Origin of the sequence: Curtobacterium sp. NPDC089689 (assembly GCF_044749145.1) — a bacterium.
Lineage (GTDB): Bacteria > Actinomycetota > Actinomycetes > Actinomycetales > Microbacteriaceae > Curtobacterium.
Map to the genome: position 1 here is coordinate 988,944 of NZ_JBIVHJ010000001.1, position 54,544 is coordinate 1,043,487.

Annotated in this window: 59 protein-coding genes and 3 tRNA genes (2 of these 62 only partly in view); 22 read left to right on the plus strand and 40 right to left on the minus strand. The window is 71.9% G+C overall.

Annotation, left to right across the window (positions count from 1 at the left end; genetic code table 11):
• Positions 1-1,815, minus strand: the 5' portion of a protein-coding gene (locus ACIPYW_RS04805) for an ATP-dependent Clp protease ATP-binding subunit (protein ID WP_290133218.1). 684 nt of this gene lie to the left of the window's left edge; the window shows 1,815 of its 2,499 coding nt (coding positions 1-1,815); the start codon lies at positions 1,813-1,815; its stop codon lies off the left edge, out of view.
• Between the two features lie 246 nt (positions 1,816-2,061).
• On the opposite strand from ACIPYW_RS04805, the gene ACIPYW_RS04810 reads away from it, so the two are divergent.
• Positions 2,062-2,994: an NAD(+)/NADH kinase gene (locus tag ACIPYW_RS04810; RefSeq protein WP_400411247.1), complete on the plus strand. Its 933-nt coding sequence runs from the start codon at positions 2,062-2,064 to the stop codon at positions 2,992-2,994.
• Positions 2,995-3,177: 183 nt separating this feature from the next.
• Here ACIPYW_RS04810 and ACIPYW_RS04815 read toward each other — a convergent pair whose 3' ends face one another.
• The 15 genes from ACIPYW_RS04815 to tilS all read right to left on the minus strand — a co-directional run bounded on the left by ACIPYW_RS04815 (position 3,178) and on the right by tilS (position 16,096).
• A complete protein-coding gene (locus ACIPYW_RS04815) occupies positions 3,178-4,248 on the minus strand; it encodes a sigma-70 family RNA polymerase sigma factor (protein ID WP_290133220.1) in 1,071 nt (356 codons plus the stop codon).
• Between the two features lie 345 nt (positions 4,249-4,593).
• On the minus strand, positions 4,594-4,725 hold the full coding sequence (locus ACIPYW_RS04820) for a hypothetical protein (protein WP_400411250.1): 132 nt from the start codon (positions 4,723-4,725) through the stop codon (positions 4,594-4,596).
• Positions 4,726-4,799: 74 nt separating this feature from the next.
• Positions 4,800-4,925: a hypothetical protein gene (locus tag ACIPYW_RS04825; protein WP_290133221.1), complete on the minus strand. Its 126-nt coding sequence runs from the start codon at positions 4,923-4,925 to the stop codon at positions 4,800-4,802.
• 104 nt (positions 4,926-5,029) lie between these two features.
• Positions 5,030-5,233, minus strand: coding sequence for a hypothetical protein (locus ACIPYW_RS04830; protein ID WP_290133222.1), 204 nt, complete (start codon positions 5,231-5,233; stop codon positions 5,030-5,032).
• Between the two features lie 29 nt (positions 5,234-5,262).
• Positions 5,263-6,771, minus strand: a complete 1,509-nt coding sequence (gene lysS, locus ACIPYW_RS04835) for a lysine--tRNA ligase (protein WP_400411253.1) — start codon at positions 6,769-6,771, stop codon at positions 5,263-5,265.
• Between the two features lie 92 nt (positions 6,772-6,863).
• Complete coding sequence (locus ACIPYW_RS04840; RefSeq protein WP_400411256.1) at positions 6,864-7,556, minus strand: Rossmann-like and DUF2520 domain-containing protein; 693 nt, start codon at positions 7,554-7,556, stop codon at positions 6,864-6,866.
• Entirely contained in the window at positions 7,553-9,316 is a 1,764-nt protein-coding gene (locus tag ACIPYW_RS04845) for a PH domain-containing protein (RefSeq protein WP_400411258.1), read from the minus strand. Before ACIPYW_RS04845 ends, ACIPYW_RS04840 begins: the two co-directional genes overlap by 4 nt.
• Before the next feature lie 10 nt (positions 9,317-9,326).
• Positions 9,327-9,848, minus strand: coding sequence for a PH domain-containing protein (locus tag ACIPYW_RS04850; protein WP_400411260.1), 522 nt, complete (start codon positions 9,846-9,848; stop codon positions 9,327-9,329).
• A gap of 16 nt (positions 9,849-9,864) precedes the next feature.
• Complete coding sequence (locus tag ACIPYW_RS04855; protein WP_290133226.1) at positions 9,865-10,353, minus strand: DUF3180 domain-containing protein; 489 nt, start codon at positions 10,351-10,353, stop codon at positions 9,865-9,867.
• Positions 10,350-10,982, minus strand: coding sequence for a 2-amino-4-hydroxy-6-hydroxymethyldihydropteridine diphosphokinase (gene folK, locus ACIPYW_RS04860; protein ID WP_400411263.1), 633 nt, complete (start codon positions 10,980-10,982; stop codon positions 10,350-10,352). Before folK ends, ACIPYW_RS04855 begins: the two co-directional genes overlap by 4 nt.
• Positions 10,979-11,386, minus strand: coding sequence for a dihydroneopterin aldolase (folB, locus tag ACIPYW_RS04865; protein WP_400411265.1), 408 nt, complete (start codon positions 11,384-11,386; stop codon positions 10,979-10,981). Before folB ends, folK begins: the two co-directional genes overlap by 4 nt.
• Entirely contained in the window at positions 11,383-12,378 is a 996-nt protein-coding gene (gene folP / locus ACIPYW_RS04870; RefSeq protein ID WP_400411267.1) for a dihydropteroate synthase, read from the minus strand. The genes folB and folP overlap by 4 nt, the downstream gene beginning before the upstream one ends.
• Before the next feature lie 6 nt (positions 12,379-12,384).
• A complete protein-coding gene (gene ftsH / locus ACIPYW_RS04875) occupies positions 12,385-14,370 on the minus strand; it encodes an ATP-dependent zinc metalloprotease FtsH (protein ID WP_290133230.1) in 1,986 nt (661 codons plus the stop codon).
• A 135-nt stretch (positions 14,371-14,505) separates the two neighbouring features.
• Positions 14,506-15,057: a hypoxanthine phosphoribosyltransferase gene (gene hpt / locus ACIPYW_RS04880; RefSeq protein ID WP_031272831.1), complete on the minus strand. Its 552-nt coding sequence runs from the start codon at positions 15,055-15,057 to the stop codon at positions 14,506-14,508.
• A 16-nt stretch (positions 15,058-15,073) separates the two neighbouring features.
• Positions 15,074-16,096, minus strand: coding sequence for a tRNA lysidine(34) synthetase TilS (tilS, locus tag ACIPYW_RS04885; protein ID WP_400411270.1), 1,023 nt, complete (start codon positions 16,094-16,096; stop codon positions 15,074-15,076).
• A gap of 52 nt (positions 16,097-16,148) precedes the next feature.
• Here tilS and ACIPYW_RS04890 point away from each other — a divergent pair, with 52 nt between their 5' ends.
• Positions 16,149-16,640: an inorganic diphosphatase gene (locus ACIPYW_RS04890; protein ID WP_290133232.1), complete on the plus strand. Its 492-nt coding sequence runs from the start codon at positions 16,149-16,151 to the stop codon at positions 16,638-16,640.
• Between the two features lie 80 nt (positions 16,641-16,720).
• Here the strand turns inward: ACIPYW_RS04890 and ACIPYW_RS04895 are convergent, their stop codons facing one another.
• Positions 16,721-18,196: an NlpC/P60 family protein gene (locus ACIPYW_RS04895; protein WP_400411273.1), complete on the minus strand. Its 1,476-nt coding sequence runs from the start codon at positions 18,194-18,196 to the stop codon at positions 16,721-16,723.
• Between the two features lie 34 nt (positions 18,197-18,230).
• Positions 18,231-19,505, minus strand: a complete 1,275-nt coding sequence (locus tag ACIPYW_RS04900) for a M23 family metallopeptidase (protein WP_400411276.1) — start codon at positions 19,503-19,505, stop codon at positions 18,231-18,233.
• A 302-nt stretch (positions 19,506-19,807) separates the two neighbouring features.
• Here ACIPYW_RS04900 and ACIPYW_RS04905 point away from each other — a divergent pair.
• The 3 genes from ACIPYW_RS04905 to ACIPYW_RS04915 all read left to right on the plus strand — a co-directional run bounded on the left by ACIPYW_RS04905 (position 19,808) and on the right by ACIPYW_RS04915 (position 20,105).
• A tRNA-Glu gene (locus ACIPYW_RS04905) sits at positions 19,808-19,880 on the plus strand.
• 74 nt (positions 19,881-19,954) lie between these two features.
• A tRNA-Asp gene (locus ACIPYW_RS04910) sits at positions 19,955-20,031 on the plus strand.
• 1 nt (position 20,032) lies between these two features.
• A tRNA-Phe gene (locus ACIPYW_RS04915) sits at positions 20,033-20,105 on the plus strand.
• 141 nt (positions 20,106-20,246) lie between these two features.
• Here ACIPYW_RS04915 and ACIPYW_RS04920 read toward each other — a convergent pair.
• Positions 20,247-21,257: an aldo/keto reductase family protein gene (locus ACIPYW_RS04920; RefSeq protein ID WP_400411279.1), complete on the minus strand. Its 1,011-nt coding sequence runs from the start codon at positions 21,255-21,257 to the stop codon at positions 20,247-20,249.
• A gap of 195 nt (positions 21,258-21,452) precedes the next feature.
• Between ACIPYW_RS04920 and ACIPYW_RS04925 the strand changes: the two genes are divergently transcribed.
• Together ACIPYW_RS04925 and ACIPYW_RS04930 are read left to right on the plus strand one after the other, a co-directional pair.
• Entirely contained in the window at positions 21,453-22,163 is a 711-nt protein-coding gene (locus tag ACIPYW_RS04925; protein WP_400411281.1) for a hypothetical protein, read from the plus strand.
• Positions 22,160-23,152, plus strand: coding sequence for an NAD-dependent epimerase/dehydratase family protein (locus tag ACIPYW_RS04930; protein ID WP_400411283.1), 993 nt, complete (start codon positions 22,160-22,162; stop codon positions 23,150-23,152). The genes ACIPYW_RS04925 and ACIPYW_RS04930 overlap by 4 nt, the downstream gene beginning before the upstream one ends.
• Positions 23,153-23,296: 144 nt before the next feature.
• Here ACIPYW_RS04930 and rocD read toward each other — a convergent pair whose 3' ends face one another.
• Both rocD and ddaH read right to left on the minus strand, forming a co-directional pair.
• A complete protein-coding gene (rocD, locus tag ACIPYW_RS04935; protein WP_400411286.1) occupies positions 23,297-24,520 on the minus strand; it encodes an ornithine--oxo-acid transaminase in 1,224 nt (407 codons plus the stop codon).
• Positions 24,520-25,410 carry a dimethylargininase gene (ddaH, locus tag ACIPYW_RS04940; protein ID WP_400411287.1) on the minus strand — a complete coding sequence of 297 codons (891 nt, stop codon included), beginning with the start codon at positions 25,408-25,410 and terminating at the stop codon, positions 24,520-24,522. Before ddaH ends, rocD begins: the two co-directional genes overlap by 1 nt.
• 244 nt (positions 25,411-25,654) lie before the next feature.
• Between ddaH and ACIPYW_RS04945 the strand changes: the two genes are divergently transcribed.
• The 4 genes from ACIPYW_RS04945 to ACIPYW_RS04960 all read left to right on the plus strand — a co-directional run bounded on the left by ACIPYW_RS04945 (position 25,655) and on the right by ACIPYW_RS04960 (position 28,068).
• The gene (locus tag ACIPYW_RS04945; protein WP_400411289.1) at positions 25,655-26,092 is read left to right on the plus strand and encodes an Lrp/AsnC family transcriptional regulator; all 438 of its coding nucleotides are present in this window, start codon (positions 25,655-25,657) and stop codon (positions 26,090-26,092) included.
• 100 nt (positions 26,093-26,192) lie between these two features.
• The gene (locus ACIPYW_RS04950; RefSeq protein WP_400411292.1) at positions 26,193-26,510 is read left to right on the plus strand and encodes a hypothetical protein; all 318 of its coding nucleotides are present in this window, start codon (positions 26,193-26,195) and stop codon (positions 26,508-26,510) included.
• 2 nt (positions 26,511-26,512) lie between these two features.
• On the plus strand, positions 26,513-27,334 hold the full coding sequence (locus ACIPYW_RS04955; RefSeq protein WP_400411294.1) for a nitroreductase family protein: 822 nt from the start codon (positions 26,513-26,515) through the stop codon (positions 27,332-27,334).
• Positions 27,331-28,068 (plus strand): YqjF family protein, encoded by a 738-nt coding sequence (locus ACIPYW_RS04960; RefSeq protein ID WP_400411297.1) that lies wholly within the window; start codon positions 27,331-27,333, stop codon positions 28,066-28,068. The genes ACIPYW_RS04955 and ACIPYW_RS04960 overlap by 4 nt, the downstream gene beginning before the upstream one ends.
• Here ACIPYW_RS04960 and ACIPYW_RS04965 read toward each other — a convergent pair.
• Positions 28,040-28,690, minus strand: a complete 651-nt coding sequence (locus ACIPYW_RS04965) for a hypothetical protein (protein ID WP_400411300.1) — start codon at positions 28,688-28,690, stop codon at positions 28,040-28,042. The genes ACIPYW_RS04960 and ACIPYW_RS04965 overlap by 29 nt on opposite strands.
• A gap of 94 nt (positions 28,691-28,784) precedes the next feature.
• Between ACIPYW_RS04965 and ACIPYW_RS04970 the strand changes: the two genes are divergently transcribed.
• The 3 genes from ACIPYW_RS04970 to ACIPYW_RS04980 are packed head-to-tail and all read left to right on the plus strand — an operon-like array spanning position 28,785 to position 30,670.
• The gene (locus tag ACIPYW_RS04970) at positions 28,785-29,780 is read left to right on the plus strand and encodes an SDR family oxidoreductase (RefSeq protein WP_400411302.1); all 996 of its coding nucleotides are present in this window, start codon (positions 28,785-28,787) and stop codon (positions 29,778-29,780) included.
• Positions 29,777-30,100 carry a hypothetical protein gene (locus tag ACIPYW_RS04975; protein WP_400411305.1) on the plus strand — a complete coding sequence of 108 codons (324 nt, stop codon included), beginning with the start codon at positions 29,777-29,779 and terminating at the stop codon, positions 30,098-30,100. Before ACIPYW_RS04970 ends, ACIPYW_RS04975 begins: the two co-directional genes overlap by 4 nt.
• 33 nt (positions 30,101-30,133) lie before the next feature.
• Positions 30,134-30,670 (plus strand): dihydrofolate reductase family protein, encoded by a 537-nt coding sequence (locus ACIPYW_RS04980; RefSeq protein WP_400411307.1) that lies wholly within the window; start codon positions 30,134-30,136, stop codon positions 30,668-30,670.
• 116 nt (positions 30,671-30,786) lie between these two features.
• Here ACIPYW_RS04980 and ACIPYW_RS04985 read toward each other — a convergent pair whose 3' ends face one another.
• Both ACIPYW_RS04985 and ACIPYW_RS04990 read right to left on the minus strand, forming a co-directional pair.
• Positions 30,787-31,515 (minus strand): tyrosine-protein phosphatase, encoded by a 729-nt coding sequence (locus ACIPYW_RS04985; RefSeq protein ID WP_400411310.1) that lies wholly within the window; start codon positions 31,513-31,515, stop codon positions 30,787-30,789.
• Positions 31,508-35,083 (minus strand): proline dehydrogenase family protein, encoded by a 3,576-nt coding sequence (locus ACIPYW_RS04990; protein WP_400411313.1) that lies wholly within the window; start codon positions 35,081-35,083, stop codon positions 31,508-31,510. The genes ACIPYW_RS04985 and ACIPYW_RS04990 overlap by 8 nt, the downstream gene beginning before the upstream one ends.
• A gap of 118 nt (positions 35,084-35,201) precedes the next feature.
• Here ACIPYW_RS04990 and ACIPYW_RS04995 point away from each other — a divergent pair, with 118 nt between their 5' ends.
• Positions 35,202-35,675: a MarR family winged helix-turn-helix transcriptional regulator gene (locus ACIPYW_RS04995; protein ID WP_400411316.1), complete on the plus strand. Its 474-nt coding sequence runs from the start codon at positions 35,202-35,204 to the stop codon at positions 35,673-35,675.
• On the opposite strand, the gene ACIPYW_RS05000 is transcribed toward ACIPYW_RS04995, so the two are convergent.
• The 3 genes from ACIPYW_RS05000 to ACIPYW_RS05010 are packed head-to-tail and all read right to left on the minus strand — an operon-like array spanning position 35,672 to position 37,577.
• Positions 35,672-36,370 carry an anti-sigma factor family protein gene (locus ACIPYW_RS05000; protein WP_400411318.1) on the minus strand — a complete coding sequence of 233 codons (699 nt, stop codon included), beginning with the start codon at positions 36,368-36,370 and terminating at the stop codon, positions 35,672-35,674. The two genes, ACIPYW_RS04995 and ACIPYW_RS05000, sit on opposite strands and share 4 nt — an antisense overlap.
• Positions 36,367-36,879: a sigma-70 family RNA polymerase sigma factor gene (locus tag ACIPYW_RS05005; RefSeq protein WP_400411321.1), complete on the minus strand. Its 513-nt coding sequence runs from the start codon at positions 36,877-36,879 to the stop codon at positions 36,367-36,369. The genes ACIPYW_RS05000 and ACIPYW_RS05005 overlap by 4 nt, the downstream gene beginning before the upstream one ends.
• Positions 36,879-37,577 (minus strand): YceI family protein, encoded by a 699-nt coding sequence (locus tag ACIPYW_RS05010; protein ID WP_400411324.1) that lies wholly within the window; start codon positions 37,575-37,577, stop codon positions 36,879-36,881. Before ACIPYW_RS05010 ends, ACIPYW_RS05005 begins: the two co-directional genes overlap by 1 nt.
• Before the next feature lie 77 nt (positions 37,578-37,654).
• Between ACIPYW_RS05010 and ACIPYW_RS05015 the strand changes: the two genes are divergently transcribed.
• Positions 37,655-38,206, plus strand: a complete 552-nt coding sequence (locus tag ACIPYW_RS05015; protein ID WP_400411327.1) for an MOSC domain-containing protein — start codon at positions 37,655-37,657, stop codon at positions 38,204-38,206.
• A gap of 111 nt (positions 38,207-38,317) precedes the next feature.
• On the plus strand, positions 38,318-39,175 hold the full coding sequence (locus ACIPYW_RS05020; RefSeq protein ID WP_400411330.1) for an NAD-dependent epimerase/dehydratase family protein: 858 nt from the start codon (positions 38,318-38,320) through the stop codon (positions 39,173-39,175).
• A 218-nt stretch (positions 39,176-39,393) separates the two neighbouring features.
• On the opposite strand, the gene ACIPYW_RS05025 is transcribed toward ACIPYW_RS05020, so the two are convergent.
• Together ACIPYW_RS05025 and ACIPYW_RS05030 are read right to left on the minus strand one after the other, a co-directional pair.
• Positions 39,394-39,582 (minus strand): zinc transporter permease, encoded by a 189-nt coding sequence (locus ACIPYW_RS05025; RefSeq protein WP_400411332.1) that lies wholly within the window; start codon positions 39,580-39,582, stop codon positions 39,394-39,396.
• A 74-nt stretch (positions 39,583-39,656) separates the two neighbouring features.
• Positions 39,657-40,622 (minus strand): DNA-3-methyladenine glycosylase family protein, encoded by a 966-nt coding sequence (locus ACIPYW_RS05030; protein ID WP_400411335.1) that lies wholly within the window; start codon positions 40,620-40,622, stop codon positions 39,657-39,659.
• A 72-nt stretch (positions 40,623-40,694) separates the two neighbouring features.
• Here ACIPYW_RS05030 and ACIPYW_RS05035 point away from each other — a divergent pair, with 72 nt between their 5' ends.
• The 4 genes from ACIPYW_RS05035 to ACIPYW_RS05050 all read left to right on the plus strand — a co-directional run bounded on the left by ACIPYW_RS05035 (position 40,695) and on the right by ACIPYW_RS05050 (position 44,343).
• Positions 40,695-41,723 carry a 6-phosphofructokinase gene (locus ACIPYW_RS05035; RefSeq protein ID WP_290133257.1) on the plus strand — a complete coding sequence of 343 codons (1,029 nt, stop codon included), beginning with the start codon at positions 40,695-40,697 and terminating at the stop codon, positions 41,721-41,723.
• A gap of 67 nt (positions 41,724-41,790) precedes the next feature.
• Positions 41,791-42,771 (plus strand): acryloyl-CoA reductase, encoded by a 981-nt coding sequence (locus tag ACIPYW_RS05040; protein ID WP_400411338.1) that lies wholly within the window; start codon positions 41,791-41,793, stop codon positions 42,769-42,771.
• 95 nt (positions 42,772-42,866) lie between these two features.
• Positions 42,867-43,541, plus strand: a complete 675-nt coding sequence (locus ACIPYW_RS05045; protein ID WP_400411341.1) for a GntR family transcriptional regulator — start codon at positions 42,867-42,869, stop codon at positions 43,539-43,541.
• A 16-nt stretch (positions 43,542-43,557) separates the two neighbouring features.
• Positions 43,558-44,343, plus strand: a complete 786-nt coding sequence (locus ACIPYW_RS05050; protein ID WP_400411344.1) for an ABC transporter ATP-binding protein — start codon at positions 43,558-43,560, stop codon at positions 44,341-44,343.
• Positions 44,344-44,399: 56 nt separating this feature from the next.
• Here ACIPYW_RS05050 and hemL read toward each other — a convergent pair whose 3' ends face one another.
• From hemL to hemE, 11 genes are all read right to left on the minus strand, one after another.
• Complete coding sequence (gene hemL, locus ACIPYW_RS05055; protein WP_400411347.1) at positions 44,400-45,746, minus strand: glutamate-1-semialdehyde 2,1-aminomutase; 1,347 nt, start codon at positions 45,744-45,746, stop codon at positions 44,400-44,402.
• Entirely contained in the window at positions 45,743-46,798 is a 1,056-nt protein-coding gene (gene hemB, locus ACIPYW_RS05060) for a porphobilinogen synthase (protein ID WP_290133262.1), read from the minus strand. The genes hemL and hemB overlap by 4 nt, the downstream gene beginning before the upstream one ends.
• Positions 46,795-47,634, minus strand: a complete 840-nt coding sequence (locus ACIPYW_RS05065) for a uroporphyrinogen-III synthase (protein WP_400411350.1) — start codon at positions 47,632-47,634, stop codon at positions 46,795-46,797. Before ACIPYW_RS05065 ends, hemB begins: the two co-directional genes overlap by 4 nt.
• 20 nt (positions 47,635-47,654) lie before the next feature.
• The gene (gene hemC / locus ACIPYW_RS05070) at positions 47,655-48,710 is read right to left on the minus strand and encodes a hydroxymethylbilane synthase (protein WP_400412513.1); all 1,056 of its coding nucleotides are present in this window, start codon (positions 48,708-48,710) and stop codon (positions 47,655-47,657) included.
• Between the two features lie 59 nt (positions 48,711-48,769).
• Positions 48,770-50,008 (minus strand): ferrochelatase, encoded by a 1,239-nt coding sequence (locus ACIPYW_RS05075; RefSeq protein ID WP_400411353.1) that lies wholly within the window; start codon positions 50,006-50,008, stop codon positions 48,770-48,772.
• Positions 50,005-50,736, minus strand: coding sequence for a hydrogen peroxide-dependent heme synthase (hemQ, locus tag ACIPYW_RS05080; protein WP_400411356.1), 732 nt, complete (start codon positions 50,734-50,736; stop codon positions 50,005-50,007). Before hemQ ends, ACIPYW_RS05075 begins: the two co-directional genes overlap by 4 nt.
• A 95-nt stretch (positions 50,737-50,831) precedes the next feature.
• A complete protein-coding gene (locus ACIPYW_RS05085; protein ID WP_290133266.1) occupies positions 50,832-51,062 on the minus strand; it encodes a DUF3618 domain-containing protein in 231 nt (76 codons plus the stop codon).
• Between the two features lie 68 nt (positions 51,063-51,130).
• Positions 51,131-51,589, minus strand: coding sequence for a phage holin family protein (locus ACIPYW_RS05090; protein WP_400411360.1), 459 nt, complete (start codon positions 51,587-51,589; stop codon positions 51,131-51,133).
• On the minus strand, positions 51,586-51,840 hold the full coding sequence (locus tag ACIPYW_RS05095) for a hypothetical protein (RefSeq protein WP_058724481.1): 255 nt from the start codon (positions 51,838-51,840) through the stop codon (positions 51,586-51,588). Before ACIPYW_RS05095 ends, ACIPYW_RS05090 begins: the two co-directional genes overlap by 4 nt.
• A gap of 105 nt (positions 51,841-51,945) precedes the next feature.
• Entirely contained in the window at positions 51,946-53,268 is a 1,323-nt protein-coding gene (locus tag ACIPYW_RS05100; RefSeq protein ID WP_400411362.1) for a protoporphyrinogen/coproporphyrinogen oxidase, read from the minus strand.
• Positions 53,265-54,425 carry a uroporphyrinogen decarboxylase gene (gene hemE, locus ACIPYW_RS05105; protein ID WP_400411364.1) on the minus strand — a complete coding sequence of 387 codons (1,161 nt, stop codon included), beginning with the start codon at positions 54,423-54,425 and terminating at the stop codon, positions 53,265-53,267. Before hemE ends, ACIPYW_RS05100 begins: the two co-directional genes overlap by 4 nt.
• A gap of 48 nt (positions 54,426-54,473) precedes the next feature.
• On the opposite strand from hemE, the gene ACIPYW_RS05110 reads away from it, so the two are divergent.
• On the plus strand, positions 54,474-54,544 hold the start of the coding sequence (locus tag ACIPYW_RS05110) for a glutamyl-tRNA reductase (RefSeq protein ID WP_290133270.1). The gene runs 1,249 nt beyond the window's last position; 71 of the gene's 1,320 nt are visible here — the first part of the coding sequence; it begins with the start codon at positions 54,474-54,476; its stop codon lies off the right edge, out of view.

The following is a 54,544-nucleotide window of genomic DNA, read 5'->3' on the forward strand; positions in this document are numbered from 1 at the left end:
GCCGCCCTCCTCGAAGCCGACGAACCCGGGAGGGGCACCGAAGAGCCGCGAGACCGTGTGCTTCTCGCCGAACTCCGACATGTCGAGGGAGATCAGCGCGCCCTCGTCGTCGAAGAGGAACTCGGCGAGCGCCTTGGCGAGCTCGGTCTTCCCGACGCCCGTGGGGCCGGCGAAGATGAACGAGCCCGAGGGGCGGTTCGGGTCCTTCAGGCCCGCGCGGGTGCGGCGGATCGTCTTCGAGAGTGCCGAGATGGCCTCTTCCTGACCGATGACGCGCTCGTGCAGGGCCTTCTCCATGAAGACGAGGCGCGAGGTCTCCTCTTCCGTGAGCTTGAACACCGGGATGCCCGTGGCCTGCGCCAGCACCTCGGCGATGATGCCCTCGTCGACGGTGCCGGACGCGGCGACGTCACCCGCACGCCACTGCTTCTCGAGACGGAGACGCTCGCCGAGGAGCTTCTTCTCCTCGTCGCGGAGCGACGCGGCCTTCTCGAAGTCCTGCTCCTCGATCGCGGCTTCCTTCGACCCGCGGACCGTCGAGATCTTCTCGTCGAACTCGCGGAGCTCCGGCGGCGCCGACAGGATCGACAGGCGGAGGCGTGCGCCGGCCTCGTCGATCAGGTCGATGGCCTTGTCCGGCAGGAAGCGGTCCTGCACGTAGCGGTCCGCGAGGTTCGCCGCGGCGACGATCGCACCGTCGGTGATGGACACCTTGTGGAACGCCTCGTACTTGTCGCGGAGGCCCTTGAGGATGTTGATCGCGTGCGGCAGCGACGGCTCGTTGACCTGCACCGGCTGGAACCGGCGCTCGAGTGCGGCGTCCTTCTCGAAGTGCTTGCGGTACTCGTCGAGCGTGGTCGCACCGATGGTCTGCAGCTCACCGCGGGCGAGGAGCGGCTTGAGGATCGACGCGGCATCGATCGCGCCCTCGGCAGCACCCGCACCGACGAGCGTGTGGATCTCGTCGATGAAGACGATGATGTCGCCGCGGGTGCGGATCTCCTTCGTGACCTTCTTGAGGCGCTCCTCGAAGTCACCGCGGTAGCGGGACCCGGCGATGAGCGACCCGAGGTCGAGCGAGTAGAGCTGCTTGTCCTTCAGCGTCTCCGGGACGTCGCCCTTGACGATCGCCTGGGCGAGGCCCTCGACGACCGCGGTCTTGCCGACGCCGGGCTCACCGATCAGGACGGGGTTGTTCTTGGAGCGACGGGAGAGGATCTGCATGACCCGCTCCATCTCCTTCTCGCGCCCGATGACCGGGTCGAGCTTGGCGTCGCGGGCGGCCTGGGTGAGGTTCCGACCGAACTGGTCGAGGACCTGCGACCCCTGCTGCGCGTTCTGCTGGGTCTCGCCGCCGACGGCGACGGCTTCCTTGCCCTGGTAGCCGGACAGGAGCTGGATGACCTGCTGGCGGACGCGGTTGAGGTCCGCGCCGAGCTTGACGAGCACCTGGGCGGCGACGCCCTCGCCCTCGCGGATGAGGCCGAGGAGGATGTGCTCGGTGCCGATGTAGTTGTGGCCGAGCTGCAGCGCCTCGCGCAGGGACAGCTCGAGCACCTTCTTGGCGCGCGGCGTGAACGGGATGTGCCCGGTCGGCTGCTGCTGCCCCTGCCCGATGATGTCCTGGACCTGCTCGCGGACGGCATCGAGCGAGATGCCGAGCGACTCCAGCGCCTTGGCGGCGACGCCCTCGCCCTCGTGGATGAGGCCGAGGAGGATGTGCTCGGTGCCGATGTAGTTGTGGTTGAGCATCTTCGCTTCTTCTTGAGCGAGGACGACAACACGACGGGCTCGGTCGGTGAATCTCTCGAACATGTGCTCTCCCTTGCCGGACCGGTACTGGCCCGGTGACGTACATCGAGACTAACCAGCCGACCCCGAGTGGTCTGCCCCTGTTCGCCGTGGGCGTGACCCCTGGTGCGCCTGGCGCACAGCGCGGTCACGGCGCGACCACGGAGCGGACGGGAGGGACGGTGCACCCCGCCCCGCGCCTCCCGTCCGGCGGTCCGTCACGACGCGACCCGGAGGGTGCTGTCCGGCGGGAGTCGGTACCATCCGGGCATGGAGCAGCCCGTCGTCGGCCTCGTCGTCCACCCGACCAAGAACGTGCAGGAGTCCGTCGAGACCCTGCGCCGCTGGAACGCCTCCGGTCGCGGTGAGCTCATCGCCCGACGGGCGGATGCGCAGCGCCTCGGCGGCACGATCGACGTCGTCGACGAGGACGAGTTCACCGACCGGGTCGACATGGTCGTGGCACTCGGTGGCGACGGCACCATGCTCGGGGCGATGCGGCTCGTCGCCCGACGCCCGGTCCCCGTGCTCGGCGTCAACTACGGCAACGTGGGCTTCCTCGTCGAGATCGAGCCGCCGGAGCTCGAGGCGGCGCTCGAACGGCTCTCCGCCGGCGAGTACCAGCTCGAGCCGCACCACGCCCTCGAGGCGAAGCTGTCCTGGAGCGGTGCCCGCACGGAGTACCTCGCGTTCAACGACCTCACGGTGGTCCGACGCCCCGGGGCCGGTCAGGTCTCGGCGGACCTCAGCGTGGGCGGTCTCGGGTACGGCTACTACCGGGCCGACGCCATCGTGGCCTCCACCCCGGCCGGGTCGACCGCCTACAACTACGCAGCGGGCGGCCCGGTGCTCTCCCCCGCGCTCTCGGGATCGGTCGTCACCCCGGTCGCCCCGATGGCCGGGATCGACCGTTCGGTGGTCCTGGCGGCGCGGGAGCGGTACCGACTCGACATCGCCGAGGGCACGCGGAGTGCGGCACTCGAGGTCGACGGTCTCGTCGTCGGCGAGGTCGCGACGGGCGCCCAGATCGACGTCCGCCTCCGGAAGGACGCGTCGAGCGTGGTCCGGCTCGACGCAGCACGGCACGGCCGCACCGGGCGGGTGAAGCTCAGCCTGCTCGACCTGCCGGTGCGTCCCGACCAGCTCATCGAACTCATCCCGCAGGACCTGCGCCAGCGGCTCTCGCACGACCTCGAGCAGTAGACGCTGCGGGCGGCGCCGCTCGCAGCCGCCTCGGGCGGGGTCGTACCGGGCCCGGACGTGCGAGTGGCCCGCCCCGGCATCGCCGGGACGGGCCTTCCCATCACCCCACCGGACCGCCTTCCCACAGGCCGGTCCGGTTCCCCGAGCCGGAGCAGCTGCCCCGGCCGAAGTTCCTCGCTGACCTCAGTCGGTCAGGTACAGCTGCATGTCCTGCGAGACCGCCTTGGCGAACAGGCGCAGCTTGGCGCGCGACTCCACCCGGCTGACGGCCTGACGGGTCGTGTGCACGATCTTCGAGATCTCGTCGAGCGTCATCGGCTTGTCGTCGTCGAGGCCGTAGCGCATGCGGATCACGTTCGCCTCGTCGCTCGGCAGCTCGGCCACGATCGACCGGATGTCCCGGTGCAGCAGCGTGGTCTCGGTGAGCTCGTTGGGGCTCGCGGCGTCCTCGTCCTCGATGAAGTCACCGAGTTCGCTGTCGTCCGAGTCGCCGACGACGGTGTGGATCGACACCGGCTCGTGCGAACGGCCCTTGAGGTCGAGGAGCTCCTCGACGCTCATGCTCAGCTCCGCCGCGACCTCGTCGGGCATCGGCGCACGGCCGAGGTCGACGGTGAGGTCGCGCTCGGTGCGGCTGATCTTGTTGATGAGCTCCACGGTGTGGACCGGGATGCGGATCGTGCGGGCCTTGTCGGCGAGACCGCGCGAGATGGCCTGGCGGATCCACCACGTGGCGTAGGTCGAGAACTTGTAGCCCTGGGTGAAGTCGAACTTCTCGACTGCGCGGACGAGGCCGAGGTTGCCCTCCTGGATGACGTCCATGAAGGGCAGGCCGCGCTGCGAGTAGCGCTTGGCGATGCTCACGACGAGGCGCAGGTTCGACGTGATCATGCGCTCCTTGGCGCGCTCACCGTCGCGGACGAGCCAGCGCAGCTCGCGCTGGAGGTTCTTGTCGAGCCCGGACTCGGTGTGCAGCTTCTCCTCGGCGAACAGGCCGACCTCGATGCGTCGGGCGATCTGTGCCTCTTCCTCGGCGGTGAGGAGCGAGAGACGGCCGATGTGGCGGAGGTAGTCGCCGACCTGGTCGACGGAGGCGCCGCGGACGCCGGCGAGCTGCTCGTCGGCCTCGACCTCGGTGCCGAGGGTGGTCGACTCGACGGTCGCGTCTGCGGTCTTCGCGGCCGCGGCCTTCTTGGTCGTGCTGCGGCGGGTGGTGGTGCCGTTCGTGGTCGGTGCTGCCGTTGCGATCGTCATGTGACGCTCTCCCTGCGTTCGACGGTGATGGGCCTCAGGTGGGGGTGTTGATGAGTAAAGCGGTTGCGAGGTGTACCCCACAAATCGATGTGATCGATTCCCAGGCTTCTCCGTGCTTCACCCTCCGAACCGTCCCCCACGGGGTACAGCGTGGGGCCAGTCTGGCCCCACTCCAGGCCCGAGAACAAGGGTGTGACGCGATGTTTCCGGCGTTGCAGTGGTGTTTCTTCTGCGTTTCCGATGGTGTACCCCGGCCCACCGCGCCCGCTGGACACGAGAAAGGGGTACGGCGAGCCAGATCGGTGTGATCTGGCCGTCGTACCCCGAATACCGAACGGGTGGGGGTCACCAGGAGGGTTCGAGCCACCCGTCACGGCGCTTCGAGACCTCGAGGTCGGCGTCGCGGTCGAACTCGTCGTACTCGCTCTCGATGTCGCCGACGAGGCTGCGACCGGCGGGGGACTGCTGCATGGGCATGCCGACGATGCTCGCCCCGCGGAGCGACCTGCTCGCGACGGGCCGGTGAACGGTGGGTGACGAAGCCCGGGCGGTCAGACGTCGACGTCGTCCTCGTCCCCGTCGACCCACTGCTCGTCCCGTGCGGGGTCGCCGAGCACCGGGTGGCCGAAGGCGTCCTCGGGGTCGAGGTCGGCGGGGTCCGGCGGGACGGTGGTCATGCCGTCAGTGCAGCACCGGTGCGTGAACCGCCGGTGAACGCGGGGAGCGTGCACCCCGACCCGGACGGCGTCACCGTCCGCGGCGCTGCCGACTCGGTGGGCGACTACTCGGCGGACGCGGGCGACGGCGCGGGACGGCCGTGCTCCCGCTCGAAGCGGGCGCGCTCCTCGGCCTCGACCTTGGCGTAGGCGGCGCGCTCGGTGCGGTCCGCCCGCAGGATCGCGCGCATGACGAACCAGAAGATGAGGCCGACGATGACGGTCGGCGTCAGGGCGAAGATGATCCCGGTCACGACTCCATGCGGCACCGGGTCATCCTAACTCCCCCGACCGAAGGCTACTTGACCAGCGGGAAGAGGATCGTCTCGCGGATGCCGAGGCCGGTGATCGCCATGAGCAGCCGGTCGATGCCCATGCCCATGCCACCCGACGGCGGCATGGCGTGCTCGAGGGCCCGCAGGAACTCCTCGTCGACGCGCATCGCCTCGGGGTCACCGCCGGCAGCGAGCTTCGCCTGCTCGACGAACCGCTCCCGCTGCACGACCGGGTCGACGAGCTCCGAGTACGCCGTCGCGAGCTCGAACCCGCGGACGTAGAGGTCCCACTTCTCGACGATGCCTGGACGCGTGCGGTGCTGTCGGGTGAGCGGCGAGGTGTCGACCGGGAAGTTCATCACGAACGTCGGGCGGTCGAGCGAGTCGATGACGAAGTGCTCCCAGAGCTCCTCGACGTACTTGCCGTGCGTGGCGTGTGCGACCTCGACGCCCTCGGCATCGGCGAGTGCCTGCAGCTCGGACAGCGGCGTCTCCGGGGTGATCGCGCGCCCGGCCGCTTCGGACAGCGAGCCGTACATGTCGATGCGCGGCCACTCGCCGCCGAGGTCGTACGTCGTGCCGTCGGCCCAGGTGACCTCGAGCGAGCCGCCGGTCACCGCACGGGCGGCGTTCTGCACGAGCTCCTGGGTGAGGTCGGCCATCTGCTCGTAGTCGCCGTACGCCTGGTAGGCCTCGAGCATCGCGAACTCGGGCGAGTGCGTCGAGTCGGCCCCCTCGTTGCGGAAGTTCCGGTTGACCTCGAACACCCGGTCGATGCCGCCGACGACCGCACGCTTGAGGAAGAGCTCGGGCGCGATGCGGAGGAACAGCTCGGTGTCGAACGCGTTCGAGTGCGTGACGAACGGGCGAGCCGACGCCCCGCCGTGCTGGGTCTGCAGCATCGGGGTCTCGACCTCGAGGTACTCGTGCGACGCGAAGGTCTGCCGGAGCGAGGCCATCACGGCGGCACGGGCGCGGACGGTCTTCCGAGCGTCCTCGCGCACGATGAGGTCCAGGTACCGCTGGCGGACCCGGGTCTCCTCGTTGAGCTCGTTGTGGAGGTTCGGGAGGGGCAGGATGGCCTTCGCCGCGATCGCCCAGTCGTCGACCATGATCGACAGCTCGCCACGACGCGAGGAGATGACGCGGCCGTGCACGAAGACGTGGTCGCCGAGGTCGACGAACTCCTTCCAGCGCGCGAGCGACTCCTCGCCCACCTCGGCGAGGGACACCATCGCCTGGATGCGGGAGCCGTCACCCGACTGCAGGGACGCGAAGCAGAGCTTGCCGGTGTTGCGCGAGAACACGATGCGCCCGGCGACGCCGACGACGTCCTGGGTCTCCTCGCCGGTCTCCAGCGTCGCGTACTGCGCGCGGACCTCGGGGATCGTCGTCGTGATCGGGAGCGCTGCCGGGTAGGCCTCGACCCCCGCATCGAGGAGCTTCGACCGCTTGTCGAGCCGGACCTGTCGCTGCTCGCTGGTCTCCTCGGCGGACAGGTCGTCTGCTGCGGCGGCGGTTGCTTCGCTCATGAAGGGTGCGGCTCCGGTGGGGTCGTGGGGGATGCGGAAATGCTACCCGGCGCGGACGGTCGGCCGGGAACCGTGGACGTCAGGACCGACTGTCAGAGCCGAGCCTGGCCGTCGGCCGCGGCGAGCGCGTTGTCGACCGCGCTGCGGACCAGGGCGCCGAGGACCCGGCCGGGGTGCTCGACCCCGATGCCGTCGAGGGTCCCGGCGGACTGCTCGACGATCGCGGTCGAGAAGCTCGCTGCCGCCCGGACGGCGTCGGCGTACGCGGGCCGGTCCTGCTCGGCGACGACGAACGGCTCCGCACCCATCTCGACAACGAGCGCCTGCGCGATCGGGAGCACAGGAGCCGGGGCGGTGACGGCGCAGTACGCGTCACGGAGCCGGGTGAGGTCGACGCTCGTGCCGGTGAAGACCATCGCCGGGTGGATCGCGAGCGGGATCGCTCCTGCGGCGAGCGCCGGTCGGAGGACGTCGGTGCCGTGGTCGGGACTCGTGTGCACGACGAGCTGTCCTGGCTGCCAGATCCCGGCGTCCGCGAGGCCCTGGACGAGCTCGGCGAGCTGGTCGTCCGGTACGGCGAGCAGCACGAGTTCGCTCCGCTCGACGAGGTCCGGCGTCGCGAGGACGGGCACCCCGGGGAGCATGGCCTCGGCGCGGTCCCGCCCGGCGTCGGACACCGCGGTCACGCCGACGACCGCGTGCTCCGCGTTCGCGAGCGCGGCCCCGAGGACGGGTCCGACCCGTCCCGCGCCGACGATGCCGACGCCGAGCCGTCCCGCCCTCACCGCGCAGCTCCGGGGGTGGGGACGCCGTCCCAGCCGGGAGGCCCGTCATGCCCCCGCCAGGCGGGCTCGGGCGTCGACGTGGTCGGCGCGGCGCCGGGGGCGACCCCCTGCGCGTCGGTTCCGTCCGCGGCGGGCGCGAGCCGTGCCTCCCGTTCGCGCCACCGGTGGGAGGTGTCGACCGCAGCGGCCTCGACGGCACGGTGCGCGGTGTCCGACCACAGCCGCTGCGCGTCGTGCGCGTCGAGCGCGCCGAGGCGCGCGCTCACGGGGCCCTGCACGGTGTGCACGTGCACCGAGGCGAGCCGGAGGGCGCGTTCGAGCGGCCCCTGCTCGACCTTGACGCTCTGGACGCGCGGCAGCGGCACGATGATGAGGGACCGCCACACGGCACCGAGGCGGAGGAGGACCGCGCCCTGTACGAACCGGTACCCGTTGCGGCGGAAGGACAGCGGGCGGAGCCACGCGCCACGGCGGGGCGAGTGGACGAAGCCGCCGCGGTCGCCGGAGGTGGTGAGGCTGTCGTCGACGACGCTGACGGCCTCCGCCGACCCCTCGCGCAGTTCCTCCTGCGATGCCCGCGGGCCCGCGACGGCGGTGCCGACCAGGCCGGGGAGGATGATGTCGAGGACCTCGCGGACGTCCTCTGCGCGGCCGACGGGCAGCACGATCGAGGACGCCTGCTGGTTGGTGGACTGCCCGTTGCCGGCGTTCGTGGCGCGGTTGATGCGGATGTCCCACCAGCCGAAGGGACGCCAGAGCAGCGGCTGCGCGACGCTCACGGCGTGGATGCGCCCGGGAGGGAGGGTCTCGTTCGACGTCGACACGAGGCCGAAGCCGATGCGGATGCCGTCGCGCGTCTCGGCGATCGTGTACTGCAGCGACCGCGAGAACTTCCGCACGTAGTAGCCGCCGGCGCCGATCACGGCCGGGAAGAGACCGAAGAGGATGCCGTACTCCCCGGTGACGGCGATGCTCACGATCATCGCCACGATCGCCGCGAGCAGGAACACGGTGGTCCCGGAGAGCAGCATCGACGCGATGAGCCGACCGGGGTGGACCTTGACGACCCGGGTGGCCTGCACCGCGGCGGGGTCGAGCTCGGGCGAGAAGACCTCGTCCAGCCGGTCCTGCAGCACGCCGGAGGACGGTCGCCCCGGAACCTGCTGCTCGTCCTCCTTGGCGCCCGAGGCGAGCACGAGGATGCGGCGGCGGAGGTCCTCCGCGGGCTTCGACCCGAGGTAGGCGAGCTGCACGTTGGCGTCGTTGCCGGCCTGCGCGATCTCGAGCTTCGCGGTGCCGAAGAGCCGCGGGATGATCGGCCGCGAGATGTTGATGCCCTGGATGCGGTCGAGCCGGGCCTTCCGGTGGTTGCGGAAGAGCACGCCCGAGCGGACCTCGACGATCTCGCCCGTGACGCGGAACTCGTGCATCCGCCACGAGAGGTAGAACAGCCCGATCAGCACCACCAGGAGCACCGCGATGCCGAGCAGCACCCAGCCCACGGCCCCGTGCTCGTACACGTAGCGGACCGGGTCGCCGTCGTCGGACGGTCCACCGCCGGGGATGAAGAACTCGACGAGCTGGTCGCGCAGGCTGTTCAGCACGTAGCCGAGCACGACGATGAGGAAGATGCCGCCGCGCAGCAGGGGTGTCAGCGGGTGCAGCCGGTGCCACTCCCCGTCGGTCAGCGGGGCCGCTGCTGCGGCGTTGCCGACCTGGCTCGGCGGGGTCGGCGGCGGAGGTCCGGGGCGGAAGGTCACGACGACCCCCTCAGAGTCCGGCGCGGCGGGACTCGGCGAGCTCCACCAGGCGGTCGCGGAGGTCGTCGGCGTCCGCCGCCGGGATGCCGGGGATCCGGACGTTCGTCGCGGCCGCAGCGGTGACGAACTTCAGCTCGCTCATGCCGAGCGCCCGGTCGAGTGGGCCACGCGCGACGTCGACGAGCTGCATGCGGCCGTACGGCACGGCCGTGAAGCGCTGCCACATCAGACCGCGACGGAAGACGAGGTCGTCGTCCCGGAGCGCGTACCCGATCGAGCGGACCCGCCTCGGGGTGAGCACGGCCGTGACGAGCGCGACGATGCCGACGGCGATGCCGATCAGCGTCCACACGGTGCCGGCGGTCCGGTCGAACCCGCCGTTCACCACACCGAGGAGCACGCACCCCGCGGTCACGACGACACCGATCGCGACGGTGGTCACCAGTTCCGTCCACACGAGCTTCGGCGACACCCGGGTCCAGGTGGTGCCGGTCAGGCCGAGGCCCGGCTCGTCGAGTCGTTCTCTCGGCATCGCGGGCTCCGCTCCCTCAGTTGGTGGCCGCCGAGCCGCCGCGGTGGTCGTCCTGGTCGTCGTCGCCGGGCGGTGCGATGCACATCCGTTCGGCGACCAGGGCACACACCGTCAGGACGACGGCTCCGCCGAGCGCCACGGCGTTCGGCAGGGTCGAGCCTAGCGAAGGGGTGACGTTGCGGGTCAGGAGGTACAGCAACAGCCCGATGCCGAACCCGCCGAAGAGCGCGCCGCCGATGCTCGACGCCTTCGCGAGGACCACGACCCGCGTCGCGTACAGCGGGTCGACCGGGCGCTGCCGGAGGACGCCCTCCTTGGCGTGACGTCGGACGGGGCGGGCCATCAGGACGACCGCGACGCCGATGAACGCAAGGGTCAGGCCGAGCGGGACGGAGAGCAGGAGCGTCGGGGCGCCACGGGAGGCGAGGACGGCGTCGACGGCGAAGCCCGCGACGGCCGCGACGACCGCGACGCTGACGAGGACGGAGGCGCGGGTCGGTTTCATGCGTGCTCCCCCGTCCTGGAGGCGCGGGTCGGGTCGACCGCGCGGGTCGCGGTGGCCGGGGCGGTCGCGGATTCCGGCGCGGTCGCGGCGTCCTGCGCGGTCACGGATTCCGCCGCGGTCGCGTCGTCGAACAGGCGTGGCTCGTCGACGCGCTCGGTGTCGTCGCCGATGGTGTCGAGCAGGTCGGCCACCGGTCCGGCGCCCGGGAGCTCCGCCGCCGGGTCTGCGTCGACCCACGGCGCGAGCACGAACGCCCGCTCGGCCGCGCGCGGGTGCGGCACCGTGAGCGTGGCCGTGTCGATCACCAGGTCGTCGATCGCCACGACGTCGAGGTCGAGCGTGCGGTCGCCCCAGCGGACCTCGCGCGTGCGGCCGTGCTCGTCCTCGATGCCGTGCAGCGCGTCGAGGAGCGCCTGCGGCTCGAGGTCGGTGTCGACGACGACGACGGCGTTCCGGTAACGCGGCTTCGTCTCGTCGCGACCGGCGAGCGTCACGGCCATGGACTCGACCTCACGGCTGGAAGCCACCGGGGTCACGCCGGGGAGCGCCGCGATCGCCGAGGCCGCGGCGCGCAGGGTGCTGCCCCGGTCACCGAGGTTGGCGCCGAGCGCGATGACCGCGCGGCTCACTCTTCTTCCTCGGCGCGGGCGTCGTCGCCCTCGGGCAGGGCGCCACCGCGGGTCCGCCGGATCGTGATCGAGACGTCGGTGAACGGCACCGTGATGGGCGCCTGCGGCTTGTGGACCGTGACCTCGACCGCGAGCGCGGCACGGTGGGTCAGGACGGCGGCGGCGATGCGCTCGGCGAGCGTCTCGATGAGGTCCACCGGACCGCCCTCGATCTCCGCGACGACCTGCTCGGCGACGACGCCGTAGTGGACCGTGTCGGCGAGGTCGTCGGAGCCGGACGACACCCGGGCGTCGACCTCGACCGCGACGTCGACGACGAAGTCCTGCCCGTCGGCGCGCTCGTGGTCGAAGACGCCGTGGTTCCCCCGGGCACGGACCCCGGTCAGTCGGATGGTGTCCCTCACGATCGTGCTGCCCTCCAGGCGTCCCAGACGTCGAGTACCGCACGGGTCGGTGCGGGGTCGTGCACGCGCACCCCCCACGCGCCGCGTTCGGCGGCGAGCAGGCTGATGGCGGCGGTGGCGAGGTCGCGGTCCCTCGGCGGAGCGCCGGCAGCGCTGCCGACCCCGTCGAGGAACCGCTTGCGGGAGGCGGCGACGAGGACCGGCAGCCCGATCGAGGCGAAGCGTTCGTAGCCGGCCAGGATCTCCCAGTTCTGGACACCCTGCTTGGCGAACCCGAGGCCCGGATCGATGACCACCTGCTCCTCGCGCACGCCGAGGATGATGAGCTCGGCGACGCGGTGCTCGACCTCGCGACGGACCTCCTCGACGGCGTGCGCGTACTCGGCGTTCCGGTACATCCGATCGCTGTGCCCACGCCAGTGCATCACGACGAAACCGGCACCGGTGTCGCGGACCACCCGGGCCATGTCGTCGTCGGCGAGCCCGCCGGAGACGTCGTTCACGATCGCCGCGCCGGCCTCGACCGCGCGTTCGGCCGTCGACGCGTTCATCGTGTCGACGCTGACGGCGATGCCCTCGGACACCAGCTCGCGGACGACCGGGATGACGCGGTCCTGCTCGACGTCGACCGGGACGCGCTCGGCGCCGGGCCGGGTGGACTCCCCACCGACGTCGACGAGGTCGGCCCCGGCTGCGACGAGGTCACGGGCGTGCTGCACGGCGTCGTCGTACGCCTGGTGCAGTCCGCCGTCGCTGAACGAGTCCGGCGTGACGTTGAGGATCCCCATGACGCGCGTGCGGTCCTCGGCGGGCTGCTCGGGCGCGCGGTCACGCCGACGGCCGGTCACGATCTCCGGCACCGGCGCGGGTGCACGGAGGTCGATCGCGACCGTCGGCGGCTCCGCCGCGGCGGCGCGCGCCTCGTGTTCTGCGGCGCGCGCACGGTCCGCCTCGGCGAGGCGACGCGAGCGTCTCGTCGGCAGGTCGGTCATACCGGCCTACGCGGGGGCGATACCGGGGTTGCCGAACGGGCGACGACGGGGCTTCGACGACGACTCGGTGTCGCTCGGCTCGGCAGCGGTCGAGGCCGCCTTCCCCGGGAACTCGATCGCCGGGAGGTTCGAGACCGGCCGCTTGTCGCTCGACAGCCACTGCGGGCGCTCGGGCAGCTTGCGGACGTCCTTGAAGATCTCCACGAGCTCCGGCGCGTCGAGCGTCTCCTTCTCGAGGAGCTCGCCGGCCAGGCGGTCGAGGATGTCGCGGTTGGCGTTGAGGACCTCGTAGGCCTCGTCGTGCGCGGCCTCGAGCAGCGCACGGGTCTCGGCGTCGACCGTCTCGGCGATGTTCTCCGAGTAGTCGCGACCGCCGCTGCCACCCATGTCGCGTCCGACGAACGGCTCACTCGAACCCGACCCGAGCTTGACGGACCCGACCGCACGGCTCATGCCGTACTCGGTGACCATCTTGCGGGCCGTGGAGGTGGCCTTCTCGATGTCGTTCGACGCACCCGTGGTGGGGTCGTGGAAGACGATCTCCTCGGCCACGCGACCGCCCATGGCGTACGTGAGCTGATCGAGCAGCTCGTTCCGGGTGACGGAGTACTTGTCCTCGAGCGGGAGCACCATCGTGTAGCCGAGGGCACGGCCGCGCGGCAGGATCGTGATCTTCGTGACGGGGTCGGTGTGCCGCATCGCCGCGGCCGCGAGGGCGTGTCCGCCTTCGTGGTACGCCGTGATGAGCTTCTCCTGGTCGGACATGATGCGCGTCCGACGCTGCGGGCCGGCCATCACGCGGTCGACGGCCTCGTCCAGGGCACGGTTGTCGATGAGCTGCGCGTTCGAGCGGGCGGTCAGCAGCGCGGCCTCGTTGAGGACGTTCGCGAGGTCCGCACCGGTGAAGCCCGGCGTCTTGCGGGCGAGCAGCTCGAGGTCGACGCTCGCGGCGAGCGGCTTGCCCTTCGCGTGCACCTCGAGGATCTGCTTGCGGCCGCCGAGCGACGGGGCGTCGACGCCGATCTGCCGGTCGAAGCGGCCGGGGCGCAGGAGCGCGGGGTCGAGCACGTCGGGACGGTTGGTCGCGGCGATCAGGATGACGTTGGTCTTGCCGTCGAAGCCGTCCATCTCGACGAGGAGCTGGTTCAGCGTCTGCTCGCGCTCGTCGTTGCCGCCGCCGATGCCGGCGCCGCGGTGACGACCGACGGCATCGATCTCGTCGATGAAGACGATCGCCGGGGCGTTCTGCTTGGCCTGGTCGAAGAGGTCACGGACGCGGCTCGCACCGACACCGACGAACATCTCGACGAAGTCCGAACCGGAGATCGAGTAGAACGGCACGCCGGCCTCGCCCGCCACGGCACGCGCGAGCAGGGTCTTGCCGGTTCCGGGAGGGCCGTACAGCAGCACGCCCTTGGGGATCTTCGCGCCGACCGCCTGGAACTTCGCGGGCTCCTGCAGGAACTCCTTGATCTCGTGGAGCTCCTCGATCGCCTCGTCCGAACCGGCGACGTCCGCGAAGGAGACCTGCGGGTTCTCCTTGTTGTTCATCTTCGCGCGGGACTTGCCGAACTGCATGACCTTCGAGCCGCCGCCCTGGGCGCTCGAGAGCAGGAACCAGAAGAGCGCGCCGATGATCAGGAACGGCAGGACGATGCCGAGGAGCGAGAGGAACCAGTTCCCCTGCTGCACGCGGTCGGTGTAGCCGTCCGGCAGGTTGGCGTCGTCGACGGCCTTGATGACGTCAGCACCACGCGGCGTCGCGTAGTAGAACTGCTCGGTCGCGCCGTCCTTGAGCTTGAGGTCGACACGCTGCTCGGTGGAGTTCACGACGACGGACGAGACCTTGTCGTCGGCGAGCTGCTGCAGGCCCTTCTGGGTGTCGATCTGCTGGGTGCCGGCCTGACTGATGACCGCCCACCCGATCCAGATCCCCACGAGCGCGATCAGGATGTAGATGTACGGCCCGCGGAGGATTCGCTTGAAGTCCATGTGATCCGGGCAGGTCGCCCGACACCTTTCTCTGCCGAAGTTGCGTGCAGGTCAGCATACGGCCGCGATTCTGTGGCGAGAATGGGTGTCCTCTGCGGGCGAACTCCACGCCCCGCCCGGGTCAGCCGGACGCGCTCAGGAGTAGACGTGCGGCGCCAGGACGCCGATGCCACGCAGGTTGCGGTAGCGCTCGTCGAAGTCGAGGCCGTACCCGACCACGAACGCGTCCGGGATCTCGAAGCCGGCGTACTTCACGTCGACCTCGACCTTGGCGGCCTCGGGCTTGCGGAGCAGCGCGACGATCTCGACGCTCGCGGCCCCGCGGGACTCGAGGTTCTGCTTGAGCCAGGACAGCGTCAGGCCGGAGTCGATGATGTCCTCGACGATGATGACGTCGCGGCCGTGCAGGTCGGTGTCGAGGTCCTTGAGGATCCGCACCACGCCGGACGACTTCGTGCCGGAGCCGTACGACGACACCGCCATCCAGTCCATGCGTGCCTGCATCTTGAGGTGGCGGGAGAAGTCGGCCATCACCATGACGGCACCCTTCAGCACGCCGACGAGCAGGGGGTCCTTCCCCGCGTAGTCACGGTCGACCACCGCGGCGAGTTCGGCGAGCTTCTCGTCGATCTGCTCGGGGGTGAAGAGCACTTCGGACAGGTCTGCCTGGACGTCGGAGAGTTCCACCGGTCCAGGGTAACCGTCAGGACGAGGCGCTGAACGCCAGACGGTCGCCGTCCCGCGACGCCCGGACGCCCGGGAGGTCGATCGGGCCCTGTCCGTGCCAGTCGGTGACGAGTCGGCAGACCTCGAGCGTCTGCACCCGCGAGAGCGTCACACCGAACTCGCCCTCGACGGCGAGCCGCACGAGGCGCTGCCGCAGCGCGGGCGGGTTCGCGGCGAGCCCGCGCACCGACAGGGAGATCCCCGCCTCCGAGTGCTCCGCGAGGTCCTCCGCCATCTCCTCGGCGAAGTGGTCGAGCGCGGCGGAGTCCTCCCGCAGCTGGTCGGCGGTGCGGGCGAGTGCCTCCGGGACGCCGGCCCCGAGCTCGCGTTCGAGCGCCGGCATGAGCGCGTTCCGCACCCGGACGCGCCCGTACGCCGGGTCGTCGTTCTGCGGGTCGTCCCACGGCGCGAGCCCGGCGGCCACGCACGCGGCCCGCGTCGTGTGCCGGCGGACGCCGAGGAATGGACGGCCGTAGGCCGGTCCCGACGTGCGGACGGCGAGCGGCGGCATGCCGGAGAGGGCGTCCGGTCCGCTCCCGCGGAGCAGACCGAGCAGCACGGTCTCGGCCTGGTCGTCGAGCGTGTGGCCGAACAGCACCAGTGGTGACCCGAGGTCGGCGGCGACCTCCGCGATCGAGGCGTGCCGTGCCTCCCGGGCGGCCCCTTCGGGCCCACCTGCGGAACCGACGGCCACCCGACGGACCGTCACCGGGTCGAGACCCAGCTCCGCACCCTGCCTGGAGGCACGGCTCGCCACGTCCGCGGAGCCCGCCTGGAGCGCGTGGTCGACGATGACCGCGCCGGCGCGGAGCACCTGCCTCGGCGCCTCGAACGCGGTCGCGGCGGCGAGCGCGAGCGAGTCTGCTCCCCCGCTCAGCGCGACGAGGACCAGGTCGCCGTCCGCGACGATGCCCTCCGCGCTGGCCGTCTCGAGCAGGGTGCGCACCGCACGGCGGGTCTCGGCGGTGGCGGGGTCCAACCGGGGACGCGGAGTGTTCACCCGGTAACGTTAGCCGCGCTTTCCCCCCGCACATCAGACTCAGGAGCGCAACATGGCCGCGTACGACGTCGTCGTCGAGATCCCCAAGGGCAGCCGCAACAAGTACGAGGTCGACCACGAGACCGGTCGCGTGTACCTCGACCGCGTGCTGTTCACCTCGTTCGTGTACCCGACCGACTACGGGTTCTTCGAGAACACGCTCGCGGACGACGGCGACCCCGTCGACGCGCTCCTCCTGCTCGAGTACCCGGTCTTCCCGGGCGTCGGGGTCAAGGTCCGCCCGGTCGGCGTCTTCAAGATGAGCGACGAGGCCGGCAACGACGCGAAGGTCCTCGTGGTCCCCGCGAAGGACCCGCGCTGGCAGCACATCCAGGACATCTCGGACGTCGACGAGCAGACGAAGGCCGAGATCGCGCACTTCTTCGAGCGCTACAAGGACCTCGAGCCGAACAAGTGGGTCAAGGCCGAGGGCTGGGGCGACGCCGCCGAGGCCGAGGCGATCGTGCAGGCCGGCCAGGAGGCCTACGTGCCCGCCGGTCACTGACCGTCTTCCACGCGAAGGGCCCCACACTCCTGGCGAGTGCGGGGCCCTTCGTCCGTCCGTCTGTCGGTCTGTCTGTCCGTCTAGAGCGACCCGGTGGGGCGGGCGACGTACGGCAGGAGCTGGTTCGGGAGCCACACGGCGCGCTCGACCACGCCGACGCCGGGCTTGGCAGCCTCGATCATCTGGCCGTTGCCGGTGTAGATCGAATCATGGTAACCCCCGCTGGCGGTTCCGTTGTTCGAGTAGAAGAGGATGTCGCCCGGCTGCCGCTGCGAGAGCGGGACGAGCCGACCGATCGACGCGAAGTAGTTGTACTGCCAGACGACGTTGTGCCCGCCGGTCGCGACGCCCTGGGAGCCGTACGCCCCCATGACGAGACCGGAGCAGTCCCAGGAGTTCGGGCCGGCGTCGCCCCAGCCGTACGGGTCGCCGAGCTGCGCGCGGGCGAACGCGATCGCGCCGGCCGCCTTCGAGGGGCTGCTGGGCGCCGGGGTCGGGGTCGGCTTGGGGGTCGGCTTCGCCGGGGTGGGCTTGCTCGGCTGCGGCTTGGACGGAGCGGGCTGCGCCGGACTCGGGTTGCTCGGGGCGGGGTTCGCCGGGGACGGGTTGCTCGGTGCCGGGTTGGTCGAGGAGCCGCCGCCGCTGGGCTTCGTCGACGTGGAACCGCCGCCGGAGCCGGGGTTCGTCGTCGTCGAGCCACCACCGGTGCCCGGGTTCGTCGGGGTCGATTCCCCGGTCGCCGGGCTCGTCGTCGAAGCACCGGGGCCACCAGTGGCCCCTGCGTGCGCGGCCAGTTCGACCTCGGCTCGCTTGGCCTGCTGCGTGTTCCAGTAGGCGGTCTCCGTGGCGACGCTCGTGCCCTTGAGGTAGGCGAGCTGCTTCAGGACGACTTCCTGCTGGTCCTGCTCGTGCTGCAGCCGCCCCTGTGCGTCCGACGAAGCGTCCTTCGCGTCGGCGAGCGCGGATTTCGTCGCGTCGGTCGCCTTGGCGAGCGCCGTCGTCGCCTGCCGCTGCTGGGCGGCGAGGGAATCGACGGTGTTCTGGTCGGCCTGCGCCCGCGCCAGCACGGTCGCCGAGCGCTCGGACAGGTGCGACATGGTGCCGACCCGGTAGAGCAGGTCCTTCGCGTCCCGCGTGTCGACGAGCATCGAGGTCGACAGGTCCCCGCCGCCGGTCCGGGCGAGCTCGACGACGAGCCCGGCCACCTGCGCCGCCGAGTCACGGGCCGTGGCCTTCGCGCGCTTCGCCTGGTCGGCCAGGTCGTCGAGGTCCGACTGGGCCTCCTGCTGCTCCGACGCCGCGAGCGAGAAGGTCTGCGCCGCCTGCTGCTCGGCGATCGACGCACGGTCGGACTCGTCCTGCAGGTCCTCGAGGCGCGATCCGAGCTCGTCGACGGTCTGCTGCGCCGCCGCCGCGTCGGACTTCGCAGCCCGCACGTCGTCCCAGCTCGGGGCCGACGGGGTCGCCTGCGCCGGGGCGGCGAGGGCGACCGACAGGCCGATGCCGAGGACGGCGACGACCGCGGTGCAGGTCAGGGACCGGGCGGGCTGCTTCATGGGTCGGGTCAACGCCTCCTGGCGACGCTCGTGGTCATACCGAGATCCCCCGCGCTGCCATGAAGGGGACCGGGTCGGTGGCGGCACCGTTGACCCGGGTCTCGAAGTGGAGGTGGCACCCGGTCGACCAGCCGGTCGACCCGATCTTCGCGATCTGCTGTCCGGCACTGACGTGCTGGCCGTAGGCGACCAGGATCCCGCCGTCGACGATGTGGCCGTACGCCGTGGAGATGCCGCCGCCGTTGTCCAGGACGACCTCGTTGCCGTACCCGCCGCCGTTGCCCGCGAAGGTCACGGTGCCGTCGTGCGCGGCGTAGATCGGGGAGTAGCAGGCGGGCGCGAGGTCGACGCCGGCGTGGAGTGCTGTGGCGTGCGTGTACGGGTCGACGCGCATGCCGAACCCACTGGTCTGGTAGCCGCCGGCGGGGCGGACCCAGCCGGACGAGTTCGGCGCCCCACCGCCCGAGCCGCCCTGGCTCGTCGCGGCCGCGCGGGCGGCGGCACGGGCGGCCGCGGCGGCGATGCGCGCCTGCCGCTTCTTCTCCTCCTCGACCCCCTTGCGGTACTTCGCCTCGACGCCGTGCTGCTTCGTGGTGAGGAGGGTGAGCTGCGCCTCCAGGCGGTCCTGGTTGTCGTTCTGCGCGTCGACGGCGGTCTGGGCGGCGTCCGCAGCGCCCTGTGCCTGCTGCATCTTCGCCTCGGCAGCGTCCGCGAGGGAGCCGAGGGCACGCTTCGCGACGTCCGCCTTGTCGGCCAGACCCTGGGCCGTGCCGCGGTCCTGCGAGGCCTGCGCGTAGATGCCGTCCGCCTGCTCGCTGAGCTTCGACATCGCCCCGAGTTCGTAGAGCAGGTCGCCGGACTTGCCCGGGTGCGTCAGGAGGTCGGTCGAGACGTCGCTCGAGCTCGCACGACCGAGCTGTGCCGCGAGCTGGCCGGCCTGGGCCTCCGACGCGGCGGCGGTCTTCTTCGCCTCGTCCGCCTGCCCCTGGAGCTTCTGCTGCTTGAGCGTCGCCTGGTCGTACTCCGTCTGCGCGGTCTGGTAGGCCGTGCCTGCTGCCTCCGCGGCCTTCTGCTTCGCGGCGGCCTCGTCCTTCAGGGTCTCGATCAACGACTTGATCTCGGAGACCTTGTCCTGCTGGGCCTGTGTGGAAGCCTTGGCCTTCTCCACGTCGTCCCAGCTCGGGTAGCTCGCGGCACTGGCCGGCCCGCTCGGCGTGAGCGCGGCGAGGGTTCCGGCGGTGAGCGCGACGGCGACCGCTGCGGCGACGAGGCGGCTGCGGGAGCGGAGGGAGAACGGTGAGGTCGACATGTGTCTCGATTTCGTAACAGCGCGGCAAGGCTCACGCACGTAACACTGTTAACAGACGCAACAGTAACAACAGGTGTCGCAGCCGGTCACCCCTCGTGCGAGGGGCAGCACGGTGCGACGACGATGCTCGCACGCGGGCACCGACGGCACGGATCGGAGCCTGGTGCTCCACGGTGAGTGAATGCCCGCGGACCGGTCGGGCCCACGCGACACGCCGGGGATGCCACGCCGAGGCCGCTCGATTTGTGAAACCCGGGGGGCATCCGTATGCTTGTCCATCGGTAGCGCACTGCACCGCTTGCGGCCCTATCGTTTAGTGGCCTAGGACACCGCCCTTTCACGGCGGCAGCACGGGTTCGAATCCCGTTGGGGTCACTCTTCGTGAGTGAGCAGGCAAGCAGAGCAACACCGAGCAAGACAGCAGTTCGAGCAAGACAGTAATTCAACATGGCCCTGTAGCGCAGTTGGTTAGCGTGCCGCCCTGTCACGGCGGAGGTCGCGGGTTCAAGTCCCGTCAGGGTCGCCACGGCTGGATAGCTCAGTTGGTAGAGCGTTCGACTGAAAATCGAAAGGTCCACGGATCGATGCCGTGTCCAGCCACGGTGAAAGGCCCCCTACTCCGGTAGGGGGCCTTTTCGCGTTCCGTGGTCGCGTTGCGCGTCCGGGCGCGGATCGAACCACGTCCCCGACATCGAACCGGGCAGCACACCTGGTTCGATGTCGGGAACAGGGTTCGACGCGCTACGCCTCGCGGGTCTTCGGGCTGCTGTCGTTGGTCTTCGCCGGGTCCCGCTCGACCACACCGCCGAGCGCCTCGTCGATGCGAGACATCAGCTCCGCCGGGATCGTGACCCCGGCAGCGCCGGCGTTGTCGTGCACCTGCTCCGGCCGCGACGCCCCGATGATCGCCGACGCAACGTTCTCGTTCTGCAGCACCCACGCGACCGCGAGCTGGGCCATCGACAGGTCCAGTTCGTCGGCGATCGGCTTGAGCTCCTGCACGGCCGTGAGCACCTCGTCGTTCATGAAGCGCTGGATCATCTTCGCGCCACCCTTGTCGTCGGTCGCACGCGAGCCCTCCGGCAGCGGCTGACCCGGCTGGTACTTCCCCGTCAGGACACCCTGGGCGATCGGCGACCAGACGATCTGCGAGATGCCCAGCTCCTTCGACGTCGGCACGACCTCGCCCTCGATGACCCGCCAGAGCGCGGAGTACTGCGGCTGGTTCGAGATGAGCTGCACGCCGAGGTCGTCGGCGAGCTCGTGCCCGGCCCGGAGCTGCTCGGCCGTCCACTCGCTCACGCCGATGTACAGCGCCTTGCCCTGACGCACGACGTCCGCGAAGGCGAGCATGGTCTCCTCGAGCGGCGTCTCGTGGTCGAACCGGTGCGCCTGGTAGAGGTCGACGTAGTCCGTCTGCAGGCGCTCGAGCGACCCGTCGATCGACTCGAGGATGTGCTTCCGGCTCAGGCCCGTGTCGTTGTGGCCCTTCGGTCCGGTGGGCCCGAACACCTTCGTGGCGATCTCGAGCGACTGCCGCCGCTCCCCCTTGAGCGCTTCGCCGAGGACGGTCTCAGCGCCGGTGTTCGCGTAGACGTCGGCCGTGTCGAACGTCGAGATGCCGACGTCGAGCGCTGCCCGGACGCAGGCGATGGCCGCGTCGTTCTCGACCTGGGAGGCGTGCGTCAGCCAGTTGCCGTAGGTGATCTCGGAGACCTTGAGGCCCGAGTTCCCGAGGTAGCGGTACTCCATGTGCGTGTCACTCCTGTCGTGGGCCGCGTCGGTGCGGCCCGAACCGTGACGGTAGTCCGACGGCCCCGCACGGCGACCAGCAACTTAGGGTGATGTATCAGCAAGACGCGCCGGGCAAGACGAAACCCCGGCGATGTGGCCGAGGCCAGTGATCGTTCCGGGGTCTTCGCGGACAACGGTAGCAGAGGGGGATCGATGCAGGAAGCCGCGCTGGAACAGTTGATCACAGCCGATCGGCTCCGCTCCTACCGTCTCGCCACACGATCCCGGGCCGGCGCGCTCTCCCTCTACGAGTACGAGTGGAACATGCGAGCCTCCGCGTCGGTGATGGAACTCACCGGCGTCGTCGAGGTGTTCGTCCGGAACGCGCTCGACAGTGAGCTGCACCGACTCGCGCGGCGACGGCAGTGGAGCTCTTGGCTCGACGACCTCCCCCTGGACACCCGCGGTCGCGCTGACCTCGCGAAGGCGAGGATGCGCGCCAGCCGGAACGGTCGTCGCCCGGAGGTGCACGGACGAGTCGTCGCGGAACTGTCGTTCGGCTTCTGGAGGTACCTGGTCGAGTCGCGATACCTCACGACGCTGTGGACCCCGGCGCTGCATCGGTCGTTCCCTCTCGGCGACGGTGACCTCCTCGCACGCCAGCGCCGCGTCCGCGAGCGACTGCAGCAGCTGCACTTCGTCCGGAACCGCGCCGCACACCACGAACCGATCCATGCGCGCGACCTCGAGCGCGATCACGACTACGCCATCGAGCTCCTTGGCTGGATCAGCCCGGTCGCTGCCGAGTGGACAGCGGAGACCACGTCGCTCCGCGGTCCTCGCCACCCGACCCAGCCCCTGAGGTGCAGGATCGCAGGGGTGCGGCGCAACGCGGTGCCGCGGGGAGCGAGGGAGCATCCATGACCGGAGCGAGTGTCCTGTTCATCGGCGGCAGCGGCGTGATCAGCGCCGCGTGCGTCCGCGAAGCCGTCGAGCAGGGGTTCGACGTGACGGTGCTCAACCGGGGGACCACCGGGGGCAGGCCGATCCCAGAGGGTGTGACGCGCCTCCAGGCCGACGTCTCGGACCGCGCCGCCCTGGCGGAGGCGCTGGGCGACCGTCGGTGGGACGTCGTCATCAACTGGATCGCGTTCACACCCGACCAGGTGCAGGCCGACGTGGAGACCTTCGCCGGGAGGACGCGCCAGTACGTGTTCATCAGCTCGGCGTCGGCGTACCAGACCCCGGCGACCCACCTGCCGATCACGGAGTCGACGCCGTTGAAGAACCCGTACTGGCAGTACTCGCGCGACAAGATCGCGTGCGAGGAACTGCTGGTGCAGGCCTACCGCGACCAGGACTTCCCGGTCACCATCATCCGGCCGTCGCACACGTACGACGAGACGAAGCTCCCGCTGACCGGCGGCTGGACCGCGGTCGCCCGCATGCGCGCGGGCAAGCCGATCATCATCACGGGCGATGGCTCGTCGCTCTGGACGCTGACGAACAGCCGGGACTTCGCGGTCGGCTTCACGGGGCTGCTCGACAACGCCTCGGCGATCGGCGAGGCCTTCACGATCACGAGCGACGAGGCGCCGACCTGGAACCAGATCGCACAGGAGATCGCTGCGGCGGCGGGCGTCGACGACCTGCGGATCGTGCACGTGCCCGCGGACGCGATCAACGCGGTGGACCCGGAGTGGGGCGCGGCGCTGCTCGGCGACAAGGCGAACAGCTCGGTGTTCGACAACAGCAAGGTGCGCTCGCTCGTGCCGTGGTACCGGCCGCGGATCCCTTACCGGCAGGGCGTCCGCGAGGTGATCGCCTGGTACGAGGCGCACCCGGAGGAGCAGGTCGTCGACGAACGGCTCGACGGGCTGATGGACGAGCTCGCGGAGCGCTGGGCGGTCTGACGCGAGCTGCGGGGCGCGGGGCGCAGGCGCGCACAACCAAAGACACCCGGAACCGCGTGATCGCGCGGTTCCGGGTGTCTTTGGTTGTGCGGCGGCACAGCGGACAGACCCACCGGCCGGGAGGCACGGCGCGCGCCCGCCCCGTCAGCTGCGGGCGCGCAGGACCTCGCCGAGCACATCGATCGCGTGCCGCACCTCGTCGTCGGTGACGACGAGCGGCGGCGCGAAGCGGATCGTCGACCCGTGGGTGTCCTTCACGAGGACGCCGCGGTCGGCCATGTCGTGCGCGATCTCCTTGCCGGTCCCGAGCGCCGGGTCGATGTCGATCCCGGCCCAGAGCCCGGCCACGCGGTGCGTCACGACGCCCTGGCCGACGAGGTCGTCGAGCAGACCGCGGAGCAGCGGTTCGCCGTCGAGTGCCCGCTGCTGGAACGTGCCCTCGCCGAGCATCGCCACGACCTCGGAGCCGACGGCGGCCGCGAGCGGGTTCCCGCCGAACGTCGAGCCGTGCTCGCCCGGGCGCAGGACGCCCAGGACGTCGCGGCGACCGACCACGGCGGACACCGGGACGATCCCGCCGCCGAGCGCCTTGCCGAGCGTGATGAGGTCCGGCGTCACGCCGACGCGCTGCACCGCGAGGGTGTGCCCGGTGCGGCCGAGGCCGGACTGGATCTCGTCGGCGACGAGCAGGGCGCCGAACTCGTCGCAGACCTCGCGGACGGCGGGCAGGTACGACGCCGGCGGGATGACGACGCCGCCCTCGCCCTGGATCGGCTCGAGCAGCACGGCGACGACGGTCTCGTCCATCGCTGCTCGCAACGCCGCGGCATCGCCGTACGGCACCGTGCGGAACCCGGGCGTGAACGGCCCGAAGTCGTCACGGGCCGACGGGTCGTCCGAGAAGGAGACGATCGTGGTCGTGCGGCCGTGGAAGTTCCCGGACGCGACGATGATCGTGGCACGGTCGGCCGGGACGCCCTTCACGCGGTAGCCCCAGGCGCGGGAGACCTTGATCGCGGACTCGACGGCCTCGGCTCCGGTGTTCATCGGGAGCACCATGTCGGTGCCCGTCAGGTCGGCGAGGGCCGCGGCGAACGGTCCGAGCCGGTCGTTCACGAACGCGCGCGAGGTCAGCGTGACCCGGTCGAGCTGGGCCCGGGCGGCGCCGAGGAGGCGGGCGTTGCCGTGGCCGAAGTTCACCGCGGAGTACGCGGCGAGCCCGTCGAGGTAGCGCTTCCCGTCGACGTCCGTCACCCACGCCCCGTCACCCGACGCGATGACGACGGGCAGCGGGCTGTAGTTGTGGGCGAGGGAGCGGTCCTCGACGGCGAGCGCAGCAGCGGTGGCGGTGCCGGTCGCGGTGCTCATCAGGACCGCGCGACCGAGTTGCCGGTGCCGACCGGGTGCAGGTCGAGCGTGCAGCACTTCACGCCGCCACCGCCGAGCAGCAGCTCGGACAGGTCGACGCCGATCGGGTTGTAGCCCTTCTCCCGCAGCTGCTCCGCGAAGGTCGTGGCGCGCGACGCGATCACGACGTTGTAGCCGTCCGAGTACGAGTTCAGCCCGAGGATCGCGGCGTCCTCCTCGGTCGCGATGATCGCGTCCGGGAAGCGCTCGCGCAGGATCGCGAGCGAGGCGACGTCGAAGGCGCTCTCGAGGTAGGCGATGTTCGAGGTGCCGTCCGCCGCGGGCTCCGGGTCGAGCACCGCGATCGCCGTGTCGAGGTGGTAGAAGTTCGGGTTGATCAGCTTGAGCGTGACGACCTCGCGGCCGTAGATCGTCGCGAGCTCCTCGTGCGAGGTGCTGTCGGAGCGGAACCCGGTCCCGGCGAAGATGGTGTCCCCGATGAGCAGGAAGTCGCCCTCGCCCTCGTTCGTCTCCTCGGGCTCGGCCACGGTCAGGCCCGCGCTGCGGAACCAGTCCATGTACGCGGGGCCCTCGGGCTGGCGCTCGGGGTACTGGAACTTCGCGCCGTACGCGACACCGTCGAGCACGAACCCGCCGTTGGCCGCGTAGACCATGTCCGGCAGGCCCTCGATCGGCTCGATGTACGAGATGTCGAAGCCGAGCTGCTCGTAGACGTCGACGAGCGACTGCCACTGCTCGACGGCCTTCGACGTGTCGGTCGGCTCCTCGGGGTGCATCCACGGGTTGATCCGGTAGCTGACCGTGTAGTGGGTCGGCTTGCACATGAGGATCGTGCGCTTGGTGGCGACACGGGCCGGAGCGGCGAGGGATTCGGGAGCGGTGTTCGACATCAGTCCTCCTGGGGGACCGGGGCCCGAGCCTGCCAGGAACCACCACTGGACGAGTTGCAGAGCTCCGGCGAGATGCAGGCTCACTCGCCGTAGCGGACCAGGTCGACGCCGGTCCCGAGTCTTGCACACACCGTCCAGCAGGTGCAGTCCCCCACACTGCGGGGCAGTGGCACCCGTTCGGGTGACGCACGTTTCGTGCGCGGGACCCACCTGGCGTGCAAGAAGTCCGCGTAGCATTGGTGCAATGGATTCGCTCGACCACCGCATCCTGGATCAACTCCGGGAGAACGCCCGCGCCGGCTACGGCGACATCGGGTCGGTGGTCGGACTCTCGGCCTCCGCGGTGAAGCGTCGCGTCGACCGACTCGTCGCCGACGGGGTCATCCAGGGCTTCACGATCAAGGTCGACCCCGCCGTCGAGGACCGCGGCACTGAGGCCTGGGTCGAGCTCTACTGCCGCGGCACCGTCTCGCCCGACGAACTGCGTTCGCTGCTGGACAGCGTCCCCGAGGTCATCGACGCCGGCACCGTCACCGGCAGCGCCGACGCCGTCGTGCACATGCGCTCGCGCGACCTCCCCGCCCTCGAGGAGGCGCTCGACAGGGTGCGGCTCGCACCGCAGGTCGACCACACCCGCAGCGCCATCGTGCTGTCCAAGCTGGTCACCCGCGAATCCGCCTGACGACGGGGCGCCCCCGGCGCGTAGGTTCGCCCCTGTGGGACGGAAGACGACAGCCGGGAGGCGCGGCGTGCCTCCCGGACGGTCCGTGACGGCCCGTCGGATGGTCACCGCCGCGACCGCCGCGTACGTGGCCAACTGCCTCTGGGGCACGGCCGTGGCCGTGCGCCTCATCCGGACGAGGAAGCTCCGGGTCGTGCACCACGGCCTGTTCGTCGTCACCGCGACCCTGACCGGAGCGGCCGCGACGACACCCGTCTGGACCCGCGACCGCAGCGCGCTCTTCCTGCTCCCCGCGCTCGTCCCGCTCGCCGTCGCTCCACGCACGAACCCCCGCGCCGGAGCACACTGGAGAGTCGCGGTCGCCGCCGCACCGTCCTACCTGGGGGCGATGCTCGCGCGCCGACGACCAGAGAGGTAGCAGTGGAGCTCTTCGAAGCCATCCGACGCCGACGCACGACCAACGGGGCGTTCCTGCCCGACCCCGTGTCCGAGGAGCACCAGCGGCTGCTGATGGAACTCGCGGGGCGGGCACCGTCGCAGCTGAACAGCCAACCGTGGCGGTTCGTGCTCGTCGAGGAGCGGGCGACGATCGACCGGGTCGCGCAGATCAGCGGGTCGTCGATGACGCGGACGATGGCCGAGGGCACGTTCTTCGAGCGGTACAAGCCCTACTTCCGGTTCTCGCAGGCCGAGATGGACGAGCGGCGCGACGGGATGCTGTTCGACAAGCTCCCCGGACCGCTCAAGCCGTTCACGAAGCAGGTCTTCACGAAGCGCGGGCAGCTGCTCATGAACACCCTCCGCGTGCCGCAGACCCTCGGCGAGGAGAACCGGAAGCTCGTGGCCGGGTCGCCGCTGCTGCTCGGCGTGATGCTCGACCGGCACGAGTACCGGAAGGAGGAGCTGTCCGGCTTCTACTCGGTGTTCAGCATGGGCGCGGCGATGGAGAACATCTGGCTCGCCACCACCGAGCTCGGCCTCGGCATCCAGTTCGTGTCCTTCCCGATGGAGACACCGGGAGCGTGGGGGGAGATCGAGGGGCTGCTGCGGGTCCCCCCGTCCCTGGAGCTCATGGCCGTGTACCGGATCGGGTACCTGCCACCCGAGCGTCGACGTCCGGCGATCGACTGGACGTCGAGCGAACGGAAGCGGCCGTCGCAGTACGTCTTCCGGGGCACGTGCGACACCCCGCAGCAGGGGTGGGACGACGCCGCGCCCGCGGGCGGAGCGGACACCCGGTGACGGCGATCTCGGCGGTGGCCCCGCGGCTGCCGGGTCGCCCGTGGATCCAGCAGGACTGGCTCGACGTCGTCTTCGTGCACTGGCGGGTGGACGTCTCGGCGGTCGCCCCGCACCTCCCGGCCGGGGTCCGGCCCGACACGCTCGGTGCGGACGGTGTCGACGACGGCTCGACCACGTGGGTGGGCCTCATCGCGTTCCGGTTCACCGACACCGCGTTCCCGCCCGTCCGGGTCGGTCGCGTCGGGGACTTCGTCGAGGTGAACGTCCGCGTCTACACGGTCGACGACCAGGGCCGGCACGGCGTCGTGTTCCTCTCGCTCGACGCCGGGAAGCTCCTGCCGACCCTCGGCGCCCGGGTCGCGACGGCGCTGCCGTACTGGTGGGCGCACGCCGAGTTCCGCCGACCGGAGCCGGACCGGGCCGCGTACGCGATGCGCCGGCACGGTACCCACACGCGGTCGGTGGTGGACGTGCGGATCGGCTCCCGGATCGAGGAGCCGACCGCCCTCGAGACCTTCCTCACGGCACGCTGGGGCATGCACGTGCACCGGGCAGGCCGGACGCGGTTCTGGCCGAACGAGCACGAGACGTGGCCGCTGCACCGGGCGTCGGTCGTGCACCTGCGGGACGACCTCGTCGCGGCGGCCGGGCTGCCGTTCGCGTTGACGGAGCTCGAGCCGGACTCGGTGCTCTACGCGCCGGGGGTCACGACGCGGTTCGGTCTGGGGCGCTGAGGGGGCGGTCCGGAGGCGTGCGCTCGGCGACGGCGAACTGCACGACTGCCATCACGAGGGCGAGCGCTGCGAGGATCGCACCGGGACCGATCCACACCGCGGAGAGACGCTCCGGCAAGCCGTGGACAGTGAGTCCGGCGACGGACAGGACCGCGCACGAAACAGCGATGAAGACCGATGCCCAGGCCACGAGCAACCCGTCGATCCGGGGCACCGAGCGTGCGAAGCGGAACATCGTCGGGACCCAGCCGACGGCGCCGAAGAGCCAGCCGAACGGGAGGCCGATCACCAACGTCCCGATCGCGACGATCGAGGCCGTGGTCACGCCGACGGCCACCCGGACGACGTGCAGCCGCCACGAAGCCCGGAGGTCCTGGCCGTGGTACGCCGTCCGTCCGGCCACGGCCAGGGCGACCGCACCGGCTGCGACGACGACGGCACACGTCACGCACACGACCGCGCCGAGCACCTCGCCGAACCGCGTCCCGAGCAGCGCGATGAGAACGGCGAGCGCCACTAGGCAGACCGGGAGTGTCCAGACCTCGTGGATCCGCGTCGGGGTGTTCAGCACCCAGCCGGGCGGCGGCGCCTCCTCGACGGTGTCCTCTGCTCGGGTGTCCACCGGCCCATCATCCTCGTGGCCGTCCTCCCGCGCGCGGCACCGGGGGACACCGCGGCTGGGCGGGGAGCGGCACCACGCTCGGTAGAACGGATCAATGACACGTGTGGCTGTGGTGACCGGTGGTTCGGCGGGACTCGGACGGGCGACGGTGCGCGAGCTCGCCGCCCGGGGCTGGGACGTCGCGGTCCTCGCCCGCGGGAAGGACGGTGTCGACGCTGCGGTCGCCGAGGTCGAGGCAGCAGGACGCCGCGGGCTGGCGGTGCTCGTGGACGTCTCCGAGCGCGAGGCCGTCGAGGCCGCGGCCGACCGGGTCGAAGCCGAGCTCGGGCCGATCGACCTCTGGGTGAACGACGTGATGGTCGGCGTCTTCGGACGGTTCCTCGACACCGACCCCGACGACTTCGAACGGGCGCTCCACGTCACCTACCTGGGCTGCGTGAACGGCACCCGGGCGGCACTGTCCCGCATGGTCCCCCGCGATCGGGGCCAGGTGATCCAGGTCGGTTCGGCACTGGGCTTCCGCGGGATCCCCCTGCAGGCCGCGTACTGCGGCGCCAAGCACGCGATCGTCGGGTTCACCGAGTCGGTCGTGTCCGAGCTCGAGGAGCAGGGCAGCAAGGTCGCGATCTCCCGGGTCGACATGCCGGCACTCAACACGATCCAGTTCCAGTGGGTGAAGTCGAAGCTGCCGCACCAGGCGCAGCCCGTCGCGCCGATCTACCAGCCCGAGGTGGGCGCACGGGCGATCGCCACGACGGCCGAACGGCCCCGACGTCGCACGTGGGTGGGCGAGTCGACCGTCTACACGATCCTCGGCAACCGCATCAGCGGGCGGTTCGCCGACTGGTACGCCGCGAAGACCCTGGTGTCCGGGCAGCAGGCACCGCAGAAGGACGGCGCCGCACTCGGTGTCAACCTCCACGACCCGATCCCCGGTGACCACGGAGCACACGGCGTGTTCGACGACTCGGCGCACGCCTGGTCGCCGCAGACGTGGTGGGTCGAGCACCGCCGGCTCGGCAACGGCATCCTCGGCGCCGCAGTCGGTGCCGTCGGGGTCATCGCGCTCGCGGCGGGGCGTCGGAAGTGAGGACGGTCGAGGTCCTCCGGCTCGCGGTCGCCGGTGGCCACGCGGTCCGGCTCGTCGGCCGGCGCGGGACACCGGTGCTCGACGCGGTGCTCGCGGTGCGGCAGACGGCGCAGGCGGTGCTCGTGTCGCGGTCCGGTTCCCGGGACGCCCACACCGCGAGCGCCGTCGTGGACGTGCTGCACGGCGCGTCGATGATCCCGGTCGCGCTGCTCGGTGGTCGTCTGCGCGGGTTCGCGGCCGTGCAGGTGCTCCTCGCGACGGTCCTCACGGTCGCGGAGGTCGCCGCCGTCGGACACGGGCACGGTCGGCGCCACCGCTGACGGTCTGTCGGCGGTGGTCGGTACCGTCCCGCCATGAGCACGATCTACTCCGTCGCGTCGTCCCTCGACGGCTTCGTCGCCGCCCCCGGTGACGACCTCGACTGGCTCCTCCGGTTCGGGTTCGAGCCGTTCCAGGAGCACCACGACCGGTTCTTCGCCGACGTCGGCGTGCTCGTCATGGGAGCGACGACGTACGAGTGGTTGCTCGAGCACGACGACACGTGGGCGTACCCGGACCGCCCGACCTGGGTGTTCACGAGTCGCGAGCTCGCCGTCCCGTCCGGCGCGGACGTGCGGTTCGTCTCCGGCGACGTCACGGCGCACCAGGACGCGATCGTCGCGGCCGCCGCCGGTCGCGACGTCTGGGTGGTGGGCGGCGGGCTGCTCGCCGCCCAGTACCAGGAGGCCGGCCTCCTCGACGAACTACGCGTGACCGTCATGCCCGTCGCGCTCGGCGCGGGCACGCCGCTCCTGCCGGTCGCGGCCCCGACGTCCGTCTTCGACCTGGTCGACACGACGACGTTCGAGGGCGGTGCGGTCGAACTGCACCACCGTCGCGGACGCGACTGACGGGAGGCACGGGTCGCGTGACGCGCGCACGGCCCGCGGGAAGGGCGCCGGGACAGGCCGTCGGTCACGCGACGTGCGCGCGGAACGTGCGCAGGGCCTCCAGGCGGAGGGTCGCGTCACGCGACGTGCGCGCGGAACGTGCGCAGGGCCTCCAGTCGGGCCGCGTCGAGACCCGACCGTTCGACGAAGCGGTCGACGTCGAACCCGTCGACCGCAGCGCGGAACGCGCCCGCGACGGTCGTTCCGTGCTCCGCGCAGAGCGCCTCGATCTTCCCCTCCGGGAGCGGCACACCGATCGACTCGTACAAGGCGGGAGCGGTCTCGACGGTCACGAGGAAGTCGTCGACGACGGCGGAGGGCTCGACGCCCGCGATCGTGAGGAGCGCGAGGGCGACGATGCCGGTGCGGTCGCGGCCACCCGCACAGTGGAAGAGCACCCCGCCCGGGGGCGCGTCCGCGATCGCGGCGAGTGCACGGCCGGTGCGCTCGGGCAGTTCCGCGAGGTGCGGCCCGTAGTACAGCGGCGTCCCGACCAGCCCGGTCTCCCAGTAGGCCTCCCAGAACCCCGGGGCGTCGTCGAGCCCGTCGTGGTCGACGACCACCGTCCTGAGCCACTCCGGGCGGGGACCGGTGTCCTTCGCCCGCTCCGACGGTGCACGGAGGTCGACGACGGTCCGGATCCCGTCGTCGTGGAGCGTCCGCCAGCCCTCGGTGGTGACCCGGTCGACGCTCTCCGACCGGACGATCCTGCCGCGCGGGGTCGTCCCGCCGGCACGGAGCGGGAGTCCGCCGAGGTCTCGGGCGTTGAACAGGCCCTCGACGTGGAGCGTGCGGTCGTCAGACACGGAGCTCCTGGAAGTCGGGGTCGAGGTCGCCGAAGCGGTGCGCGGTGATCGACACGGACTGCTCGCGGAGGAACGGGAGCATCTCGATGACTCCGGACTCGACCACGGGTGCGTCGTGGATCGCGGTGTCCACGCTGACGCCGAGGGCTTCCTCGAGGGCGAGGGGGTCGCCGCCGAGCAGGCGGATGCGGCTCCCCGGGCCGCCGAACGCGGTGTGGCGCGGTCGGTCGTCCGGCTGGGAGAGCACCTGGTCGAGGGCGTCCTGCTGCTCGTCGTCGGGGTCGCTCCACCGCTGGTCGAACACTGCGCCGGACGCTGCCCGCGCGAGGAACTCCTCGTCGCTCTCGACCACGTGGTCGACGACGTCGAGCGGGGACCGGGAGGACGCGAGCAACTGCGTGAGCGGTCCGGGCAGCGGACGGGACGTGCTCAGCATGAGGTGAGCGCGGGCGGCGGTCGCAGCGGCGAGCACCCGGACGAGGTCGCCCGTCGCCGAGTCCTCCGCGTGCCGGACGATCACGGACTGCGGGCGGTAGCGGAGCACGTTGCGCTGCACGACGAGCCCGGAGCCGTCGTGCGAGCGGCCGTACCGTGACTCGCGGGCACGGACGTCGCTCAGGGCACCCGCACGGACCTGGTCGAACTCCTCGAACGACAGCCCGCTCCGTGCCGCCTCGATGAGGGCCGTCACCCGTGGCGGGAGTCCGTGCAGCTGGATGCTCTTGTGGACCGTCCGCTCGGTGCGCTCCCAGCGGCCGAGCGTCGCGACGTACAACGGCCCGCCGGCCTTGGTGCCGGTGCCGACCGACGACCGCTTCCAACCACCGAACGGCTGCCGACCGATGACCGCGCCGGTGATGCCCCGGTTGACGTACAGGTTGCCTGCCTGCACGGTGGCGAGCCAGTCCGCGACCTCGTCGACGTCGAGCGAGTGGATGCCCGCGGTGAGGCCGTAGTCGGTCCCGTTCTGGATCGCCACCGCCTGCTCGAGGGTCTCCGCCCGCACGATGCCGAGCACCGGGCCGAAGTACTCCGTCTGGTGGAAGTCGCTGCCGGGTCGGACGCCGTCGCGGATGCCGGGGGACCACAGCCGCCCGGAGTCGTCGAGGGGCTCCGGCTGCACGAGCCAGGACTCCCCCGGGCCGAGCTCGGTGAGTCCGGCGCGGAGCTTGCCCGTCGGCTCGGCGATCACCGGGCCCACCTGCGCGCTCGGGTCGTCCGGCCAGGCCACCCGCAGCGTCCGGGTGGCGTCCACGAGCTGGCGTCGGAAGCGCTCGCTCTCGCCGACGGAGCCGACGAGCACGACGAGCGACGCGGCGGAGCACTTCTGCCCGGCGTGCCCGAACGCCGACTGCACGACGTCCTGCACGGCGAGGTCGAGGTCGGCGCTCGGCGTCACGACGATCGCGTTCTTGCCGCTCGTCTCGGCGGTCAGCGGGAGGCCGGCGCGCCACCACCGGAAGGAGCGGGCGGTGTCGGCGCTGCCGGTCAGCAGCACGCGGTCGACCGCGGGGTGGGCGACGAGCTCGCGGCCCAGGGCGTCCTCGTCGAGGTCGACCAGCTGGAGGAGCGAGTGCGGGACCCCGGCGTCCCAGAGCACGTCGGCGAGGAGCGCACCGCACCGCTTGGCTTCGGGTGCGGGCTTGAGCACGACCCCGCTGCCCGCGGCGAGCGCGGCGAGCACCCCACCGGCAGGGATGGCGACCGGGAAGTTCCACGGCGGGACGACGACGGTCAGCCGGGGCGGGACGAACCGGGCGCCGTCCCCGTCGAGCGCGGCCAACTGTCGGGCGCTCTCGGCGTAGTGGTGGGCGGCGTCGACGGCCTCGGTCACTTCGACGTCGGCCTCACTGATGGTCTTGCCCGTCTCGGCGGCCATCACCTCGATGAGGTCGGCCCGTCGGGTCTCGAGTTCGTGCCCGATGAGGTCGAGGAGCTCGGCGCGGTCGGTCGGGTCCTGCCGTCCCCAGTTCACGCCGGCCTGGGCGGTCCGGGCGACGATCCGTTCGAGCGTCGACCGGTCGACGACCTTGGCCCCGCGGATGGTCTGCGCGCCCAGCTGGGACTTCGGGACACGTCGGAGGACGTCCAGCGCCCAGCTGCGGTTGGCGGCGATGGAGGGGTCGGTGTCGGGGGCGTTCCGGAAGGCGTCGCGGTGCTCGGGTTCGCCGAGCGGGCGACGGCGGTCCTGCGTGCGGTTCGTCGCGGGCACCGGCTGGTCGAGGGCGGCGACCGAGGCCAGGTACCGGCCGTGCTCGCGGTCGAAGACGCTGGCGTCGCGGTCGATGTCGAAGGCTCCGGAGATGAAGTTCTCGGGGCTCGCGCTCTCCTGCAGGCGTCGGGCGAGGTAGGCGATGGCGGAGTCGAACTCCTCCGGCTGCACGACGGGCGTGTAGAGCAGGATCCCGCCGACGTCGGCGCGCACCGCCTCGGCGTGCGTGGACGCCATGCCGAGCAGCATCTCGACGTCGACCGCGTCGGTGACCCCGCGGCGCTGTGCGAGCACCCACGCGGTGGCGAGGTCGAAGAGGTTGTGCCCGGCGACCCCGACCCGGACGGCGTCGGTGCGCTCGGGCGTCAGGGCGGTGTCGAGCATCCGGAGGTAGGCCGTGTCGGTCTCGCGCTTGCTGCCCCACGTCGCGAGCGGCCACTCGTGCAGGATCGCGTCGACGTGCTCCATCGCGAGGTTCGCACCCTTGACGAGCCGCACCTTGACCGGCGCTCCCCCTCGGGTGCGGCGTGCCTGTGCCCACGTGGTCAGCCGGTCGAGGGCCCCTGCGGCGTCGGGCAGGTACGCCTGCAGCACGATGCCGGCCTCGAGCCCCGCGAACTCGTCGCGGTCGAGCAGCGTCGTGAACACCGCGAGCGTGACGTCGAGGTCGCGGTACTCCTCCATGTCGAGGTTGATGAACTTCGCCGGGCGACCCTCGGCGAGCGGAGCGGCGGCGAGGCGGTACAGCGGGACGAGCCGGTCGACCACCCGCTCGACCGTCTGGTCGAACGCCCACGCCGACATCTGCGGCACGACCGAGCTCACCTTGATCGAGACGTAGTCGACGTCGTCGCGGGCGAGGAGGTCCGTCGTGCCCTGCAGCCGGCGGTCGCTCTCGGCCGTGCCGAGCACGGCCTCGCCGAGCAGGTTGACGTTGAGTCGGGTGCCCGCGCCGCCGACCTTCGCGAGCGCCGGACCGAGTTTCGCCGGGGTCGCGTCGATCACCAGGTGCCCGGTCATCCGACGCAGGATCCGCCGCGCGGTCGGGATCACGGCCCACGGCGCCATCGTCGCGAACCCGCCGCCGAGCGTGACCGCGCCGCGGAGGTACCAGGCGAGGAACTCGGGGACGTCCTGGCTGAGCTTCTCGAGGTTGCGGGCGGCGACCCTGGGGTCCTCCGGCCGGATCACCCGGTCGACGAAGCCGCGGGTGAAGTCCAGCCCCTGCTCGTCGCGGAGCACCCCCGCCAGCCGTGCCGCACCCGGGTCCGGCTTGATGCCCGCGGAGGCCGCCAGCCAGCGACGCACGAGGGCCACGGCGTCGTCGGTGCAGTCGGCGATGCTGGGGGTCGGCATGTCCCGATCGTATGCCGCCGCACCGACGCTCCCTCGGAGCACGCCGTGCGTCGCCGGAGGGTCATCCGGACGGATGAAACCGGCGTCGCTCCGGGCATCCGTCGATACGCTGTCGAGCATGGTGACGCAGGACGACGAGGGGCACGACTGGGTCACGTGGGACACCTACCACGACGCCTGGCGACGGCTGGACCGGGCGCTCGACCACGCCGTGCAGGAGGGCGCGGGCATCTCGATCCCGGAGTTCGAGATCCTCATCGGGCTGCACCGCGACCCCGACCACCGGCTGCGCGTGCGCGACATCGCAGCGGGCATCGGCTGGGAGAAGTCCCGCGTCAGCCACCAGGTCACGCGCATGGTCGCCCGCGGGCTGGTGGAGCGGGCCGACTGCCCCACCGACGGCCGCGGCAGCTGGGTCTCGATGACCCCCGACGGCCGTCGCGCGGTGCTGTCCGGCATCCGTGCGCACACGGCCGCGTTGGAGGACCTGTTCTGGAGGCCCGTGGGGACCGACGCGGGCACGCTGCGGACCGTCAGTGCGCGCGTCCACACCGCGATCGGTCCGGTGGACCTGGAAGCAGCGGACCGCTAGAGGTCGACGTCCGCGAGGACGCGGTCGTCGCCGCGGAGCCGGACCTGCACGCTCGCGATGTCGCCTCGGGGCACGGTCGTCGAGGCCGACAGCCCGCGGGCGTCCTCCCCTGCCGCTGACCACGAGGCCACCGTCTCCGCCGTGCCGTCGTCACGCACCACGACGAGGTCGTACTGGACCGAGCCGTCCGACGCCCAGGACTTCCCGCCGTACGAGCAGCCCCAGTCGAAGCGCGTGCCCCACGGCTCGCCGCTGACGGCCAGGTCGACGTCGAGACCACGGGCGCCGACGAGCGAGTACCGGTCGGCAGCGCTCTGCGAGGCGGCCTGCACGGACGCGGGGTCGACCCGTGCGGTCCCGACCGCGAGCCCGCCGAGCACGGCTGCGAGCACGGCCGCCGCCGCAGTGGCGGCGACCCACACCCGACGACGGCGCCGACGGTGACGGACCCGGTGGGCCACGGAGGCGAGGGTGCCCTCGGAACCGGTGTCGGGCCTCCCGTCCGGCTCCGCGATCTCGACCGCCTGGTCGGCCGGGAGCTTCCCGAGCAGGCCGGGCAGTCCGACCAGCTCGGCGACGGCGGCCGCGCAGCGGTCGCACGTCTCGAGGTGACGCTCGTACTCGAGCCGCTCGTCCGCCGGCAGCGAGCCGAGCACGTAGGCGGCGTCCCACTCGGCGTAGCGGTCGTCGCTCATCGGGTCACTCCTCGTTCCTGCAGTGCGAGCCGGAGGGCCCGCAGACCGTAGTGCAGCCGCGACTTCGCGGTGCCCTCCGGGATGTCGTGCCGCCGGGCGATCTCCGGCACGGTGTGGCCGAGCCAGTACGCGTCCACCACCACCCGACGGTGGTCCGGGCTGAGCGAGGCGAGCGCGTCCGCCACGACGATGCGGTCGAGGACGGCGTCGGTGCGGTCGGCCTCGGCACGGTCGACCGGCTGCTCCGTGCCGTGCTCGTGTCGGTTCCGGGCCGACCGGGCGTCGTCCACGACGAGGTTCCGCGCGACCGTGAAGAGCCATGCCCGGACACTGTCGGGCGTCCGCTCGAGCACGGCCGGTCGCTGCCAGGCGCGCACCATCGTCTCCTGCACGACGTCCTCGACGGTGTGGCCGTTCCGCGTCAGGTGCCGGACGTACCGCGTGAGCGCGTCGCCGTGCTCACGGTGGAGCGTGGCGAGCAGCTCGTCGGCGGAGCGTCCGGTGACCATCACTTCTCCAGGTCGAGGGAGAACTCCACGGAGCCCTTCGGGTCCACCGTGACGAAGCCGAGGGACGGGGCCTGGACGCCGTAGTCCTCGAAGGTGATCGGGATGCTGCCGGCGACCTGCACCGTGCCGTCCCCCGCCACGGCGACCTGGGCGTCGGCGGTGACGGGCTTCTCGACGCCGTGCAGGTCCATCGTGCCGGTCAGCGTGACGTCCTGGGCGGAACCGTCGAGCGCGCCGGAGACGTCGACGGGCTTCGTCAGCGTGAAGGTCGCCGTGGGGTGCTGGTCGGTCTGCAGCGCGGTGTTCCGGAAGTACTCGTCGCGTGCCGACTCCGGCGTGCTGATCTTCGCGACCTGGACCGTGACGGTCGCCTTCGTGAGGGAGCCGCCGCTGACCTCGGCGGTGCCCTCGACGTCCTTCGTGCGTCCGACCACGTTCACATCCTGGCCCTGGAGCGTCTCGTGCACCCGGTAGCCCGCGAACGAGTCGCCCGTGGACTTCCAGCTGCCGTCCGCCTCGGACGCGGAGAGCTTCCCCGTGCCGCCGGACGGCGCGGCGCTGAGCGACGGAGCGGCCGCGGCCTGTCCGTTGACGGTGTTCGCGTAGATGACCGGGCCGGCGATCGCTGCAGCGGCGCCGACGACCACGACGCCGGAGGCGATGCCGATGATGACCTTGGTGCGTGTGCGGAGTCCCATACCCTTCACGACGAGACAGCGGACCGGATCGTTCACCGGGTCTCGATCGGCGTGGCGATCCGTGCCAGGCTGAGGGTGTGGGAGCGCAGTCACCGGTCGTCGTCGCCGTGGCCCGAGACGGGGGTCACCACTTCAGCAAGCCGCTCGTGGACGAGGTCGTCCTCGTCGCCGGGTGGGGCATCGAGGGGGACGCCCACGCCGGCACCACCGTGCAGCACCGGTCCCGGGTGGCGCGGGACCCCTCGCAGCCGAACCTCCGCCAGGTGCACCTGCTGCACGCCGAGCTCTTCGACGAGGTCGCGGACGCCGGGTTCGCCGTGGCCCCGGGCGACATGGGCGAGAACGTCACGACGCGCGGCGTCGACCTGCTCGGGCTGCCGGCCGGGACCGTCCTGTACCTCGGCGAGACCGCGAGCGTGCGGGTGACGGGCCTCCGGAACCCGTGCCAGCAGATCAACGGGTTCGAGCCGGGGTTGCTCAAGGCGGTGCTCGGCCGCGCCGAGGACGGGTCCGTGGAGCGGAAGGGCGGCGTGATGTCCGTCGTGCTCACGGGTGGGACCGTCCGACCGGGCGACACCGTCCGGGTCGAGCTGCCCGAGGGCGCCCCGGAGCCGCTGCAGCCCGTCTGACCCGGTCTACGGCGCACGAAACGCGCGCGTTTCGACGTCCCGCGCGTCGATCGACACGTGCGTCGTCGAAACGCGCGCGTTTCGTCTGCCCACGCCTGGCACAGTGGACCCGTGCAGCACCACGGAACCGTCGTCGTCGCCGGCTGCGGCGACCTGGGGACCGAGGCCGGTCTCCGCTTCGCCGCGCTCGGCCACCACGTGATCGGCCTGCGTCGACGCGCCGAACTCCTGCCGGCGCCCTTGGTCGGTCGGAGCACGGACCTCCGGAACGAGGTCCCGACGATCCCGGACGACACCGCGGTCGTGGTCGTCGCGACCGCAGCGGGCAGCAGGGACGTCGACGAGTACCGGGCGACCTACGTCGACGGGCTCCGGAACGTCCTCGACGGCGTCGATGCGTCCACCGCCGAACCGCGCATCGTCGTCGTGTCCTCGACCGCGGTGTACGACGTGGACGACGGGAGCGAGGTCACCGAGGACACCCCGGTCCGTGGCAGCACCCCGACGGCCGCCGTGCTCGTCGAGGCCGAGGAACTGCTCCGACGGCGCGCACCCGGTGCCGTGCTGCTCCGGCTGTCGGGGGTCTACGGTCCCGGTCGCGAGCGGCTGGTCGACCAGGTCCGCTCCGGCAGCGCCCGACTCGCGCCGGGCACCTCCCCGCACACGAACCGCATCCACCGGGACGACGCGGCCGCGGCTCTGATGCACCTCGCGACCCTTGAGGACCCGGCGCCGACCTACCTCGGGACCGACGACGAGCCGGTGCGCCTCGACGACGTGCTCCGGTTCCTCGCCACCGAACTCGGCGTCGACGTACCCGTCCGCGGTGACGGCGACGGGCGGCAGGCGGGCGGGGACAAGCGGCTCTCGAACGCGCTGCTCCGCTCGACGGGCTGGGCACCGCGGTACCCGACCTTCCGCGAGGGCTACCGAGCCGTCCTCGCCGGCGAGGGCACGCGGCACCCCTGACGCGCGAGTCGGTCGCGGTGCGCGTCCGCCCGTGCGGTCACGCACCACGCGACGGAGGTCACGCAGAACCACCGGGAGCCGCGGTTCGAGGTGACCCGCGTCGTGCGCCGACACCGCGCGGCGGCGCAGCCCCCGACCAGGAACCGGACGGGAGGCCCGTGGCGGCGCCGCCACGAGCCTCCAGTGCGTCCTGTGGTCGCGTCAGCGACCGTCAACCGTCAGTGCTCGTCGTAGTGGTCCTCGTGCCGAGCGTGGCGGTGGCCGTCGTGGACGAAGTCGACGTGGTCGCCGTGCTCGACGGTCTCGTGCTCGCCGCCGTCGTGCTCGTGGTCGTGCTGCGAGACGTCGTGCTCGGCGATGCGGTGCTCGTCGTCGCCGGGTGCCGGGGTGGGGTCGGTGTCGGTCATGATTCCTCCTGAGATCGGTTCTCAACAGGAGAATACGGGCGCGGATGGCGTGTGTCCGGCGACTGTGTCGACGCTCAGTGGTGCCGGTGGTCCTGGATGGTCATGCGCGGCCCGAACGACGGCTTCCGGAAGCCCGAGCCCCCGATGAGCCGCACGACCCGCTCGCGGTGCCCGCGGTACGGCTCGAGCAGCTCGAGCATCCCGTCGTCGTCGACCGGACCGCCCGTCAGCGCCCACCCGACGAGGGCCGGCACGTGGTAGTCGCCCACGCTCGGAGCATCCGGATCCCCGTGCGCCCGCTGGGCCGTCTCGGCGGCGGTCCACCCACCGACACCGGGCACCGACTGCAGCCGGTCGGACACCACCGCGCCACCACGGCCGAGCGTCAGGGTGCGCTCGAGGGCCGGCGCGACCCGCATCGCCCGCATCACGGTGGCCGACCGGCCGGGCTCGATGCCGGCCCGGTGCCACTCCCAGCTCGGGATCGCCGCCCACCCGGACGCGGTCGGCTGCACCCACATGTCGGCCGGGGCCGGACCGGGAGCGGGCGTCCCGAAGCGCCGCAGGAGGTACCGCCACGCGCGCCACGCCTGCCGCGAGGTCACCTTCTGCTCCATGATCGCCGGCACGAGGGCCGCGACCACCGCGTTCGTCCGGAGCAGCCGCAGGCCGGGCTGCCGGTGCCGGGCGTCGACGAGGAACGGGTGCGAGGACACGTCGAGGTCGGACCAGTCGTCACCGCGGCCGAGCATCTCGGGGGCGTGCGCCACCGCCCACTCGGCGCCGTCGCCCCACGCCGAGACGGCGATCGCGTCGGGTCCGGCCCGGCGGACGAGCACCGACGCCGGCCCCGCGGGCGTCCGGAGCGCGAGCCAGGTGTCCGCACCCACCACACGGAAGGCGGGGTCACCGGAGCCGCGCTGCAGGGGTCGGAGCGTCGCGCGGACGTCCACCGCCCCTGCCGGTCGGTACACCGTGTCGATCCGTCCGGCTGCGTGGTCGACGCCACCGACGGCGGTGACGGACGCAGCGAGGGACACCCCAGGATGGTAATGCGGAACCACCGTCAGTCATGATGGGCGTGTCCCACCACCACCGACGATGGAGTTCCCGTGCGCATCGGCATCCTCACCTCCGGCGGCGACTGCCCCGGCCTCAACGCGGTCATCCGCGCGATCGTGCTCAAGGGCATCGCGATCCACGGACACGAGTTCGTGGGCTTCCGCGACGGCTGGCGGGGCGTCGTCGACGGCGACATCGTCCCGCTCGGCCGCAAGGACATCCAGGGCATCGCGAAGCAGGGCGGCACGATCCTCGGGACGAGCCGCACGAACCCGTTCGAGGGCGAACGCGGCGGCGTGGAGAACATCGAGCGGACGCTGGAGCGACACGGCATCGACGCCATCGTCGCGATCGGCGGCGAGGGCACGCTGGCGGCGGCGAAGCGACTGACCGACGCGGGGCTCAAGATCGTCGGCGTCCCGAAGACCGTCGACAACGACCTCGGCGCCACCGACTACACCTTCGGCTTCGACACCGCCGTCGCGATCGCGACCGAGGCCATGGACCGCCTCCGGACCACGGGTGAGTCGCACTCGCGCTGCATGGTCGCCGAGGTCATGGGCCGCCACGTCGGCTGGATCGCCCTGCACTCCGGCATGGCCGCGGGCGCCCACGCGATCCTCATCCCCGAGCAGAAGACGAGCATGGAGCAGATCGCGCAGTGGGTGCGCGCCGCCTACGACCGCGGCCGTGCGCCGCTCGTCGTCGTCGCGGAGGGGTTCGTCCCCGACCACGAGGACAACGCCCACACCGAGCGCGGACTCGACGCCTTCGGCCGGCCGCGGCTCGGCGGGATCGGGGAGCGGCTCGCGCCGCTCATCGAGGAGATGACGGGCATCGAGACCCGCGCCACGACCCTCGGGCACATCCAGCGCGGCGGGACGCCGACCGCGTACGACCGGGTGCTCTCGACCCGGCTCGGGCTCGCGGCGATCGACTCGGTCGTCGAGGAGCGGTGGGGTCGCATGGTCGCACTCAAGGGGACCGACATCGTGCACGTCTCGTTCGACGAGGCGCTCGGCGAGCTCAAGACCGTTCCCCAGGATCGGTACGACGAAGCCGCCATCATGTTCGGCTGAGTGCCGCTCGCGAGCGCGAGACTCGTGGTGACGACCCGGCCTGGAGGCACGGGGTAGCGTCCGACAGGTGACCCGCGCCGTCCTCGTCTCCCGTTCCGCCCCGCCCGCCCTCACGGAGGTCGACCTCCCGGACCCCGCCGAGGGCGAGGTCCTCGTCGACGTCACGACGTCGAGCGTCAACTACAAGGACGGCCTCGCCCTCGCCGGGAACCCCGGCGTGGCGCGGGTCGATCCCCTCGTGCCCGGCATCGACGTCGTCGGCACGGTGTCCGCCCTCGGCCCGGGCGTGCACGGCGTCGCGATCGGTGACCGGGTGACGTGCAACGGCGCCGGCCTCGGTGAGACCCGGAACGGCGGGTGGGCGTCCCACACCGTGGTGCCCGCCGACGCCCTGGTGGTGCTACCCGACGACATCGAGGACTCCTTCGCCGCCGCGATCGGCACCGCGGGATTCACGGCGCAGCTCAGCGTCCTCGCACTGGAGCGGGTGGTCGCGCCCGACGACGGGCCGGTGCTCGTGACCGGTGCGTCCGGCGGGGTCGGGACGGTGGCGATCGCCCTGCTCGCGGCCCGCGGGTACTCGGTGACGGCGTCGACCGGGCGGGTGGCGAACGCCGACTCCCTCCGTCGGCTCGGCGCGACGGACGTGGTGGACCGGGCCGCGCTGTCGGACCTCGGCAAGCCCCTGCAGCGTGCGACGTGGGCGGGCGCGGTGGACAGCGTCGGGGGCGCGACCCTCGCCAACGTGCTCGCCGCCACCCGGTGGGGCGGGGCGGTCACGGCGTGCGGACTCGCCCAGGACTCCGCGCTGCCGACGACCGTGATGCCCTTCATCCTGCGAGCGGTGTCGCTGCTCGGCGTCAACTCGGTCGAGGCGCCGCAAGCGCTGCGGCAGCGGGCGTGGGACCGGCTCGCGACCGATCTCGACCCGGCGCTGCTCGCCGACGTCACCCGGACGGTGTCCCTGCCCGATGCGATCGGCGTCGGAGCGGAGGTCGTCGCGGGACGAGTACACGGTCGGACGGTCGTCGACGTGACGGCGGCGTGAACGACCGAAATACTGCTACGCCATTATTTCACAAACGCTTGCACATTGACACGTTAGGATTGGAGTACAACACGTCTGACCCGTGAGGAGCACCGATGCCGGTCCCGAAGTCCACCGTCGAGAACTCGCCGCGGAAGCTCCTGCGCGACGTGGTGCTCGAGAAGATGCTCGCCGCGATCCAGGACGGCACGCTGCAGGCCGGCGAACGACTCAACGACGACGAACTCGTCGCCTGGCTCGGTGTGAGTCGCACCCCCATCCGCGAGGCCATCGCGAAGCTCGTCGACTACGGCCTCGTCGAGATGGAGGCGAACCGCTACACACGTATCGCGACCCCCACGGGCAAGCAGGCCACGGACACGACGCAGGTCCTCGGCGGGTTCATGGAGATGGCCGCCCGCTGGGGCGTCCCGCAGCTCGACGACGACGCGGCGAAGGCCCTCGTGGACCACCTCGAGGCCGTCCGCAGCTACGCCGACGCGCACGACAAGCGCATGGACGCCGAGATCGAGCAGGTCATGCTGCTCCTGATCCGCGCCGCCGACAACCAGCTCCTCGACAAGCTGTCCGAGTCGTTGCTGCCCCGCGCACGATTCCTCTCGCTGGCACAGGGCCCGTGGGAGTTCTGGGACTACCAGCACGCCGTCGACCCGCTCCGCGCGGCGATCGCCAAGCGTGACGGTGACGGTGCAGCCGCGGCCATCCGTGCGCTCACCGCGACGGCGGAGCACCAGGCCGAGGAGCTGCGGGCCGCCGGCGCGACGTCCTGACGACCGGCGCCGCGCCGTGACCGACACCCTGATCCAGGCCACCGGCGTCCGGGTGACGCGGTCCGGACGCGATCTCCTGCACGACGTCGACCTGACCGTCCGGCAGGGCGAGCACTGGGCGCTCCTCGGGCCGAACGGTGCCGGCAAGTCCACGCTGCTCGCCGTGCTCGGCGCGACCGGACACCCCACGGCCGGCACCGTCGAGCTGCTCGGGCGCCGGCTCGGACGGGTCGACGTGCGGGAACTCCGCGAGCGCATCGGCCACGTGGACCCTCGGCACCGCATGACCTCGCCGCTGACGGTGCTCGAGACCGTGCTCACGGGCGTCACCGGCACGACCGACCTCATGCTGCGCTGGACCCCGACGGCCGACCAGGTGGCCGCCGCCGAGCAGCACGTCGCCGACGTCGGGCTCGCCGCACGCCGGGACGCCCGGTGGCCGGTGCTGTCGCAGGGCGAACGCGGTCGGGCACTCATCGCCCGTGCCCTCATGGCCGAACCGCGGCTGCTGCTGCTCGACGAACCCGCGACCGGACTCGACGTCGCCGCGCGCGAGCACCTGCTCGAGACCGTGGATGCGCTCCGGCACCGGCACCCCGGACTCGGCAGCGTGATGGTCACGCACCACCTCGAGGACCTGCCGACCTCGACCTCGCACGCCATGCTGCTGCGCGACGGTCGTGCGGTCGCTCAGGGCACCGCGGACGACGTGATCACCTCGTCCGCGGTGTCGCATGCCTTCGACTTCCCGCTCGCCATCGTGCGTTCGGAGGGCCGCTGGCACGCTCGCCGAGCGGTGTAGGCGACCCGCGCCTCCCGGCCGGTCCCGCGGGGACCAGCCGCCGGCCGGGCGCGCCGCTAGGCCGTGGCAGCCGCCGCCGCGCGGGCGGCGGCGGGCAAGGCGTCGAGGACCCGGCCGACGGCACGGTCGTCGTGCGCCGCCGTGACGAACCACGCCTCGAAGACGCTCGGCGGGAGCGTCACGCCCTGGTCGAGCATGCTGTGGAAGAACGGCGCGTACCGGAACGCCTCCTGCGCACGGACGTCGTCGTAGTTCCGCGGCGCGGTCTCCGTGAACGCGAACGAGAACAGGTTCCCGGCGTGCTGCACGGTGTGGGCGACCCCGGCGGCGGACAGCGCCTCGCTCGTCGCGGTCGCGATCGTGGCAGCGGTGCGGTCGAGGTGCGCGTACACCTCCGACGTCGCGGCACGCAGGGTGGCGATGCCCGCCGCGACCGCGAGCGGGTTCCCGGAGAGGGTGCCCGCCTGGTACACCGGGCCGAGCGGCGCGAGGAAGTCCATCACCTCGCGACGGCCACCCAACGCGGCGAGCGGCATCCCACCGCCGATGACCTTGCCGAACGTCACGAGGTCGGGCTTCCACCCGGCACCGTCGGGCACGACCTTCGACGCCTCGAGGCCCCACCACCCGGCGCTGCCGACACGGAAGCCGGTGAGGACCTCGTCGACGATGAGGAGCGCACCGTGCGACTTCGTGATCTGCGCCAGGGCACGGTTGAACCCGCGCTCCGGAGCGAGGACGCCCATGTTCGCGGCGGCGGCCTCGACGATGACGGCGGCGATGCGCTCGGAGTGCTCGTCGAAGGCGCGACGGACGGCGTCGAGGTCGTTGTAGGGCAGTACGAGCGTCTGCGCGGCGGTCTCGGCGGTGATCCCGGCGGACCCGGGCATCGCGAGCGTCGCGACACCGGACCCGGCCTCGGCGAGGAGCGAGTCGGAGTGCCCGTGGTAGTGCCCGGCGAACTTCACCAGGAGGTCACGGCCGGTGTACCCGCGGGCGAGTCGGATCGCCGTCATCGTCGCCTCGGTGCCCGTCGACACCATGCGGATCTTCTCGATCGGTCCGTCGCCGTCGACCGAGACCCGCTGCTTGACGAGCTCGGCGAGCTCGGTCTCGCCCGGGGTCGACGCCCCGAACGAGAGCCCCCGCGAGGCCGCCTGCTGCACGGCCTCGACCGTGCCGGGGTGGGCGTGCCCGAGGATCGCCGGCCCCCACGACGCGACGAGGTCGACGTACTCGCGACCCTCGGCGTCGGTGACGTAGGCGCCCTTCGCGGCGGTCAGGAACCGGGGCGTGCCGCCGACCGAGCCGTAGGCCCGCACCGGCGAGTTGACGCCGCCGGGGATGCTGTTCTTCGCGCGCCCGAAGAGCTGGTCGTTCGTGGTGGTCGTCGTGGTGGTCATTCGGGGGCCTTCCCGGTCGAGGCGACGCCGGACACCGCCGCGGTGCTGCCGGACGTGCGCAGGCCGGCCTCCTGGTTGAGCTTCCGAGCGACCTCCACCGCGAAGTACGTGAGGATCGCGTCGGCACCGGCACGCTTGATGCCGACGAGCGCCTCCATCGCGGCGGCGTCGCGGTCGATCCAGCCGTTCTGCGCCGCTGCCGTGATCATCGCGTACTCGCCGCTGATCTGGTACGCCCACACGGGGACCTCGGAGACGTCCGCCGTCCGGGCGAGCACGTCGAGGTAGCTCATCGCGGGCTTCACCATGACGATGTCGGCGCCCTCCTCGATGTCGAGCAGGACCTCGCGGAGGCCCTGGCGTCCGTCCGCGGCGTCGATCTGGTAGGTCCGACGATCCCCCTGCAGCGATGACGCCACGGCCTCACGGAAGGGACCGTAGAACGCGCTCGCGTACTTCGCCGAGTAGGCCAGCAGGGCGGTGCCGCTGTGCCCGGCGGTGTCGAGGGCATCGCGGGCGGCGGCGATCTGGCCGTCCATCATCCCGCTCATGCAGACGAGTTCGGCCCCGGCCTCGGCCTGCGCGACCGCCATGTCGCGGTAGCGCAGCAGCGTCGCGTCGTTGTCGACCGAACCGTCCGCCGCGAGGACCCCGCAGTGCCCGTGGTCGGTGAACTCGTCGAGGCACAGGTCCGACTGCACGACGAGCGCGTCGCCCACCTCTTCGCGCGCGACGCGGATCGCCACGTTGAGGATGCCGTCCGGGTCGGTCGCACCGGTCCCCTCGGCGTCCTTCGACGTCGGGACGCCGAACAGGTTCACGCCGCCGATCCCCTGCTCCGCCGCCTCGACGAGCGCGCGCCGGAACGAGTCGAGCGAGTGCTGCGACACCCCGGGCATGCTCGAGATCGGCACGGCCTCCGTCGCGCCCTCGCGGATGAACATCGGCAGCACGAGTTCGGCCGGGTGCAGGCGCGTCTCGGCGACGAGGCGTCGCATGGCCGGGGTGGCGCGGAGCCGGCGGGGGCGGACCTGGGGGAACTGTCCGGTCACGATGACCTTCCTGATCGAGGTGGTTCTGGGGCTTCGGGTGCTTCGGGCGCTTCGGTTCGGAGTGCCTCGGCGACGGCGTCGAGCAGGGCGTCGGCGGAACGGCTGCGTGCGACGACGTGCACGGGCAGACCGACCTCGCGCGCGGCCGCTGCGGTCCCGGGGCCGATGCACGCGATGCGCGTGCGCGGGTCGAGCGGGGTCATGCGGCGGGCGACCTGCGAGGCGACGCTGCCGCTCGTGACGAGCACCGCGTCGGGTGCCCGGTCGAGGCGGACCGGCTCGTCACCGGTCCCCACGGTACGGTACGCGACCACGTCCTCGACGTCGATCCCGCGGGCCCGCAGCCCCTCGACGAGCGTGGGTGCAGCCAGCTCGGAACGCGGGAAGAGGACACGTCCGGCGGGCCGTGGGAAGGCGGCGACGAGTCCGGCAGCGGACTCCGTGTCCGGCACCACGTCGACGCGCCAGCCCGCCTGCCGCGCGGCCCGCGCGGTCGCCTCGCCGACGCAGGCCACGCGCACCCCGCCCGGGAGGCGCGGCGTGCGTCCGGCGACCATCCGCACGGCCGTCGCACTGGTCACCGCGAGCCAGGGGGCTGGCGACCCGGCCCCGTCGGGACCGGTGCCGACGGCGGACGGGGAGTCGTGCCTCCCGGCTTCCGCCGCCAGGCGCGCGAGCGCCGCGTCGAGGGCTGCCGGGTCCTCCGGGGGCGCGTCGGTGATGAGCGGGACCACGACGGCATCGAGTCCTCGAGCGCGCGCAGCCCCGGCGACCGTGGCACCCCACGCACCACCGCGTGGGACGAGCACGACCGGGGGCCGCGGCTCGTCCTGCACGGGAGTGTCGCCGTCCGTGGCTAGTCCGTGCTGGTCGCCGTGCCGGAGCCGGTGCTCGACGTCACGTCGTCGGCGGGCTGCGCGGCAGCCGGGGTGGCCAGGCCTGGTCCGGCCGAGTGGTCACCGTCGGCCGGGGCGTCCGACACCGACGATGCCAGGTCGGCGAGTGCGGCCGCGCCGTTCTCGAGCAGTTCGGCGGCGACACGGCGGCCGACGTCGAGGGCCTCGTCGAGGCGTTCCTGCGCGGACCCGTCGAGGTGCGCCGCGTGCGACGCCGTGCGGTACTCGGAGCCGTCGGGGCGGTACACCGTCGCGCTGACGAGCAGGAGCTCGGCGTCCACGACCGCGGTCGCACCGATCGGCGCGGAGCACCCGGCCTCGAGCTTCGCCAGGACCTCGCGCTCGGCCGTCACCGTGAGGCGGGTCGGCGCGTGGTCGAGCTTCCGGAGTGCGGCGAGCAGGTTCTTGTCCGTCTCGTCCGACCGGATCTCGACCGCGAGCGCTCCCTGACCGGGGGCACTCGGCCAGAAGCCGAGGTCGAGGAGCTCCGTGGCGGCGCTCAGTCGGTCGATGCGCCCGAGTCCAGCGGCGGCGAGCACGACCGCGTCGAGGTCGTCCTCCACCCGGCCGAGGCGGGTGTCGATGTTGCCGCGGATGTCCACCACGTCGAGGTCCGGACGCTTGGCCTTGAGCTGCGCGACCCGGCGGGGCGACCCCGTGCCGACCTTCGCACCCTCGGGCAGCGAGTCCACCGTGGCGCCGTTCCGGGCCACGAGGACGTCACGGGCGTCGGCACGCTTCGGCACCGCCGCGATCGTCAGCCCCGGGTACGGCGCGGTCGGGAGGTCCTTGAGGGAGTGCACGAGGACGTCGACCTCGCCCGCGACGAGTGCTTCGCGCAGGGCGCTGGCGAAGACCCCGGTACCGCCGAGGCTGGCGAGCGATGCACGGTTCGTGTCGCCCTCGCTGGTCACCTCGACGAGTTCGACGGGACGGCCGGACGCCTTCGCGAGGCGGTCGGCGACGTCTTGCGACTGCGACATCGCGAGCCGGCTGGCCCGGGTGCCGAGACGGATCGGTGCCGGACCGGCCGGCGCCTGCTCGGCTGCCGGCCGCTCGGCTGCTGCCTGCTCGCTCACGGTGCCAGGCCGGCGGCGGCGGGCTTGAAGCCGGCGCGCACGTTCTCGCAGCAGCCCGGTCGGCAGACGTCGTACCAGGGGCCGAGGTCGGTCAGGTGCGGTCGCTCCGACGTCGGGACGCCGTTGACGCGCTCGAGCACGAGGTCGATCAGCCCGGCGACGTACGCCGGGTCGACGCCGGGCGTCTGCGTCCGGACCGACCAGAAGCCGAGCTCCTGCGCGGTCTCGGTGGCTTCCTCGTCGAGGTCCCACATGACCTCCATGTGGTCGCTCACGAAGCCGAGCGGGACGATGAGCACGGCGCGGGTCGGTCCGCCCTGGAGCTCCTCGTTCATGTAGTCGTTGATGTCCGGCTCGAGCCAGGGCTGCGTCGGGGGGCCCGAACGCGACTGGTAGACGAGCTTCCACGCGGGCTTCGACGTCCCGGCGAGGTGCGCGTGCTCGGGCTGCTCGACGAGCTCGTTCCACGCCTGCTCGAGGACGACCTCGGCGACCGCGAGGTGCTGCGCCTCGTACGCGCCGTGCTCGTCGAAGCCGCGGAAGTCCGGCCCGGAGCGGGCGGCGTCGGCCGAGGGGATCGAGTGCGTCGAGAACAGCACGTGCAACTCGGTGCCGAGGTCGAGGCCCTCGTTCTCCGCGATCGCCTTCGCGAGGCCGTCACGCACGCCGTCGACGAACGGCCGCACGAAGCCCGGGTGGTCGAAGAACTGCCGGACCTTGTCGATCTTGATCGTGTCGATGAGGCCCGTGGCGTCGAGCACGCGGGCGTAGTCCTCGCGGTACTGCCGGCAGCTCGAGAACGACGAGTAGGCGCTCGTCGCGATCGCGATGAGGTTCGTCAGCCCGCGGTCTGCGGCTTCGGTGAAGGCGTCCTCGAGGTAGGGTTCCCAGTTGCGGTTGCCCCACAGCACGGGCAGGTCGATGCCGCGCTCCGCCAGTTCGGCCTCGAGCGCTGCCTTCAGCGCGCGGTTCTGCGCGTTGATCGGGCTGACGCCGCCGAAGTGCCGGTAGTGGTGCGCGACCTCTTCGAGCCGCTCGTCCGGGATGCCGCGGCCACGGGTGACGTTGCGGAGGAACGGGATGACGTCGTCCTGGCCCTCCGGACCGCCGAACCCGGCGAGGAGGATCGCGTCGTACGCGGTCGGGACCTCGACGTGTTCGGGTCCGTCGACCGCGGCGGGGGTCGCGGCGAGGACGGCTCCGTGTCCGTTCGTGATCTGGCTGGTGTCGGTCACGACAGCACCTCCGGCAGCTCGGCGGTCGTCACGCGACGACCCGTGTAGAAGGGCACTTCCTCGCGCACGTGGAGGCGTGCCTCGGTGTAGCGCAGGTCGCGCATGAGGTCGACGAGGTCCACCAGGTCGGGGCTCTCGAGCGGGAGGATCCACTCGTAGTCGCTCAGGGCGAACGTCGCGATCGTGTTCGTCAGCACACGGCGGTACTTCGCGCCGGCGATGCCGTGGTTGCGGAGCATCTTCGAGCGCTCGTCCTCCGGCAGGAGGTACCACTCGTAGGAGCGGACGAACGGGTACACCGTGATCCACGCCTCGGGGTCCTTGCCGCGGAGGAACGCGGGGGTGTGCCGCTTGTTGAACTCGGCCTCGCGGTGCATGGCCATGGCGTGCCAGACCGGCTCGGCGTCGCGGAAGAGCGGGGTGCGACGGATCTCGCGGAGCACGGCCTGGATCGCCTGCGCGTCGTCGCCGTGGAGCCAGATCATGACGTCGGCGTCGGCACGGAAGCCGGAGACGTCGTAGAAGCCGCGGATCGTGACGCCGCGGTCGGCCGCGGCGGACACGACGCCGTCGAGCTCGGCGACACCGTCGTCACCGACCGGGGTCACCGCCCCGACCGGACGGCGGAAGACGGCCCACAGGGCGTAGGCCGTCAGGAGGTTCGGGTCGATGCCGGAGGCCGGGTCGGTCTCGTGTGCGTCGCCCGGAGCGGGCACGGTGGAACTCATGGGTCCTTTGTCCTATCGGTTGCCAGGGATTACCTCGGCCCCTGCCGAAGAGCGCCCGACGAGGAGGACCCGCGCGGCGGCGATGCGTCGGCCGGTCACCGCCGTCGGAGCACCGCTACGACGATACCCCCGACCACTGCCACGCCGGCTGCGAGCCCGGCCAGGTACGGCACGGGGTTCTCGTCCGCGCGCCGCTTCACCTTCGCGGCGGCGATGCCGAGCTGCTTCGGGACGTTGAGCTTGTCCTCGATGGCGTCGAGGGTGTCGAACAGCTGCGCGCGGGTCGCCGCGACGCGGTCGGCCAAGTCGTCGTGCTGGTCGGTCACGGTTCCTCCGTCGGTGGTGCTGGTGCTGGGGGTGTCTGCGCGACCTCGGTCGCTGCCGGGGGTCGGCGTCAGAACCGGCCGCCGACGTCGGGCTTGCGCGATCCGTACTGCGTCCTCGGGGTCGGCTTCTTGCCGAGGCCCTTGACCGCGTTGACGTCGTTCTTCACGCTGTCGATCGTGCGCTTCGGCGTGATCGGCAGCCCCTTCTTGAAGCGCTTCCACCCGATCAGCCCGAGGATCGCCGCGACGACGAGCATGACGACGGCGACGATCAGCGCGGCGAGCCACGCCGGCATCACGGTCGCGAGGCCCATCACGGCTGCCGTCAGGAGGACGCCGATCGCGTACAGCACGATGACGAGCGCCGCGATGAGGAGCCCGGCCGCGAGCGCGAAGATCTTGACCTTCGCCAGCATCTCGGCCTTGAGCAGGTTGAGCTCACCGGTCACGAGCTCCTTGACGAGCTTCGGGACGTCGCCGACCAGACCGAACAGCGAACGCGGCTTGCGGTCGCGGGTGTCGGTCATGAGGTGTGAGCGTCCTTCTTCTGCCCGACCTTGCGGACGACCTTCTTGGTCTGCTCGCCGACGAACTCCGCGACGTCCGGGGTCTTGTCGGCGATGAACTCCTCAGCCGTGTGGACGCCCTTCTGGACGCCGTTGCTGTTCCAGATCTTGCCGCTGACGGTCTTGATCTGCTCGTACCGCGCCCGTCCGGCTCGTGATCCCAGGACGTACCCGAGTGCTGCGCCGGCGACGAACAGGAGCTTGCCTCGCATGTGCGATTCCTCCGTTGGGTCAGTGTGCGGTGGTCATGCGCCGAGCGGTATACGTCCGGCGTCTCCCCAACAGTAGCCCTCGGGCACCGCCCGGTCCGCCCAGGTTCACAGGTCCGCGTCGTCCAGGATGCGTTCAGCGGCTGTCCGGGCGGACGCGACGATGCCCGACAGCCCGCGACCGCTCGAGGTCTCGCCGATGCCGATGACTCCCTCGGCGAGGCCGGCGGCGGTCGTGTCCGGTCCGTGCCACCGAACGCGGGCAGCGCCACGGACACGGTCCGTCCCGAACCGCACGCCCAGCAGGGCGACGGCGTCGCGGACCGCGCGCACGCCGGTCGGGTCGGCCGGGTCCACCGGGAGGCTCGTGGCGACGTCCGACACGTCGGCGTGCGTCGCGTAGCTGAGGCGCAGGACGTGCGCACCGCCCGTCGCCTCGGCGAGCCAGGGCCACTTCACGGTGGCGTGCGTCAGGGCCTTCGCGCCGACCCCCTCGGCGTCCGGGTGCACGAGCATGCCCGTCCCGCGCGGAGCGGCGTCGAGAGCGGGTTCCTCGACGACGAGCGTCACGAGCTCGATGCCGGTGCGGTCGGCCGCCGCCGTACGCTGCGGGTCGGCCGTCGAGGAGAGGACGTGGTCGGCCACGAGCGTCTCGGTCTCGCCGTCCGCTCCGGTGACCTCGACGTGGTGTCCGGCGACGGCGGTCGCGCGCGTGCTGAGCCTGACTTCGACCCGGTAGGTCTCCATGTCCGCCACGAGTTCGTCGACCAGACGGACGATGCCGCCGCGGATGCCCTGGACGGCGGAGCCGGCAGCGGCACGGGAGCGGAGTGCGAGCACGGCGCGGCCGAGCGAGCCGTCCCGGAGCAGCGCGGCTCGCAGCCCCGGCGCCACACGGTCCGGGTCGAGGCGGTCGGGGTGCGTCGAGTGCACGCCGCCGGCGATCGGGACGACGAGGTCGTCGAGCACCCGCTCGCCCATGCGCTTCCGGACGAGCTCGCCGAGCGACGCCGCCTTCGCGCCTACGGGGGACGGCAGCAGGGAGTCCATCTGCGCCCGCAGACCGGCCTTCTGCCCGATCACGGCGAGGACGTCGGCCGCCATCGGCGTGCTCGGGATGCCGAGGAGGCCCGTGGCGGGGATCGGCGCGGTGCGACCGTCGCGGGTCATCAGCCACGCGCCGCGCTGGTCCGGCGTCACGATGTCGTTGCCGAGTCCGAGTTCGATCGCGAGCCGGCTGATCGCGTCCGTCCTGGTGGCGAAGGAGTCCGCGGCCATGTCGAGGTCGATGCCGGCGACGGTGTGCCGACGGACCATGCCTCCGAGCACGCCGGACGCCTCGACGAGCACCACGTGGGCACCCGCCTTGGCGAGGTCCCGCGCGGCGACGAGGCCGGCGACACCACCACCGACGACGACGACGTCGGTCACGCCGGCTCCCCCGCCGTCCGGCCGGAGCCCAGGGAGTGCACGAGCTCGACGACGCGGGTGATCACGGTCGGGTCCGTCTCGGGCGGGACGCCGTGCCCGAGGTTGACGACGTGGGCACGGGCCGATCCGCCGCGACGGACGACGTCGCGCACGTGGGCCTCGAGCACCGACCAGGGAGCGGAGAGCATCGCCGGGTCGATGTTGCCCTGCACGGTGACGTCGGTGCCGACGCGGCGGACGGCCTCGTCGAGGGGGATGCGCCAGTCGACCCCGACGCCGTCGACCACGACGGAGTCGCCCCCGAGGGTGGTCATGTCGTGCAGGACCTCGCCGCTGCCGACGCCGAAGTGGATCCGCGGGACGCCGAGGTCCGCGACGTGCTCCAGCGCCCGGGCCGAGTGCGGCGCGACGGACGCGAGGTAGTCGGCACGCGGCAGCGATCCCACCCACGAGTCGAAGAGCTGCGCGGCCGAGGCTCCGGCGAGCACCTGCGCCCGGAGGAACGCCCCCGACACGTCCGCCGCCCAGGCGAGCAGGCGCGACCACGTCTCCGGGTCGGCGTGCATCAGGGTGCGGGCGCGGATGTGGTCCTTCGACGGACCGCCCTCGACCAGGTAGGCGGCGAGGGTGAAGGGCGCGCCGGCGAACCCGATGAGCGGCGTGCTCCCGAGCTCGGCGACCGTCCGCGCGACGGCCTCGGTGATCGGTGCGAGCGACGCCGGGTCGAGGGGCTGCAGGGCGTCCACGTCGGCTGCCGTGCGGATCGGGGAGCCGAGGACCGGACCGCGACCGGGGACGATCTCGACGTCGACGCCCGCGAGCCTGATCGGCACGACGATGTCGCTGAAGAAGATCCCGGCGTCGACCCCGTGCCGACGGACCGGCTGGAGCGTGATCTCGGACGCCATCGCCGGGTCGAGGCAGGCGTCGAGCATCGCCGTGCCGACCCGCAGCTCGCGGTACTCCGGCAGCGAACGCCCGGCCTGCCGCATGAACCACACGGGGAGCGTCTCGGGTCGATCGCCACGGAGCGCACGGACGAGCGGGGAACCGCTGGTCAGGCCGGAGGTGAGGGGGTGCGTCCCGGGGAGGGCGGAGGCGGGGGCGTCGGTCACCGGACGATTCTCCCACCGGCTGTCCGGGTGGTTCCCGCACATCCGTGCAGCCAACCGCCGGCACACCGAGCGCGGGTTACCATGGAACACGTGCTCATCTGTCTCACGGCGTCGCACCGCAACGCCAGCTTCGATCTCCTGGAGCGACTGAGCATCGGCGC

Excerpts from the sequence above, each read along its gene's own strand:
- ACIPYW_RS04930 (WP_400411283.1), top strand. The coding sequence starts at position 22,160 with ATGACCGGAGCGAGTGTCCTGTTCATCGGCGGCAGCGGCGTGATCAGC.
- ACIPYW_RS05090 (WP_400411360.1), bottom strand. The coding sequence starts at position 51,589 with ATGACCGACACCCGCGACCGCAAGCCGCGTTCGCTGTTCGGTCTGGTC.
- ACIPYW_RS04855 (WP_290133226.1), bottom strand. The coding sequence starts at position 10,353 with ATGAAACCGACCCGCGCCTCCGTCCTCGTCAGCGTCGCGGTCGTCGCG.
- folP (WP_400411267.1), bottom strand. The coding sequence starts at position 12,378 with ATGACCGACCTGCCGACGAGACGCTCGCGTCGCCTCGCCGAGGCGGAC.
- ACIPYW_RS04920 (WP_400411279.1), bottom strand. The coding sequence starts at position 21,257 with ATGGAGTACCGCTACCTCGGGAACTCGGGCCTCAAGGTCTCCGAGATC.
- ACIPYW_RS05095 (WP_058724481.1), bottom strand. The coding sequence starts at position 51,840 with ATGCGAGGCAAGCTCCTGTTCGTCGCCGGCGCAGCACTCGGGTACGTC.
- ftsH (WP_290133230.1), bottom strand. The coding sequence starts at position 14,370 with ATGGACTTCAAGCGAATCCTCCGCGGGCCGTACATCTACATCCTGATC.
- ACIPYW_RS04900 (WP_400411276.1), bottom strand. The coding sequence starts at position 19,505 with ATGTCGACCTCACCGTTCTCCCTCCGCTCCCGCAGCCGCCTCGTCGCC.
- ACIPYW_RS04970 (WP_400411302.1), top strand. The coding sequence starts at position 28,785 with ATGACACGTGTGGCTGTGGTGACCGGTGGTTCGGCGGGACTCGGACGG.
- ACIPYW_RS04815 (WP_290133220.1), bottom strand. The coding sequence starts at position 4,248 with ATGACGATCGCAACGGCAGCACCGACCACGAACGGCACCACCACCCGC.
- hemE (WP_400411364.1), bottom strand. The coding sequence starts at position 54,425 with ATGTGCGGGAACCACCCGGACAGCCGGTGGGAGAATCGTCCGGTGACC.
- ACIPYW_RS04950 (WP_400411292.1), top strand. The coding sequence starts at position 26,193 with ATGGTCACCGCCGCGACCGCCGCGTACGTGGCCAACTGCCTCTGGGGC.
- ACIPYW_RS04895 (WP_400411273.1), bottom strand. The coding sequence starts at position 18,196 with ATGAAGCAGCCCGCCCGGTCCCTGACCTGCACCGCGGTCGTCGCCGTC.
- ACIPYW_RS05000 (WP_400411318.1), bottom strand. The coding sequence starts at position 36,370 with ATGAGCGACGACCGCTACGCCGAGTGGGACGCCGCCTACGTGCTCGGC.
- ACIPYW_RS04890 (WP_290133232.1), top strand. The coding sequence starts at position 16,149 with ATGGCCGCGTACGACGTCGTCGTCGAGATCCCCAAGGGCAGCCGCAAC.
- ACIPYW_RS04980 (WP_400411307.1), top strand. The coding sequence starts at position 30,134 with ATGAGCACGATCTACTCCGTCGCGTCGTCCCTCGACGGCTTCGTCGCC.
- ACIPYW_RS04990 (WP_400411313.1), bottom strand. The coding sequence starts at position 35,083 with ATGCCGACCCCCAGCATCGCCGACTGCACCGACGACGCCGTGGCCCTC.
- ACIPYW_RS05005 (WP_400411321.1), bottom strand. The coding sequence starts at position 36,879 with ATGGTCACCGGACGCTCCGCCGACGAGCTGCTCGCCACGCTCCACCGT.
- lysS (WP_400411253.1), bottom strand. The coding sequence starts at position 6,771 with ATGAGCGAAGCAACCGCCGCCGCAGCAGACGACCTGTCCGCCGAGGAG.
- ACIPYW_RS05045 (WP_400411341.1), top strand. The coding sequence starts at position 42,867 with ATGCCGGTCCCGAAGTCCACCGTCGAGAACTCGCCGCGGAAGCTCCTG.
- ACIPYW_RS04945 (WP_400411289.1), top strand. The coding sequence starts at position 25,655 with ATGGATTCGCTCGACCACCGCATCCTGGATCAACTCCGGGAGAACGCC.
- rocD (WP_400411286.1), bottom strand. The coding sequence starts at position 24,520 with ATGAGCACCGCGACCGGCACCGCCACCGCTGCTGCGCTCGCCGTCGAG.
- ACIPYW_RS04820 (WP_400411250.1), bottom strand. The coding sequence starts at position 4,725 with ATGCCCATGCAGCAGTCCCCCGCCGGTCGCAGCCTCGTCGGCGACATC.
- ACIPYW_RS05010 (WP_400411324.1), bottom strand. The coding sequence starts at position 37,577 with ATGGGACTCCGCACACGCACCAAGGTCATCATCGGCATCGCCTCCGGC.
- ACIPYW_RS04825 (WP_290133221.1), bottom strand. The coding sequence starts at position 4,925 with ATGACCACCGTCCCGCCGGACCCCGCCGACCTCGACCCCGAGGACGCC.
- hemL (WP_400411347.1), bottom strand. The coding sequence starts at position 45,746 with ATGACCACCACGACGACCACCACGAACGACCAGCTCTTCGGGCGCGCG.
- ACIPYW_RS05025 (WP_400411332.1), bottom strand. The coding sequence starts at position 39,582 with ATGACCGACACCGACCCCACCCCGGCACCCGGCGACGACGAGCACCGC.
- ddaH (WP_400411287.1), bottom strand. The coding sequence starts at position 25,410 with ATGTCGAACACCGCTCCCGAATCCCTCGCCGCTCCGGCCCGTGTCGCC.
- hemQ (WP_400411356.1), bottom strand. The coding sequence starts at position 50,736 with ATGAGTTCCACCGTGCCCGCTCCGGGCGACGCACACGAGACCGACCCG.
- ACIPYW_RS04995 (WP_400411316.1), top strand. The coding sequence starts at position 35,202 with ATGGTGACGCAGGACGACGAGGGGCACGACTGGGTCACGTGGGACACC.
- ACIPYW_RS04925 (WP_400411281.1), top strand. The coding sequence starts at position 21,453 with ATGCAGGAAGCCGCGCTGGAACAGTTGATCACAGCCGATCGGCTCCGC.
- ACIPYW_RS04850 (WP_400411260.1), bottom strand. The coding sequence starts at position 9,848 with ATGCCGAGAGAACGACTCGACGAGCCGGGCCTCGGCCTGACCGGCACC.
- ACIPYW_RS04810 (WP_400411247.1), top strand. The coding sequence starts at position 2,062 with ATGGAGCAGCCCGTCGTCGGCCTCGTCGTCCACCCGACCAAGAACGTG.